The organism is Microbacterium phyllosphaerae (genome assembly GCF_017876435.1).
Classification (GTDB): Bacteria; Actinomycetota; Actinomycetes; order Actinomycetales; family Microbacteriaceae; genus Microbacterium; species Microbacterium phyllosphaerae.
Genome location: NZ_JAGIOA010000001.1, coordinates 1,652,166 through 1,709,836, shown reverse-complemented (window position 1 = coordinate 1,709,836; position 57,671 = coordinate 1,652,166). Strand labels below are relative to the sequence as shown.

Here is a 57,671-nt window from a genome sequence, read left to right as displayed (position 1 = left end):
GCACGAAGTACGGTCGAACTACCCCTTTCAGAACGAGGTTCCGCATGTCCAGCACGGCGACGTCACGCCGACGCGGACGCGGCGCGCCGCAGGATGGTCCGCGCGCCACTTTCCGCCAGCTCCTCCCCTTCCTCTTCGAGCACAAGCGCACGCTCATCGTCGTCGCGGTGCTCAGCGTGTTCGGCGCTGCCGCATCGCTCGCGCAGCCGCTGCTCGTCGGACAGGTCATCGAAGCCGTGCAGTCCGAAGAGGGCATCGGCATCCTCGTGTGGGTGCTCGTCGGCCTCGTGGTGGTCTCGTCGATCATCTCGGGCTACCAGCACTACCTTCTGCAGCGCACCGGCACCGCCGTCGTGTACTCCAGCAGACGCAAGCTGATCTCGCGCATCCTGCAGCTGCCGATCAGCGAGTTCGACGCTCGTCGCACCGGAGACCTCGTCTCGCGGGTGGGCACCGACACCACGCTGCTCTACGCCGTCCTCACCCAGGGACTCGCGGATGCCGTCGGCAGCGCGATCCTGTTCCTCGGCGCCCTGATCGCGATGCTCGTGATCGACCCGGTGCTGCTCCTGCTCATCGTCATCGTGATCGGCATCTCGGTCGTCGTCGTCACCGCACTCAGCGGCCGCATCCGCACCGCCTCGACGGCACAGCAGGAGAAGGTCGGCGAGCTCGCCTCGGGCGTCGAGCGGGCCGTGGGCTCGATCCGCACCGTGCGTGCCTCCGGCGCCACCGAGCGCGAGACGGAGTCGGTGTCGACGCTCGCGTCCGAGGCCTACGGCATCGGCGTGCGGATCGCGAAGATCTCGTCGCTGGTCGTGCCCATCGCGGGTGTCGCCCTTCAGGTGTCGCTGCTCGTGGTCCTCGGCGTCGGCGGCTTCCGCGTCGCGGCCGGCGCGATCACGATCGCCTCGCTGATCACGTTCATCATGTTCCTGTTCATGCTCGTGATGCCGCTCGCCACCACCTTCGGAGCGATCACATCGGTGAATCAGGCGCTCGGCGCGCTCGGCCGCATCCAGGAGGTGCTGAACCTGCCGACCGAGACGCAGGACGACGCTGAGACCGCGGCATCCATCTCGCGCGATGCCCCCGACCCCGCAGCTCCGGCGATCGAGTTCCGCGATGTGCGCTTCCGGTATCCCGAGAACGTGGTCGCCGCCCGCCAGGCCGCTGCCAAGGAGGCGCAGACGCTGCTCGCCGACGCGCACCTCGAGTCCGCTGACGAGGCGACGCCCACGCCCGAGCGCGAGGTGTTGCGCGGAGTGTCGTTCGCGGTGCCACGAGGCTCCCGCGTGGCGCTCGTCGGCCCCAGCGGTGCCGGCAAGAGCACGATCCTGTCGCTCGTGGAGCGGTTCTACGACCCCACCGGCGGCTCGATCCGCCTCTACGGGCACGACGCCCGCACCTACCCTCGAGACGAGCTGCGCGCCCAGTTCGGCTACGTCGAACAGGATGCGCCGACGCTCGCGGGAACCCTGGCGGACAACCTGCGACTCGCCTCACCCGACGCCTCGGATGCCGAGTGCGAGAAGGTGCTGCGCGCCGTGAACCTGGGTGATGTGCTCGAGCGCAATCCGCTCGGGCTCGCCGCCCCCGTCGGCGAAGACGGCGTCATGCTCTCGGGCGGTGAACGCCAGCGCCTCGCGATCGCGCGCGCACTGCTGACCGACGCCCCGATCCTGCTGCTCGACGAGTCGACCTCTTCGCTCGACGGGGTCAACGAGCAGCGCATGCGCGAGGCGATCGATGCGGTCTCGACCGACCGCACGCTCATCGTGATCGCGCACCGGCTGTCGACCGTGGTCGACAGCGACCTCATCGTCGTGCTGCAGGACGGCGTCGTCGTCGGTCAGGGCACGCACGGAGAACTCGTCGAGTCGACGCCGCTGTACCGCGACCTCGCGCGCCACCAGCTGCTCGCCTGACACCCGGCACTGCGGGAACGAAAGTACGCGAAGGCGGGATGCCGGAGACCACTCAGCCATGGGTTCGTCTCTGACGTCCCGCCTTCGCGGGTCTGGGAAAGGATGAGGCGCCGGCTCCCCCGAACCGGCGCCGGTCTGTGTCAGGCCTTGTCGAGCCTGTAGCGCAGCGACGCCAGCTCGGCGCGGAGCGCAGCCGGGACCTTGTCGCCGAAGGTGTCGTAGAACTCCTCGGTGAGGTCGGCCTCGGTCTTCCACGCCTCCGCGTCGACCGAGAACAGCTCGTCGAGATCGGCCTCAGGCACCTCGATGCCGTCGAGGTTGAGGTCCGAGACGATGGGCAGGCGACCGATCGGGCTGTCGACGGTGGACACCTCGCCGGAGATGCGGCGGATGATCCAGTCGACGACCCGCGAGTTGTCGCCGAATCCGGGCCACAGGAACCGGCCGTCGGATCCGCGGCGGAACCAGTTGACCTGGAAGATACGCGGGGCGCGGTCGAACCGGAGGCCACGACCCACCTTCAGCCAGTGTCCGAAGTAGTCGGCCATGTTGTACCCGCAGAACGGGAGCATCGCGAACGGGTCGCGGCGCAGTTCGCCGACGGTGCCCTCGGCAGCGGCCGTGCGCTCGGACGAGATGTTCGAGCCGAGGAAGACGCCGTGCGTCCAGTCGGTCGCCTCGACCACGAGCGGCACGTTGGTCGCGCGACGACCACCGAAGAGGATGACGTCGAGCGGCACCGCCTCTTCCCAATCCTCGGAGATCTGCGGGCACTGCGCGGCCGAGACCGTGAAGCGCGAGTTCGGATGCGCGGCCGGACGGTCGGAATCCGGGGTCCAGTCGTTGCCCTCCCAGTCGACGAGGTGCGCGGGCGCCTGATCGGTCAGACCCTCCCACCACACGTCGCCGTCCGGGCGAAGCGCGACGTTCGTGAAGATCGTGTTGCCCCAGAGGGTCTCGACGGCCGTCACGTTGGTCGACTCGCCCGTGCCGGGTGCGACACCGAAGAAGCCTGCCTCGGGGTTGATCGCCCAGAGGCGACCGTCCTCCCCCGGACGGATCCACGCGATGTCGTCGCCGAGAGTCTCGACGCGCCAGCCGGGGATGGTCGGACGCAGCATCGCGAGGTTCGTCTTGCCACAGGCCGAGGGGAACGCCGCGGCGACGTGGTACGCCTTGCCCGCGGGGTCGATGACGCGGATGAGCAGCATGTGCTCGGCGAGCCACCCCTCGTCACGGGCGATGACCGAGGCGATGCGCAGCGCGAAGCACTTCTTCGCGAGGATCGCGTTGCCGCCGTAACCGGAGCCGAACGAGTAGACCTCGAGCGTCTCGGGGAAGTGCACGATGTACTTGTCGTCGTTGCAGGGCCATTCGACGTCGGCCTCACCCGCGGCGAGCGGAGCACCGACGGAGTGGACCGTCTTGACCCACGGCGCACCGTCGGCGATCTGACGGGTGACCGCGTCGCCGACGCGGGTCATGATGCCGATGGATGCCACGGCGTACGCGCTGTCGGTCACCTGGACGCCGATGTGCGAGAGAGGGCCGCCGACGGGGCCCATCGAGAACGGGACGACGAACATCGTGCGACCGCGCATCGATCCCTCGAAGATCTCGGTCATCTTCTCGCGCATCTGCGCGGGAGGCGCCCAGTTGTTCGTGGGACCGGCATCCTCTTCGTTCTCCGACGAGATGAACGTGCGTCCCTCGGTGCGGGCGACGTCGCTGGGGTGCGAGCGGGCGAGGTACGAGCCCGGTCGCCACTCGGGGTTGAGCTTGATGAGCTTGCCCTCGTCGACCAGGCCGCGCAGCAGCCAGTCGTTCTCGGCCCGCGAGCCGTCGACCCAGTGGATCGAGGCAGGCTCGGTGAGGGCGGCGATCTCATCGACCCAGGCCGCGAGCTCTGCCATCGCAGGGGTGTCATACGTCGGAGCCGTCCCGAAGGTGCGCACCGGTGCGACGGATGCTGCTCGGGGGGTGAAGACTTCGGCGATCGCCATGACTACTCCTTTGAAGTGAGGGGCGTTTGTTCCATCATCTTCCGGTTCGACGCCGACTTTCGGCCATTCGTGGCGATAAGAATCGATGTTCTTTCGCTAGGATCAAGGAATGGCTCCCTCCGGCATTCACCTCGCGACTCTCGGACACCGCATCCGACACCACCGCCTCGAGAAGGGGTTCACGCTCGATGAACTCGGCGCGCTCGTCGGAGTGGCCGGCTCGCAACTGAGCCTGATCGAGAACGGCAAACGCGAACCGAAGCTCTCTCTGCTGCAGGCGATCGCGCACGCGACGGGCACCGAGGTCACCGATCTGATCTCCGGTGAGCCGCCGAACCGCCGAGCCGCCCTCGAGATCGAGCTCGAACGCGCCCAGGAGAGCCCGGTGTTCCGCCAGCTCGGCATCGCCCCCGTGCGCGTGACCAAGGGCATGAGCGACGACACGATCGAGTCGATGCTCGGCCTCCACCGCGAGCTGCAGCGGCGCGAGCGCGAGGCGATCGCGACGCCGGAGGAAGCACGCCGCGCCAACACCGAGCTGCGACTGCGCATGCGTGCGCAGCACAACTATCTCGGGGACATCGAGAAGCTCGCCGAGAAACAGCTGCGCTCGGCCGGCCACGTGCAGGGCGCGCTCACACACCGCACGGTCAGCATCATGGCCGAGAAGCTCGGGTTCGAGCTCATCTACGTCAACGACCTGCCGCACTCGACGCGATCGGTCACCGACCTCGAGAACGGACGGATCTACCTTCCGCCGGCCTCGATCCCCGGTGGCCACGGCCTGCGGTCCATGGCGCTGCAGGCGATGGCGCACCGCCTGCTCGGGCACACCCCTCCCACCGACTACGCCGATTTCCTGCAGCAGCGACTCGAGATCAACTACTTCGCGGCATCCTGCCTGATGCCCGAGACGGCCTCCGTGGCCTTCCTGCAGCAAGCGAAGAAGGATCGCAACCTCGCGGTGGAGGACTTCCGCGACGCGTTCGGCGTCACGCACGAGGCGGCGGGCATGCGCATGACGAACCTGCTCACGCAGCACCTCGGGATGTCGCTGCACTTCCTCCGCGTCGACGCCACCGGTGCGATCACGCGGGTGTACGAGAACGACGACATCCCCCTGCCGATGGACGTCACCGGTGCCGTCGAGGGTCAGCGCGTGTGCCGCAGGTTCCAGGCGCGGGCGGCGTTCACGCAGCAGAACCGCACGAACGAGCACCACCAGTACACGGACACGCCATCGGGCACCTTCTGGTGCTCCACCCAGACCGGCGCCGCCACCGACGGCGAGTTCTCGATCACGGTCGGCGTTCCCTTCGACGACGCCCGCTGGTGGCGCGGACGCGAGACGACGGATCGGGCCGTGTCGAGCTGCCCCGACGAGGCCTGCTGCCGCCGCCCCTCCGCCGACCTGACCGAGCGATGGAACGGCAAGGCCTGGCCGAGCGCCCGCGTGCACACGCACATGTTCTCGCCGCTCCCCCGCGGCGCATTCCCCGGCGTCGACGACAACGAGGTCTACAACTTCCTCGGGCGTCACGCGATCGAGTGATCGATTAAGATATATTCAATTCACTCATTCATTGACCTCCAGGGAGCCCCGTGACCGAGCCGATACCTGCCGACAGCGCTACCTCTGAGACGTTCACCTCGCGTCGCTACCAGATCACGGTGGGCGGGAGCACGCTGGCCTACTCCGCGGGTGCCGGCACGGTGATCGTCCGCGACGACGAGCAGCGCCCGCTCGCGAGCGTGTTCTACACCTCGTACATCGCCGACCGCCTCGACGGCGGCCCCGTGCGCCCCGTGACGTTCCTCTTCAACGGCGGCCCCGGATCTGCGAGCCTGTGGCTCAACATCGGCGGCTTCGGCCCGAAGCGCACCCCCACGAACACCCCGCAGGCGACTCCTCCGGCGCCCTACCTCTCGGGCGACAACCCGCACACGCTGCTCAGCGCATCGGATCTCGTGTTCATCGACGCCCCCGGCACCGGCTATTCGCGGCTGCTCGGAGACGCCGAGGAGTCCGAGGTCTTCGGCGTCGACCAGGACGTCGACGCCTTCGCCAAGGCGATCACCCGCTGGCTCACCCTCACGAACAGATGGAACGCCCCGCGTTTCCTGTTCGGAGAGTCGTACGGCACGACCAGGGCATCGGCGCTCGTGCACCGCCTGCAGAACCAGGGACTCGATTTCAACGGCGTGGTGCTGCTGTCGACCGTGCTGAACTGGGGCGAGAGCAACCTGGGCGGCCCGCGCGAGTACATCAACCTGCTGCCCTCGTATGCGGCGACCGCCTGGTATCACGGCAAGGCGCGCACGACGCACACGGCGCTCGAACCGTTCCTCGCGGAGGCCCGCGAGTTCGCACAGGGCCCATTCGCCGAGGCTCTGCTGCGTGGAGACCTGCTCTCCGGCGCGCAGGAGGATGCGGTGGCCCAGCAGCTGAGCGCCCTGATCGGACTCGACGCCGACTACCTCAAGACGCACCACTTCCGCATCGGCATGGAGCAGTACCGCTATGCGCTGCTCGCCGACGAGGGCAAAGTCATCGGACGCTTCGACACCCGCTTCACGGCCGAGCACCAGTACGTCGTGGGGAACGGCTCGCACGACCCCGCGACCGACGATGCGGCGACAGCCGGGGTGAACAGCGCGCACCTGTCGACCTACCGCACCCACCTGGTCGACGACATCGGCTACACGAGCGAGCTGCACTACCGGCACCTGCACAACATGCCGATCGCCCGGGCCTGGGACTGGAAGCACAAGGCGCCGGGGATCGACGCTCCCCAGCTCGTTCCCGACGTCTCGCTCGATCTCTCGGCAGCGGTGCGACGCAACCCCAACCTCAAGGTCTACGTCATGGGCGGCTTCTACGACCTGGCGACGCCGTTCTTCGGTCCGGAGCTCGACGTCGCGCACCTCTATCTCGCGCCGTCGCTGCGCGAGAACATCCGCTTCACGTTCTACGAATCCGGTCACATGACGTTCGTCGACGAGCGAGCGGTCGAGCGGATGAAGAGCGACCTCGACGCGTTCTACCTCGACGCCACCGCCCGCTGACATGCGGCGCATGGGCCCCCTGGAGTACACCGCGCGACTCGAGGAGCTGCCGCTGCGGCGCTCGGACGGCGTCGCGCAGGGCACGGTCTCGGCGTTCAGCTACGTCGTCGACGGCACGGCCACTCGCCCCGTGCTGTTCCTCACCAACGGCGGCCCCGGCGTGTCGTCGGTCTACCTGCACCTCAGCGGCATCGGCCCGTGGCGTGCACGGATCCCTCGCGACCCCGTGACCGACGGCGCTCCGCCCTACGGGATCGAGGCGAGTCCGTCGACGATCCTCGATGTCGCTGACCTGGTGTTCCTCGATGCACCGGGAACCGGTTTCGGATCGTTCGCCGAGGAAGCGGATGCATCGGCCTTCCGGTCCGTCGAGGGCGACGCCGACGCCATCGCCATCGCGATCTCCGAGTGGGTGAACCGACACCGCCGGTGGGACTCGCCGAAGTTCTTCCTCGGCGAGAGCTATGGCACGCAGCGCGCGGCTTTCCTCGCGACCACCGCGCACGGTGCGGACACCGCGCCCCTCGACGGCATCGCGCTGCTCGGGCAGGCCGTCAACATCCAGGAGACCCTCGACCGGCCGGGCAACGTCGTCGGCGCGCTCGCCAATCTGCCCTACAAGGCGGCGACCGCGTGGTTCCAAGGCGTCGGCTCGCGCGAGCACTCGACGGTCGACGACGCGATCGACGCCGCACTCCACTTCGCGCGCACCGACCTGGCGCTCGCGATGCTGCAGGGCGATGAGATCTCAGCATCCGCACTGTCGGAGACAGCGGCGAGGCTGTCCGGCATGATCGGCATCCCGACGCAGGAGCTGATCGATTCACGACTCTGGATCAGCAAGCAGGACTTCCGCGCACGGCTGCTGCGGGGCAGGACGCTGGGAGTCACAGACAGTCGCTATCAGTCGCGAGCCGGAGATCGCTCGTGGGGAGAGGGTGAGATCGACCCGTCTGATGTCGCGCTGTCGCCGAGGTATGCCTCCGGACTCGCTCAGCTGCTCGCCGAGGCGTTCCCTGACTCCCCCGATCGTCCGTACCGGATCGTCGACCCCGAGGCCGGCCGGAACTGGACGTGGGAAGACGAGGGCAGCGCGAGGTTCATCGCGATGGGCCGCCCCTCGCCGTTCCACACGTACCCGTACCCGGCACGGCTCTCGCAGTGGATGACGCAGATGCCCCGGTCGCGGCTCTTCATCGGCACCGGGGTCTACGACTCGCTCACGACCGTCGGCGCGGCCGACCACCTGCTGCGCCACTGGGACCTGCCGCGCGAGCGCACTGAAGCCCACCGCTACGAGGCCGGGCACATGATGTACAGCGACGCCGACGTCTCGGCCCGGCTCAACGCCGACCTCCGCGCGTTCCTCCAGCGCTGACGCGAGGGGCGAAGGGCTGTCTCAGCCCCGCAGCCGGTCGAGCGCGAAGGCAGCGAGCGCGGCCGACTGATCGGCCAGCACCGAGTCGTCGAACACGACGTGCGGCGAGTGGTTCGGTGCGGCCGTCTCGAGATCGACCTCTGCGGGCGTCGCGCGAAGGAACAGGAACGCACCCGGCACCTGCTCGAGCACGTACGAGAAGTCCTCCGACCCCATCACCGGATTCGGGGTCTCGAGCACCCGCTCCTCGCCGAACAGCCCGGCCAGCGTCGAGCGCACGGCGGCGACAGCGCTCGCGTCGTTGACGGTCGGCGGGCAGAGCACGGTGGTGTCGACCTCCGCGGTGCAGCCGTGAGCCGCGGCGATCTCGCGGGCGAGCACCGGCAGCTCCTCCTGCACCCGGGCGCTGCTCTCGTGCGAGAGCACCCGCACCGAGGCGACGAGGGTCGCGGTGTCGGAGATGATGTTGCGGGCGGGGCCGCCCGCGTGCACCTGGGTGACGCTGAGCACGACAGGGTCGAACACATCGAAGCGTCGTGTGACGAAAGTCTGCAGAGCCGTCACCAGCTCAGCGAGTGCCGGCACGGGGTCGCGGGTGAGGTGCGGCGCCGAGGCATGGCCGCCCTGACCGGTGATGGTCACCTCGACCTCGATCGCTCCGGCCATGAGAGCACCGACGCGGGTCGAGAAGATCCCGTACTCCCCCGGCACCACGTGAATGCCGAAAGCCGCGACAGGGGTCGATCCGGTGAGCTTCAGCAGACCCTCGTCGATCATCCGCTTCGCACCGTCGCCGATCTCCTCACCCGGCTGGAACATCAGCAGCACGTCGCCGTGAAGCTCCTCCCGACGGGCGGCCAGCAGGTGAGCGGCGCCGACGAGACCGGCGACGTGCAGGTCGTGCCCGCACGCGTGCATCCGCTCTCCCGAGGCGGCGTAGTCGAGTCCGGTGTCCTCGGTGAGCGGCAGGGCATCCATGTCGGCGCGCAGCAGCACCGTCGGGCCGGGGTGCGCGCCGCGAACGACCGCGGCCACGGAGCTCAGGCCGGTGCCGCACCGTGTCTCGAGCTCCCACGGTTCGAGGGCATCGAGCACTCTCTGCTGAGTTCTGGGCAACGCGAGTCCGAGTTCGGGGTCGGCGTGGATGGCGCGGCGCAGGGCCACGAGTTCGGGAAGGAGGCCCCGAGCATCGTCGAGCAGGGTCATTCAGTGTCCGATCGAGTGGAGGAGGCTGTCGGTTCCCGCGTTCTGGATGCGCGGGATCGCGGCGACGAGCGCCTGTGTGTACGGATGCACCGGGTGCGAGACGATCGCGTCGGCGTCACCGTACTCGACGATCTCGCCGTTGCGCATGACCGCCGTCGTGTCGGCGATGTAGCGGACCGCGGCGAGGTTGTGCGTGATGAACAGCACCGAGAGCTCGAGCTCGCGCTGCAGCTCGCGCATGAGGTTGAGCACCGCACCCTGCACCGAGGCGTCGAGGGCCGAGGTGATCTCGTCGGCGATGATCAGTCGCGGTTTCACGGCGAGACAGCGTGCGATGGCGACGCGTTGCCGCATGCCTCCGGACAGGCTCGACGGATGCAGCTCCGAGACCCCGGGCTTGAGCCGGACGAGTTCGAGGAGCTCCTTGACTCCGGCGGCGCGAGCGCGCGCGTTGCCCGCTCCGTGAGTCGCGAGGGCCTCATCGAGGGTCTCTCCGACCGACATGCGCGGATTGAGCGAGGAGTACGGATCCTGGAAGATCATCTGCACGTCGCGGGCATGTGCACGGCGATCGCGGCGGCCGACCGCGAGGTCTGTGCCGTCGAGCAGGATGCGCCCCGAGGTCGGCTTCTGCAGCCCGGCGACGGTGCGCGCGACGGTCGATTTTCCCGAACCCGACTCGCCGACGAGCCCCACCGTCGTGCCGTGCGGCACGGTGAGCGACACGTCGTCGACAGCGTTCACGGCGTGGTGGCCTCGACCGAACGTGACCACGAGGTTCTCGATGACGAGATCAGCCATCATGCACCCGCCTTCTCGAAGGAGTCTTCGTGGACGCCCGCATCCTGATCCTGCGGATGCCAGCACGCCACACGTCCGGAGCCGTGGGCCACGAGCTGCGGCGTCTCGGTGCGGCACACCTCGGTCGCGAAGGCGCAGCGTGGTGCGAATCCGCATCCCACGACCGGCAGCGAGAGATCCGGCGGCTCACCGGGGATCGTCGCGAGCGGAGCGGTGCGATCGGTGTCGAGGTCGGGGAGCGACTCGGCGAGCGCCCGCGTGTAGGGGTGCGCGAGGAGCTCGGGCTCGGCGAGATGACGCACGTCGACATCCTCGACGATCCGGCCTCCGTACATCACGAGGATCCGCTGGCACAGCTCGGCGAGCACCGCGATGTCATGCGACACGACGATCGCGGCAGCGCCCGTCTCCTCGCACTCTCGACGCAGCAGAGCGAGCACGCGCTGCTGCACCGTGACGTCGAGGGCCGTCGTCGGCTCGTCGGCGATGATCAGTCTCGGCTTGCCGATCTGCGACATCGCGATCAGTGCGCGCTGACGCATGCCTCCGGAGAACTCGTGCGGGAACTGCTTGGCACGGCGGCTCGGATCGGTGATCGACACGGCCGCGAGGGCCTCGACGGCCGCGGCATCGGCATCCTTGCGCGATGCGCCCTGGTGCACCCGCGGAACCTCGGCGAGCTGCGTGCCCACGCGGAGCGCGGGGTTGAGAGCTGTCAGAGAGTCCTGGAAGACGACGCCGACGCGGGTACCGAGCTTCTTCGCCGCACGTTCGTCCGAGAGACCCGCGAGCTCCTCACCGGCGAAGCGGAGCCGCTGCGCACTGACCGCGGCACCTGCCGGCGCGAGCTGCGCGATCGCCATCATCGTCACGCTCTTCCCGCTGCCCGATTCGCCGACGACGCCGACGATCTCGCCGGGGGCGATGCGGAACGAGACGTCCTGCACCGGACGAACCCAGCCGTGCTCGCCGGGGAACGAGACGCTGAGACCTGCCACTTCGAGGAGCGGCTCGACGTCGTCGGTGGGCTCCTCCGCGACGCCCGTCGCATCGACGCGGGTCGGATCGCCGAGTTCGCGCGCCGAGAGCGTGCGCGCCCGGCCTCGACCGCGCATGTGCGAGGCGAGCGCCTCACCGAACATGCCGAACATGATGCCGGCGACCACCACCATCACGCCGGGGCCGACGATCGCCGACGGTTGGCTGTAGACCTGCTCGAAGCCCTCGCTGAGCAGGCGGCCCCAGTCGTACTCGGGTGGCTGCACACCGACCCCGAGGAAGCTCAGGCTCGACAGCGCGAGCAGCCCGCCGCCGATCGAGAGCGTCACGTTGACGATCACGGGTTCGGCGATGTTCGGAATGATGTACCGGGTGAACTGACGCGTCTTCGACACACCGAGCAGGCGGGCCGCTGCGAGATACTCCGAGCCGCCGACGCGAGACGACAGGGTCTGCGCCAGACGGGCGAACGACGGGGTCATCGTCAGGGCCAGCGCGATCACCGCGGTCGTGGATCCGGTGCCGAGCAGGATCACCGTGAGCATGGCCACGAGCAGCACCGGGAACGCGAGCCAGGTGTTGATCACCGACCCGAAGAGGCGTTGCACGCGGGCACCCGCGACCACCGGCAGCGCGCCGAGGATGAGCCCTGCGACAGCACCCATCGCGGTCGCCGCCAGCGCCATCACGAGTGACAGGCGCGTCGCCACGAGCGTGCGCAGCAGCAGATCGCGGCCGAGCGCATCGGTGCCGAGCAGGTGCTCCGCACTCGGAGGCTGCAGCAGGTCGGCCGGAGACGGGGTCTCGGCCTGCGTTCCCCAGAGCATGGGAGCGATGACGGCGAGAAGGGCGAAGATCGCGATGAAGGTCAGGGAGATCAACGCCATCGGTGACTGCAGCAGCCAGGAACGACGCCGGTGTGCGGAGGTCATGCGGTCTCCAGAATGGTCGTGCGACGGTCGAGGACGGCGAGGACGATGTCGACCAGCAGGTTCACGACGAGGATGATCGCCGCGTAGACGATGGCGAGGCCCTGCACGATGCCGTAGTCCTTCGTGAGGATGGCCTGCACGAAGGCGCTGCCCATGCCCGGCCAGTTGAAGACCCGCTCGACGAGCACGCTTCCGGCGATCATCGTCGCCAGCAGTGCGCCGCCGAGAGTCAGTGTCGCGGTGAGCATGTTCGGCAGCGCGTGCCGGAAGTAGATCATCGCGGCGGGCAGCCGCTTCGATCGCGCGGTGCGGATGTAGTCGTCGGTGAGCACGTTCATCGCCTCGACACGGGCGATGCGCGACAGAGAGGCCGAGGCGCCGAGAGCGAGGGCGAGGACCGGAAGGATGAAGGACTGCGGCCCGCTCATTCCGGCGACGGGGAGCATCGGGATCGTGATCGCGAACACCATGAGCAGCACGACGCCGATCAGGTACTCGGGCACGGCGGCGAAGAAGCCGGTGACCGAGGTGAAGGCAAGCTCGACCGGACGGCGCCTGTTGCCGACGGTCAGGATCGCGATCGCGAGCCCCAGCGGAATGGCGATGAGCAGGATCACGATGAACGCGATCCCCGCGAGCTGCACCGTCGCGGGGAGCCGGAACTCGACGAGCTCGTTGACCGATCGCCCGGTGATGAGAGAGACGCCGAGATCGCCCCGAAGCACGATGCCCGTCAGGTAGTCCCAGAACTGCACGATCAGCGGATCGTCGAGCCCGAGCTGCGCGCGGCGCTCAGCCACCACGGATGCCGGCGCGGTGGGGCCGAGCGCGGCCCGCACCGGGTCTCCGCCGGCAGCGCGCAGCACGACGAATGCCGCCGTCACGATCACGAGCATCGCGATGAGCATCCGGCCTACTCGCCGAAGGAGGAAGGGGACCCAGCGCCCGCCGCCGTGGCGACCACCCCGAGGGGTGGCCACCACGACGGTCTTCGGCCGCGTCACGATCTGCGACGTCATACGGTCACTCTGTCACGCGGATCGTGGTGGGAGCGAGGATGCTCTTCGACATCCCGAACTCCACTCCCACGCCGTAGAAGGTCGACGTCGACGAGTAGACCGGCAGCACCTCGAGGTTGCTGAAGAGCGAGTCCTGCGCCGCCTGCCACGCGTCGCACGAGTCGGCGCCGGCGAGTGCCTGAGCCTCGCCCACCAGGTCGAAGTACTCCTGGTTGGCGTTGTAGGTCCAGTTGCCGCCGTTCGGCGGGAAGTCGCCTCCGAGGATTCCCGCCCAGTCGCTCGGCAGACTCGTGAAGATCGGCGCCCAGACGATGTCCCAGTCGCCACCCGAGAAGATGACGTCGGTGTACGCGGCCGAGGGGGTCGGCTTCGCGTCGACACCGATCTTGGCGAACTCGGTCTGCAGCAGCTCGATCGCCGCGGTGACTCCCTGGCTCTCCGACGCCGGGTAGAGCATCAGGATGGAGAGCGGCTTGCCGTCTTTCGCGCGGATGCCGTCGGCACCCTCGACCCAGCCGGCCTCGTCGAGTGCGGCCGCGGCCGCCTCGACGTCGTACGACGGGATCGCCGACGAGCTGTCCATGGTCGTGCACGCGGCGCCGAACTCCGACACGAGTGTCGTGATCTGCTCTCCGCGTCCTGCGGACGCGACGGGGCCGACGGCCTCGCGGTCGACAGCCTGAGCGAGCGCCTCACGCACGGCGAGGTCGTGGCCGACACGTCCCTCGGCCTGGTTGAAGAAGATCAGACCGGGTCGCAGCGGCACCTCGAGCTCTGTCGCGAAGTCGGTCGATCCGAGACGATCACGCTCGCTGCCGCCGACCTCGGCGATGTTCGCCTCGCCGGTCTGCAGCAGGTTCGCCGCCGTCGAGTCGCTCTCGATGATCGACACCTCGACAGTGGCGGGAAGACCCTCGGTCTTGCTCGTCGTGTCGTCGACGCCCCACGCGTAGTCGTCGCGCAGCGCGAACGTGTAGGACTGTCCAGGAGACGAGTCCTCGAGCGAGTAGGCACCCGTGCCGTGCAGCTCGGTGTCGAGCACCGAGGGGTCGGCGAGTCCGGAGGCGCACACGATCGGCAGCGCGCCGATGGTCTCCGCGAGGAAGCTCTGGGCGTTCGCACTCGTGAACGTCACCGTGTTCGCGGCGTCATCCGCCTCGATCGTCAGCCCCTCCGCAGGGAAGTAGACGCCCTTGTACGGAGAGCCCGTCTCATCGGCCGCGGCGTACTCGAATGTCGACTTCACGTCGGTCGCGGTGAGCGGTTCGCCGTCGACGCAGAGGATGCCGTCTTTCAGAGTGAACTGGACGGTGGTGGTGGTGGCCTCCCACGAGTCCGCGAGCAGCCCCTTCGGCTCTGCTCCCGTCGGGTAGAAGAGCAGCGACTCGTATCCGAACGTGGACACGGACTCACTGGCGTTCGTCGCGTTCGTGATGGGGTTCAGCGTTCCTGGATCCGACTGCACGGCGAGCTTGATCGTCTGCGGCCCCTCTCCCCCGGGCTGCGCCGTTGCGGCACAACCGGACAGGGCAAGGGCCGTCACGCCGACGGCGGCCGCGGCGACAATGCTGCGTCTCATGGTGTCCTCTCTCACGGGTTCCGCGGGGTGCGGTTCAACCCAATTGAATGTTATGAATTACTTTTTATAGGTTCGTGTCAGCGGTGTTTCGGGTATGTAACTGATCACGAGTCGTCGCCGATGAGGGCAGCAGCGCCCATCACCGACTTGAGTTCGAGAAACTCCTCGAAGCCGTGAACGCCGCACTCCCGGCCGATCCCCGACTGTTTGTACCCCCCGAAGGGCGCACCCACGTCGAGTCCCGCGCCGTTGATGCCGACGGTGCCCGTTCGCATGCGCAGAGCGACATCGAGGGCGCGTCGAGGGTCACTCGACCAGACGCCACCCGACAGCCCGTACACACTGTCGTTCGCCAGATCGACAGCCTCATCGATCGTGGCGTACGAGGTGATCGTGAGCACCGGTCCGAAGACCTCCTCGTGGAAGATCTGCATCTCGGGTGTCACATCGGTGAAGATCGTGGGCTGCACATAGGCGCCGCCTGCCGTCGGTTCGACGATATCGAGGCCGCCGGTCAACACGCGTGCGCCCTGCATGATCGCTGTCGCGATGTGAGCCTGCACGCGATCGCGCTGCAGCGTCGATGCCACGGGGCCCGTCGCCGTGCCCTCGTCCTTCGGGTCACCGGGAGCCCAGCCCGCCGCGACCTCGACGGCGGCGGCCTGCCATGCCTCGACCAACTGCTCAGGCACCAGCACCCGAGTCTGTGCGGCGCAGGTCTGTCCGGCGTTGGCGAAACAGGAGGCGAGCACCGACCGCACCGAGTCCTCGAGCGGCGCGTCGTCGAGCACGATGGCCGCCGACTTGCCGCCCAACTCCAGCGCGACCTTCTTGATGGTCGCGGCCGCCTCTCTGGCGACACTCTCCCCGACCACGCGAGATCCGGTGAACGTCACCATGTCGACGCCGGGGTGGGAGACCAGCGGAGCGCCGACCCCCACCCCGTCACCGTGGACGATGTTCACGACACCCGCCGGCAGCGCGATCTCGCGGAGGATCTCCCCCACGATCGCAGCGTTGAGGGGCGCGACCTCACTCGGCTTGAGCACGACGGTGCACCCGGCGAGGATCGCCGCACCGACCTTGAGCATGATCTGGTGCAGAGGGAAGTTCCACGGCGTGATCGCGGCGACCACGCCGACCGGCTCGGCGATGACGAGCGAGTTCGAGACGGACTCGCGCTCGACATGCATGCGTGCCGCATCGACGAGCTGCGCGAGATCGGCGATCGCGACCCCGACCTGCGCCGCTCGCGCGAAAGCGATCGGCGACCCCATCTCGGCACTGAGTGTCGCGGCGAGTCGCTCGCGGTGACGGTCGAGCCCCGCGGCGATCGCCTCGACATGAGCGATCCGCTCTGACATCGGTGTGGTCGACCAAGGGCCGAACGCGGTCGTGGCCGCCGCCACCGCCCGGTCCACGTCCGCAGCATCACCCGCCACGACGGCACCGATCACGGTGCCGTCCGCCGGATCGACGACATCGATCGAGGCGCGCCCTGCGGCATCCTCTCTGATGCCTGCGATGTCGTGGCCGATGATCATGTCAGACCCCTGCCCGTTCGATCAGGTGCGACCCCGGAGCGAGGGGCGCGGGGCGCGGCACGCCCTCGTGGATGAGATGCCACGGAGAGGGGAACTCCCCCACCGGGACGTTGATCAGGATCGGCTCGTTCGCGGGGATCGCGTCGGCGAGCACGCCGGCGAGCTCCTGCGGGGTGAACGCCTGAGCGGAGCGGATGCCGAACGCGTCGGCGAGCACCCCGTAGTCGGGGTTCGTCAGATCGCTCGCGAAGTAGCGTGCGCCGTAACGGTTCTTCTGGATGCGACGCACGTTGCCGTAGAACCCGTCGTGGAAGACGATCGTCACGAGCCCGAGGCCGTAGCGTTTGGCGGTGGAGAGCTCCTGGAGCGTCCACGAGAACCCGCCGTCTCCGTTCACGGAGACGACCGCCCTCGACGGGTCTGCTGCCTTGACGCCGAGGGCCGTCGCGAAACCGTAGCCCAGGGTGCCCTGGTACCCCGGGCCGATGTAGGTGCGCGGCTGGTACGCCGGGTAGCAGGCGCTGGCCGCGTAGCCCACCTGCGTGAACTCACTGACGAAGACGCCGTCGTCGGGCAGCGCGGCGCGGATCGTCGAGAGGTACTCCCGCTGCGGAGCGATGTCGTCGAACTGCTCGCCGAGCCACGAACGCACACGGGCGAATTCGCTCTCGCGAGAGCCGCGGGTCGGCCGCCCGACCTCTGCGGCGAGCGCTGAGAGTGCGAGGCGGGCATCGGCGTGGAGCTTCTGCACGGCGGCGCGAGGGGCGCCGAGATCGGCTTCCTCGGCGTTGATGAGGATCACCGGAGCACCGTTGGTGTCGACCTGCGTGCCGAACGTCGAGACGAAGCGCGTGCCGACGGCGAGTACGAGGTCGGCGTCCTGGCGGAAGGCGCGGAGCGCGAGCGAGTCGAAGGCGAGACGGTGGCGGGCGTCGAGCGCACCGCGCCCGTTCTCGGTCATCAGCACCGGGGCCTCGAGCGCTTCGGCGAGCGCCTGCAGCGCGACGGACGCGTTCGAGGCGAGCACTCCACCTCCGACCACGATCATCGGACGCTCGGCGGCGGCGAGCAGGGCCGCCGCGGCCCGGATCTGCTGCTCGTCCGGCACGAGTGGGGCGGCGGCGACGTTCTCGGCGGCGACGGCCCGCGACGTGGCGGCGAGCACATCCGGCGGCACCTCGATGGCGACGGGACGCGGGCGGCCGCTGCGCAGCTGCACGAATGCCTCACGCACGAGTCCGGGGATCTCGTCGGCCGAACGGGCTGTACCCGTCCATTTGGTCAGGCGCTCGAGGATACCGGTCTGGTCCGGCAGCTCGTGCAGAGCGCCGAGTCCGCGACCGATCGCCTTCGAGTCGATCTGTCCGGCGATCAGGAGCATCGGCGAGTTCGCCGAGTAACCGGTCGCGACACCCGACAGGGCGTTGAGCACTCCGGGGCCGGGGACGACCATCGCGACGCCGACCTCTCCGGTGCTGCGCGCATAGCCGTCTGCCATATAGGTCGTCGCCTGCTCGTTGCGTGCGCAGATGAAGTCGACCTGGTCGGTACGGGACTGGAGCGCGTCTGCGGCGGCATCGAGCTGCACGCCCGGAATGCCGAAGATCGTCGAGACGCCCTGATTGATCAGGGAGACGGCGAGCAGATCGCCACCGGTGGGGTCGGTCATCTGGTTCCTCTCATGAGCAGCATTGCGAGATTGACTGTATTAGATACATTCAATTACTGCAAATAGCAGATTTCCCTCGTGTCACACCCTCGCCGCGTCACGCGCTCCCTAGGATGTGAAGGATCCGCTCCACCTCCCCGACCTCGACCGAAGGACAACCGTGGCCAACACCCAGGACGACGCACGCACCTTCCAGCGTGTCGCGCCGGCACAGTCCGTGGCAGACAGGGTCGTCAGCGAGGTCGAGGCCATGATCAAGGCCGAGGAGCTCTCCCCCGGCCACCGGATCGGCACGAGGCAGGAGCTGTGCGAGCAGTTCGGCGTCGCGCCCGCCACCCTCGGAGAGGCCCTCCGCGTGCTCCGAGCCCGCGGTTCCGTCGACCTCCGCCCCGGCCCCGGCGGCGGCATCTTCGTCGCCGACCAGTCGCCTCTCATCCGACTCGCCCACAGCGTGCTGCGGCTCCGCCAGACCGGCGCCCCCGTGCACGATGTGGTCAAGGTGCTCGACGCTCTGGACGAGGCCGTCATGGGCGATGCCGTCGTGCATCGCACCGACGCCGACATCGCCGACCTCGATGCGCTGATGGCCGAGATCGCCGACCACTGGCACGACCCTGTCGAAGGTCTGCACGGCAACTGGCGCCTGCACCGGCGAATCGCGGAGATCTCACCGAACGCGGTGCTCCGCACGTTCTACCTCAACCTCGTCGACTACATCGAGGGCGAGACCAGCGGAAGCACCGACGACGCCGACCTGTCTGTACCGGGGTTCCGCCCCGACACCGACGAGCGTCTGCACATCCACACCGCGCTGGTCGAAGCCATCCGCTCAGGCGATGTCGAAGCCGGCCGCAAGGCCGTACTCGACCACCGCACGCTCGGGCGCTGACCGCGAGCTACTGCGCCTCGGTGCCGACGTGGCGCAGCGCCAGAGCGGCGAGCGCGGCTGCCTGATCTCCCAGCACCCCGTCGTCGAACACCGCTCGTGGCGAGTGGTTCATCTCGGCGTCGGCCGGATCGATCCCCGCAGGCGTCGCCCCCAGGAACACGAAGGCACCCGGCACCTCGGCGAGCACGAACGAGAAGTCCTCCGAGGCCATGACCGCAGCGGCCAATCGCTCGACGCGGTCGTGCCCGAACTCGGCGCCGAGAGCATCGATCGCGCCCGCAGCCTCCGGAGCGCTGTTCACGGTCACCGGATACCCCACGATCACCTCTGTCACCGCTGAGCACCCATGCGCCGCCGCGATGCGCGACGCCAGCACCGGGATCTCGCGTTGGGCTCTCACCACGGCGTCGCCCGAGACCGTTCGCAGTGTGGCCCCCAGCCCCGCCTCATCGGGGATGACGTTGATCACCTCGCTCGCGTGCAACTGCGTCACCGTGAGCACGACCGGGTCGAACACGTCGAACCCGCGCGTCACCCATGCCTGCAGCGCGAGGACGATCTCGGCGACGACCGGCACCGGATCCACAGCCTGATAGGGCCTGGATCCATGACCGCCCTGACCTCTGACTCGGATGCGCACCGAGTTCGCGCTCGCCATCAACCCTCCTGCCCTCGTCTGGAAGACACCGGGCATTCCGGGCATGACATGGATGCCGTAGGCGGCCGCGACACGCGACCCCGCCGCATCCAGCACGCCGTCACGGATCATGAGCGGCGCGCCGCCGCCCGCCTCCTCGCCCGGTTGGAACATGAAGACCACGGAGCCCGAGATCTGCTCACGTCTGCTCGCCAGCAGTCGTGCCGCGCCGACGAGCCCTGCGATGTGCAGATCGTGCCCGCATGCGTGCATGGCACCGTTCGTCGACGCATAAGGCAGTCCGGTCTGCTCGACGATCGCGAGCGCATCCATGTCCCCACGCAGCAGCACCGACGGCCCCTCCGATGCACCCTGCAGCACGGCGGTCACCGAACCGAGATCGCTGCCCGTGGTGATGTCCAGCCCGAGCGGCGCAAGAGCGTCGAGGACGGTCCGCTGCGTCTCAGGCAGCGCGAAGCCCACTTCGGGGTGCGCGTGCAGTCGTCGCCGCAGCGCGACGAGATCCGGCTGGAGGACCGCGGCATCCTCGCGGAGTGAGCTCATCCGCCGGCCTCCGCGGCGTGCACCTCGACGCCGTCGATGAACACCCTCAGCACCCGCGAGGCCACGTCCAACGGGTCACCCGACCAGATGACGACGTCGCCGTCGCGGCCGACATCGAGCGCCCCGGTGCGGTCATCGATGCGCACGATCTCGGCTGCAGACGACGTCATCGCGGCGATGGCCGCGGCCCGCGGAAGACCGGCCCGCACCGCGACAGCGGCCTGCAGCGCGAGGTGTCCGATCGGCACGACCGGATGGTCCGTGGTCAACGCGATGCGCACTCCCGCGGCGGCGATCGTGGCGAGGTTCGAGGGATCCGCCTCGCGCACCTCGACCTTCGAACGGCTCGACAGGATCGGGCCGAAGATCACCGGCACATCGCGCTCGGCCAGCACCTCGGCGAGCTTATGTGCCTCGGTGCCGTGGTTGAGCACGAGCCGGAGCCCGAACTCGTCCGCGATCCGCAGCGCCGTCGCGATGTCGTCATGACGATGCACGTGCTGGTCCCAGCTGAGCTCGCCAGAGAGGGCGCGCACCAACGCCTCCTTGCCGAGATCGCGGGCGAACGGCGTGCCGTCGTCCCCGGCTTTCGCACGGCGCACCGCATAGTCCTGGGCATCCAGGAGGGCCTGACGGATGACATAGGCGATACCGAGTCGGGTCGCCGGCATCTGCGAGCGTTTGCCGTAGGTCTCCTTCGGGTTCTCACCGAGAGCCGACTTCACGCTGACGTCGGCACGCACCACGCGGGCATCGACCGTGGGACCTCCGCCGGTCTTGATCGCCACGCTCTGCCCGCCGATCGGATTGCCCGATCCCGGTTTGACGACCACGGTCGTCACTCCCCCGGCCAGAGCATCACGGAAGGCGATGTCCTCGATGTTGATCGCGTCGATCGCCCGCACTCCCGCCGTGTTGGGCGACGTCACCTCGCTGCCGTCGAATCCCGCTGCCCCGTTCGCCTCCTCGTGCGCGCCGATGTGGCTGTGCGCATCGATGAGCCCGGGGAGCACCCAGGCACCGGAGGCGTCGATCGTGCGCACATCGTCCGGCACCTCGACATCGATGCCGACGCCGCTGATGCGGCCGCCCTGCACGAGCACGGTCGCACCCTCGATGTCGTCGCCGAGCCCGGTCACGACCCTCCCGCCGATGATCGCCACGTCCGCGGTCATGCGCGCCCTCCCACATCGGTGTCTTCGGTCTCCGCATCGTCGCGTTGCGGCAGCTGCGCGACCCGCTCCCACAGATCGTCGGGGTCGATCCCCACGATTCCGTCGGCGGGGTCCACCCGCACGATCACTCCGTCCGTGCACTCGGGGATGCCGTGCAGGTCGACGATCGGGTCGTCCACCCACACCCAGGGCAGCGCTCCGGCGTACTCGCGGATGATCCGCAGCTTGTCGAACTGCACCGGCAGGAACGGCCAGGGCTCATCCGGCAGATCGAGGGCGTCGCGAAAAGCAGTGTGCGCGTTGTGTCCCCACTCCGAGGCCCAGACGATCTCGAATCGCGCGGCGAGTTCGGCCAGACGCTCGGGGGCTGCGTCCGGGATGGCCACGTCGCGCACCCAGCGACCCCACGCCGAGAGATGATGCGTGGACACGGGTACAGCAGCCTCTCCTTCGAGCACCACGACGCCGCTGATGCCGAGCACGAGCAGCGGTCGATCGCCTCGCGGCGGGCGCGCCGTGTACTTGGCCATCTCAGTCGTCCACGGCCTCGGCGAGCAGCGGAGCGTGCGCCTCACCCTCGAAGTAGTTGCCTCCCTCGATACGCACCAGGCGCTCGGACTCATCGAAGAAGACGCCGACCGGGTCGCCGCCACCGGCGACCGCCCTGTGCTGCTTCGCCATCATCCGTCGGATCATCGCGATGCCCTGATCGGTCGTCGTGAGGTGGTCCTCGGAGTGCAGCGAGATCGAGCCCTGCGACTTCTGCGCCTCATAGTCGCCGGGGAGTCGCTGGTGTTCGAGCTCCGTGAGCTCCTTCCAGGGCTTGCCCTCGTGCGTGGACCGCAGTTTCGCGAGGAAGTCGGAGTCCTCGTCCCGTGCCACCGTGAAGATGCGGAAGTTCGTGTCATCCATCGGCACGACCCATCCGATCATGTTGGTCTGCCCCGAGCTGAGCTTCGGGCTCGCCACCACGCGCAGGTTCGGGAAGATCACCTCGGTGACCCGTCGCAGCTGGCGGCCGTCGCCGAGCTCGCGCATCTGGATCGATCGCACGCCCAGCGGGGTGTACTCGTAGCTGACCTCCGGAATCAACGCCATCTCGGGAGTGAACTGGTTTCCGCTGAAGCGCGCGTGCAGGATCGGCACGTGGAAGGGGTCCATGACGTTCTCCCAGTGCTGCAGCCAGTTGAAGTCGAGCTGCGCGGGGCCTCCGCCGCCGACGCCCTGGTCGTTCACGATCAGCTGCTCTCCGGGCGCGAGTTCTTCGAGCGTGTCGTAGCGAGGCAGAACCGGCTTCCTGTCGGGCGGACCCATGTAGGCCCAGAGCAGTCCGTACTGCTCTTCGACGGGGTACCAGGGCTGGCGCACGCGATCGCGGTGCAGCCCGAGGTCGGGTTCGCAGGGCTGCTCGAGGCAGTGGCCCTCGGTGTCGAAGACCCAGCCGTGATAGCAGCAGCGGATGCCCTCGTCTTCGACCCCGCCGTAGAACAGCGAGGCTCCGCGGTGGATGCAGCGAGGGTGCAGGAGACCGGGTTTCCCTTTCCTCGTGCGGAAGAGCACGAGCTCCTCACCGAGTACCCGCAGCGAGATCGGGCGCGTCGTCGCGTCCTCGACCTTCGCCACCGGATGCCAGTAGCGGCGCAGGACCTCGCCGTAGGGGGTGCCTGGCCCCACCTGCGCGAGCTCGTTCAGGGGCTGGCCCAGGCGAAGGCCGTATGCGGTGCCGGTGTCCATGGTGTCTCCGTTTCGGATGTCAGATGTCGAGGACGAGCTTGCTGTCGAGCGATCGGGAGACGCAGATCATCATGGTCTCGTTGCTCTCCCGCTCGTCCGGAGTCAGGATCGAGTCGCGGTGCTCGGGGGCACCGTCGATCACCGTGGTCTCGCAGGTGCCGCAGACGCCCTCGAGACACGAGCTCGGTACGCCGATCCCCGCCTGTTCGAGCATCTCGAGGATGCTGCAGCCGCGCTCGACGGTGACGATGAGTCCCGAGGCACTGGCCTCGACCTCGAACGTGTCCGCGCCCTGGGATTCCCCGTACACCTTGGCCTGGAAGCGCTCGAGGTGGAGGGCGCCCTGGGGCCAGGTCGCGCTGAGGGATTCGAGCTCGTCGAGCATGCGGGCGGGGCCGCACGCATACACGCCGGTGCCGTCGGGCACACTGCCGATCCACGCCGCGAGGTCGAGACGATCGTCACGATCACGACTGACCAGCAGCGCGCTCTCTGCGGTCAGATGGGGCGCGGCGGCGAAGGCCATGCCGTCAGAACGGGTGCCCAGGTACGCCAGACGCCAGGGCGCGCCCCGGCGTTCGGCCTCGGCGATCATCGGCAGGATCGGCGTGATGCCGATGCCGCCCGCGACGAACACGAAGGAGGCCGCATCGCCGAGCTCGAAATGATTGATGGGGGCGGAGGCCGTGACCGGGTCGCCTGTACGCAGCGTCTGGTGCACGTAACGCGACCCCCCGCGGCTCGGAGTCTCGGAGAGCACCGCGACCCGCCAGAATCGGCGCTCGGCCGGGTCGGAGCACAGCGAGTACTGACGCTCGACGCCGTTGGCGAAACGCAGGTCGATGTGAGCGCCCGGAGTCCATGCGGGGAGCAGAGCCCCGGTCGGATCATCGAGCTCGAGAGAGAGCACATCCTGCGCCTCCCAGCGCATCGCCCGGACACGGAGGTCGAGGGTCAGCGGGGAGAGCTCGGGCGCGAACTGAGACACCGTCGTTCCACTCCTTCCGTCGTTCCGATCACCCCTGATCGAATTGACAACAATGGATATAGTCAATTGCGATACTATGAATCCCGCCCTGGACTGTCAAACGGGCGAAGAGAGAAAGGCGGAACGGATGTCGGAGTTGAGACTGCGCGAGGATCTGAGCGCGATCCCGGACTACAAGCCGGGCAAGGCGACGGCGCACACCGCGCCCGAGGTTCCCGTGTACAAGGTGTCGTCGAACGAGAACCCCTACCCGCCACTGCCGTCCGTCGCCAGTGCGATCGCCGACCGCATCACGCTCGTCAACCGCTACCCCGAGACCGCGGCCACCGCGCTCACCTCGATGCTCTGCGCGCGGTTCGACGTCACCCCGGCGAACGTCGTGCTGGGCAGCGGCTCGGTCGAGGTCGTGTCGCAGCTGATGCGCGCGACCGCCGGTGAAGGCGACGAGGTCATTTTCGCGTGGAGATCGTTCGAGGCCTACCCGATGCTGGTCAGGGCGGCCGGCGCGACCCCCGTCGCCGTCGCTCTCACGACCGACCACCGGCACGATCTCGACGCCATGCGTGAGGCGATCACCGATCGGACACGACTCATCATCGTCTGCAACCCGAACAACCCGACCGGCACGACCATCGGCGCCGAGGAGCTGACCGCATTCCTCGATGCGGTACCGGGCGACATCACCGTCGTGATCGACGAGGCCTACGTGCATTTCAACGAGCGTGCCGATTCACCCTCGGGGATCGAGTACTTCCGCCGCTACGCGAACGTCGCCGTCGCTCACACGTTCTCGAAGGCATACGGCCTGGCCGGCCTGCGGATCGGCTACGCGATCGCTCCGGAGCGTCTCGCGAACGCGCTGCGCAAGGTCGCGATCCCGTTCGGAGTGACAGATCTCGCCCAGGCGGCAGCCGTCGCCTCGCTGCACGCCGAAGAGGAGCTCTCGGCTCGCGTCGCCGATCTCGTCACCGAACGCGAGCGCGTCGTCGCGGCATTCCTGGCAGCCGGGATCGCCCTGCCCGAGACCCAGGCGAACTTCGTCTGGGTGCCTTTCGGCGATGCGACCACGGCCGCAGCCGAACTGCTCGAGCGTCACGGTCTGCTGGTTCGTCCGTTCGCGGGCGAGGGCTTCCGCGTGACGATCGCAGAACGAGAGGCGAACGACCTGCTCGTCGCGCTGGCTCCGGAACTCGCTGCGCTTGTCTCCCCCGTCTCCGTCGCCGTCGCCTGAGTCGCGGCCGACCACCCCTGACGTCCACGCGTCAGGGGTCAGCCGTCGAGGAAGCGAGTGAACCGCGCGAGAGCCCTGCGCACCGCTTCCTCGTCGGCTCCCGGCGCGAAGAGCTCCGGCGGGGTGCCGAGTGAGGCGCTCGCGTGCGTCCAGCATCCGACCACCCGGCCGTCCGAGACGATCGTCGCGCGCACCATGCCGTTCTTCCCCGGCCCGACCAGCGCGAGATGCTCGGGGGCGCAGACCGCCGTGCGGTCGGCGTACGAGATGTAGTACTCGTCGAAGGCTCCGAGCGCCAGCACACCCTCCGCGCCCGAAGAACGTCGTGGTCGGGCGGTCGAGACGTACACCCCGTCATCGATCTCCACGACTCTTCCGCGTGCGCGGGTGAGCGCCTCACGCGCCTGCCCGAGGGTGAGCCCGGACCACCAGGCGAAGTCGGCGACCCCGGCCGGACCGTGCCCGTCGACGTAGCGGACGAACAGCTCGGCGAGCGGGTCGTCCGGCGTCGAGTGTTCGCGGATGTGCTGCTCGACCAGCACGAAACGCTGTTCCCTTCCCACGCCGTCTCGCTCGACGACCGGCCCCTGACAGATCAGACCGTCGAGGGTCAGCTCGCTCAGCAGGTGGATGCCCCGCTGCCCGCTCGGGTCGATGCCGATACCGGAGAACACCTCGAACACCTCTGCCCGTGTCAGGCCGCCGTCGCGGAGTCGCGGCACCACGGCCTTCACGACCGCGGCCACCATCTCCCCCTCGATGCCGAGATCACGCCGCCTGCCCGCCGCCTGCTGGCGCTGTCGATCCGCCGTCACCGACAGCACCCAGCGGAGGTCGCGCGCGGGGATGATGTGCAGCGTGCCGCGCATGGTCCACGCCCGCACCAGCTCGCCCCGAGCGAAGGCGCGATCGACCGCACTCCGCGTCGGCTCACCGCGAGTGCGCGCGGCCAGAGCCCAGCGCCCCGCGACGAAGTCCTGGCTCTGTACCGCGAGCATGTGCGACGCGGCGTCGACCACCGTGCGTGCCGGCGCACTGAGTCGATGCGAACGGAGGCGCTCGGCGAGCACAGTCGCGGTCTTCATGCCCTCATCATGCCGGGCACCGCCGACATCGCACACTCAGCTGTGCAGCGTCACCTCTCGGCGCACGGGCAGCACGACGGGGTGCGAGCCCGCCATGACCTCGAGCACGCGGATCACCTGGCACGAGTACCCGTACTCGTTGTCGTACCAGACGTACAGCACGACGTCTCGGTCGTTCGCGATGGTCGCGAGTCCGTCGACGATCCCCGCACGGTGCGAGCCGACGAAGTCGGTGGAGACGACCTCGGGACTCTCCACGTAGTCGATCTGCTGACGCAGCTTCGAGTGCAGCGAGACCCGGCGCAGGTAGTCGTTCAGCTCGTCCTTCACGGCGGGCCGCTCGAGGCTCAGGTGCAGCACGGCGAGAGAGACGTCGGGGGTGGGCACGCGGATCGCGGATCCGGTGAGCTTGCCCTCGAGCTCGGGAAGCGCGCGGGCGACGGCCTTGGCCGCTCCGGTCTCGGTGATCACCATGTTCAGCACGGCCGAGCGACCTCGTCTGTCACCGCTGTGGAAGTTGTCGATCAGGTTCTGGTCGTTCGTGAACGAGTGCACCGTCTCGACGTGACCTCGGACGATGCCGTACGCCTCGTCGATCGCCTTGAGCACCGGCGTGATGGCGTTCGTGGTGCACGACGCCGCGGTGATGATGCGGTCGTCGGGGTCGATGGTGCCGTCGTTGATGCCGTGCACGATGTTCTTCAGCGCGCCCTTGCCCGGCGCAGTCAGCAGCACGCGAGCGACGCCGGTCGACTCGAGGTGGCGGCTGAGGCCCGCCTCGTCACGCCAGCGCCCGGTGTTGTCGACGACGATCGCGTCGTCGATGCCGTACGCGGTGTAGTCGATCGCCGAGGGGTCGTCGGAGTAGATGACCTGGATGCGGGTGCCGTTCGCGATGATCTGATCGGCCTGCTCGTCGACGGTGACGGAACCGGCGAACCGACCGTGCACCGAGTCGCGCAGCAGGAGGGATGCGCGCTTGACGAGATCGTTGTCCGACCCACGACGCACCACGATCGCCCGCAGACGCAGGCCGCTGCCGCCGCCGGTGTGCGCGATCAGGATGCGGGCGAGCAGCCGGCCGATGCGCCCGAAGCCGTAGAGCACGACGTCGGTGGGCTCAGCCGCGACAGCCCCGATCGCCGGGGCGAGCACGTCAGCGAGGTAGACGTCGAGAGGCAGGTCGCTGTCGGCGTGGCCCTCGACCAGGCGCGCAAGATCGAGGGACGACGCCCCGGGCGCGAGCTCGGCGATCGCCTCGAGCACAGCGAGCGTCTCGTCGAGGGGAAGCTGCCCGTGCCCGAGCTGCGCGACACGATCGTGCACCTCGACGATCCCCGTGGCCGAGAGCCCGAGCAGTCGGTGTCCGTGCAGTGAGGTGACCACGTCGTGGTCGCGCCTGAGCGCTCCGATGAGCGGGATCATCCGCTCGGCCAGCTCTTCGCTCGCCGTCCAGTCGTCATGGGGTGCGGCGGTTACGTTCATCTGCGTCCTTGCATGTGTGAGCGCGCCGAGGTCGCCGGCGCGCGAGATTGCCGGGTGAGCTTCGGGGGATGCGTCCAGGGTACGCGCCGAGCGCCGGTGTACCGAAATCGTCCGCGGCCCTCCTCGTTCACCTGCACGACAGGGAATCCTGGGAGCATCCGACGCGTTCTCCCCCACGCACCCCGCGTCGAAAGGCCCCCGATGTCAGACCGCTCCCGCCCGCCGGCATGGCCTCCGTTGCTGCTCGCGATCGCCCTCGAGGTGTCGGCGACACTGTCGCTCCGCGCCGCCGAGGGCGTCTCGCATCCGTTGTGGCTGATCCCCGTGGTGATCGGCTACACGGGGTCTCTGTGGCTGTTGTCGATCGTGCTCGACCGCGGCATGCCGGTGGGCGTCGCCTACGGCATCTGGTCGGCGATCGGCGTGGTGCTCACCGCGATCATGGGCACGGTGCTCTTCGGCGAGCTGCTGGGACCGGTGCAGATCATCGGGATAGGCGCGATCGTCGTCGGGGTGCTGCTCGTCGAGCTCGGATCCCACGCGCGCGAGTCCGCGCCGGAGGCTGCGTCATGACCTGGGTGCTGCTCGCGCTCGCGATCGCGAGCGAAGTCACCGCGACGCTCAGCCTTCGTGCCTCGGAGGGCCTTCGCCGCCGCCGGTGGATCCCGGTGATCGTAATCGGGTACCTCGCCGCGTTCACCCTGCTCGGCACGATCCTCGCGATGGGGATGCCGGTGGGCGTGGCCTACGGCGTGTGGGCCGCCGCCGGTGTCGCGATCACGGCGATCCTGGGCCGAGTGATCTTCAAGGATCACTTCTCAGTCCTGATGGCGATCGGCGTCGCTCTGATCGCTCTCGGCGTCGTGCTGATCGAGTTCGGCGGCACGCACTGACGCTTCCATCCTGCGCCGATGCGCGGCGCCGCGTCAGAACCCCAGGCACATCACTGTGACTCCCGCAGCCATTGCCCACGACTCGACCGCGAGCAGGCGGGCGGTGCGCCCCTGATGCACGGGCACGAGCACCCATTCGGCGACGACGGTCCAGAGCACCACTCCGACGACTCCGATGATCACGAGCGCGGAGAGAAGCCCGTCCAGGCCGTGTCCGCCGTGTCCGCCCGCCTGGACCACCGCTTCGCCCGTCGACAGGCTCTCGAACGAGCAGATCGCCATCACGAGCGACACCAGGGCGCGGTGACAGCACGTCGCCGCGGCAGGCGTGCCCCGTACACCGGCTGTGCCGAGCATCGCCGACACGAGAAGGACGACCCCGAGCGCCAGACCGATCATCGCGTCGCCCCCGGTGACCGCGATCACGATCATCGCGGCCGCCATGATCAGCGCGCTCTGTCTCCCCTGCCACGGCACGTCGCGCCAGACGGCGACGCACGCCGCGGCCGAGACGATGGCAGCGAGCGCCATCAGCCACGGCGCCGACGGAAGGAGCGGATCCACACCCGCATCATATTGATCAGTTGCTCAAAATAGCCAGACCCCCGGTGGATGCGACAGGATGGGCGGGTGCCCCGTGTCGTCGATCACGATGAGCGCCGCCGGCAGATCGCCGAGGCGCTCCTCGCCGTGGCAGCACGCGACGGGCACGAGGCGGTCTCTTCGCGCGCAGTGGCCAAGGAGCTCGGCGTGGCGACGGGCTCGCTCTGGCACTACTTCGACGGCTTCGACGACGTCGTCCGCGCGGCCGCGGCGGAGATCACCCGGCGCACCGACGAGCGCATCCGGTCGGCGACGATGGGACTCCGCGGCCTGACCAGACTCGACGCACTCATGCGCGAGGTACTCCCCGTCGACGACGGCACCCGCACCGAGGCGTACGTGGTGGTCGGCTTCTGGGGCCGCCTCGCCGCACTCGCCTCCAGCCCGGATGCGGGCTCACCGACGTTCGCGACCTGGCAGGACGGCATCAGCGAGTCGCTCGACGAAGCCGTCGCCGACGGCGAGCTGTCGCCCGCGACACCGAAGCACGCGCTCATGTCACTGCTGCGATCGATCACCTACGGCCAGCAGGTGCTGGAGGTCACCGAGCCCCACGGCGCCGAGGCGCACCTCGCGGTGCTCGACAGCATCCTCTCGCCCTGGCGGGCCTGAGCACTCGCGCTCCCCCTCCGGAACACTCTTCCCCGACGCTCTTGTGCGCCTCGGCCACATCGGCGTACCATCATGCCAATCCGTTTATTGAGCACTCGCTCGAAATAGTGAGGTACGACGATGTCCCACCCCCAGCCCGTCACGATCGACCGGATCGCCACGCCGCACCCGCTCGACCCGCTCACCGGCGAGGAGATCGCCGCAGCCCGAGCCGTGCTCGAATCCGCCGGCCTGCTCGGAGAGACCGTGCGTGTGCCGATGCTCCTGCCCGACGAGCCCACCAAGCAGGAACTCGCGACGTGGAAGCCCGGCGCGCCGATCGACCGACGCATCGACGCCACACTGCTCGACACGGCGACGGGCGCAGCGACCGAGGTCATCGTCTCGATCACCCGCGGCGAGGTGCTGCGCACCGAACGGGTGCCGAACGATGCCCCGCCCTACGGACAGCCGCAGTACCTGTTCGAGGAGTACGGGCGCGCGGAGGAGATCGTCAAGGCCTCCCCCGAATGGCAGGCCGCGATGACGCGCCGCGGTCTCGCAGAGCATATGGAGCTCGCCTTCTGCGGCCCTCTCGCTCCCGGCTACACCGGCCGGGCGGACGAGGTGGGCCGCCGAGTGATCCGATCGCTCACCTTCCTGAAGTACGACGAGAACGACTCACCCTGGGCGCATCCCGTCGAAGGCCTCGTCGTGCACATCGACCTGACCGCGGGCAGCGTGATCCGCATCGATGACGAGGGCGACGTGCCGGTTCCGGCCGGCCACGGAAACTACTACTCCGAGGTGCAGGGCGCGGCCCGCACGACCCTCAAGCCGATCGAGATCACGCAACCGGAGGGCCCGAGCTTCGCGGTCACCGGATCGCTCGTCGAGTGGGAGAACTGGTCGATGCGGGTGAGCTTCAACGCCCGTGAAGGTCTCGTGCTGCACGACGTCACCTTCGACGGACGCTCGGTGCTCAGCCGAGCGAGCGTGCCCGAGATGGTCGTGCCCTACGGCGACACCGCTCCCGGCAGATTCTGGATCAGCTACTTCGACGCGGGCGAGTACCTGCTCGGCAAGAACGCGAACCATCTCGAGCTCGGATGCGACTGCCTGGGCGTGATCCGCTACCTCGACGGCTACGTCGCCGACGATCACGGCAACCCCGTGCGCATCCCGAACGTCGTCTGCATGCATGAGGAGGATTACGGCATCCTCTGGAAGCACACCGACCTCGCCGGGCGCTCGGACGTGCGCCGCTCGCGGCGCTTCGTGATCTCGTACTTCTCGACCATCGGCAACTACGACTACGGCTTCTACTGGAACTTCTCGCTCGACGGCTCGATCGAGGTCGTGGCCAAGGCGACCGGCGTCGTCTTCGCCGGCGCGGGCGAGCCCGGTGTGCGGCAGAAGCACGCGACCGAGCTCGCTCCCGGGGTGTTCGCCCCCGTGCATCAGCACCTGTTCTGCGCGCGGCTCGACGTCGCGATCGACGGCGACGAGAACCGCCTCTTCGAGATCGACGCGCAGCGCATCCCGATGGGTCCGGAGAATCCGTTCGGCAATGCGTTCACCTGGTCCGAGACCCAGCTCCGCACGGAGCTCGAGGCGCAGCGCGAAGCCGACACCTCGGTCGCCCGCGCCTGGGAGGTGCAGAGCACGACCAGGACGAACCACGTCGGACGCCCCACCGCGTACCACCTGATCCCCGAGCCGACGGCGCTGCTCATGGCCGATCCTTCGTCGTCGGTCGCCGCGCGCGCGACCTTCGCGACCAAGCATCTGTGGGCGACGCAGCACGAGCAGGGGCAGAACTGGCCGGCCGGTCGGTACCCCAACGCGCACCAGGGCGGATCCGGTCTGCCCGAGTACTCCGCCGGCGACCGCTCCCTCGACGGCGAGGACATCGTGCTGTGGCACACATTCGGGCTGACCCACTTCCCTCGTCCGGAAGACTGGCCGATCATGCCCGTCGACTATGCCGGATTCTGGTTCAAGCCGAACGGCTTCCTCGATCAGAACCCCGCGATGGACGTGCCCCCGTCATCTCAGGCGCGCGGCTCGGCAGCGACCGGATGCTGCGGCGGAGCGGACTCCTGCACCTGCGGCCACTGACCCGAGCCCGGGTTCACGGCGTCGCTCTCGTCGGGCGCACCGCGGCGGAAACACGCGTCGAAGGTGCCCCTCACGAGAGGCCGGCGATCGCGACACGCAGGATGCCGTCGGCATCCTGCAGCGCCTGCGCTGAGCGGTGCGCCGATGCGCCGGTCGAGAGCATCAGGATCGCGAGCTTGACCGAGCCGTCCGCCGAGGCCAGGGCGGCGGCTGCGTCGTCGACCGTCGCGCCGGTGAGTTCGGTGACCGTGCGGATCGACCGCGCATGGAGCTTCTCGTTCGTCGCGAGCAGGTCGACCATCACGCCGTGATGCGTCTTGCCGAGCTTGATCATCGACAGTGTGGTCAGCATGTTCGCGACGAGCTTCTGCGCTGTTCCCGACTTCAGGCGCGTCGAGCCCGAGATGAACTCCGGCCCGGTGACGACCTCGATCGCGATGTCGGCCACCGCGCCGATCTCGGATGCTGCGTTCGAGGCGATCGCGACGGTGAGCGCGCCGACCCCGCGGGCGAACTCCAGGCCGCCCACGACATACGGCGTGCGGCCGGAGGCGGAGATCCCCACCACCGTGTCGTGCGCGGTCAGCGCGAGCTCTCGCAGCGACAGGCCGGCCGCCTCGCCGTCATCCTCGGCGTTCTCGACAGCGGAGCGGATCGCCGTCTCTCCTCCGGCGATCAGACCGACGACCATCGACGGATCCGTGCCGAAGGTCGGAGGGCACTCGCTCGCATCGAGCACGCCGACGCGTCCGGCCGTGCCCGCACCGATGTAGATCAGGCGACCGCCCCTGCGGAAACGCGCGGTGATGCCGTCGACCGCGGCGGCGATCTCGGCACTGCGCTCGGCGACCGCTTCGGGCACGCGGCGGTCTTCGGCGTTCATCAGGGCGACGAGCTCGGCAGTGCCGAGCAGATCGAGGTCGCCTCGCTCGGTCGACGACGCCTCGGTGCCGAGCGCCGAGAGCACATCGAGGAGGTCGGTCAGTCTGTTCTCTTCATTCGGCACGGTGCACGAACCTTTCATGGGGAAGATCAGTGCGCTCGGCGAGCAGGAGTGCGCCGTCGAGAGCGTCACCCGCGGGCGGCACGACGTCGCGTCCCGCCGAGCGCAGAGCGGCCTCGAGACCCGCGCGGAACCAGAGGTGGTCGGTCAGTCCTCCGTGCAGCGCGACATGTCGAGACGCGGGGGCCGCCGCGGCGGCCGAGGCGACGAGCAGACGAATGCCCTCGGTGACGATCTCACCGGCGATGCGATCACCCGATTCCGCGGCGTCGAGTACGAGGGGCGCGAGTGTCGCGAGGCGTCGCGCGAGCGGAGCGGTGCTCGCCAGCCACGCAGGGATCGCCGTCGGGTCGCCTATCGGAGTCTTCAGGGCATCGGTCAGCACCGTCGACGGCCCCAGATCGACGGAGGCTCGCAGCACCGCGCGCAGCGCCTCCCGCCCGAGCCAGGAGCCGCTGCCGAGGTCACCGAGTTCCGGCCCCCAGCCGTCGACGAGCCTGGCGCCATCGCGGCGGTCGACCCCACCGTCATCGCTGTCGGCGCCGTCTTCCGCGCCGAGGCCGAGCGCCGCGGCTCCCGTACCGGCGATGAGGAGCACACCGGGCGCCCCGCCGAGCGCGCCCGCATGGGCTGACACCACGTCGGACGTCACGACCACCTGCGCATGGAGCTCGGCGCGGAGTCGCCGGGCGAGCGCGGCTGCCGCAGTCGGCGCCGCCCACGCACCGGCCGCGCCGATCGACACGGCGGCGACCGACTGCTCGAGATGAGCACCCAACGGAAGGATCGCCTCGAGCGCGGCATCCACGCCGTCGGAGGACGCGAGACCGGGCGCTCCGACACCGTCATACAGGGGGCGGCGAAGACCCGCCCCCTTCTGGTCCGCACCATGAGCGCTCGGTTCGAAGAGCACTGCGCGGCACCGCGACTTGCCGAGATCGACGGCGATGACGGCGCGCGGAGAAGGCATGGAAATAGTCTACGCATCTCGAGACAGTCATGAAAGAATTGTTCAGACCGGGACCAGCCTCGACGCAGGAGAGCAATGAGCATCCAGACGACGATCGCCACGGCGGCCGAGACGCTGCCACCGTCGCTCGCCCGCATCGCCCGCACGATCTCCGATGACCCGCGCATCGTCGTCGACAGCACGATCACCGAGATCGCGTCCGCGTGCGCCACCTCGGTCGCCTCCGTCGTACGTTTCTGTCGAGCGATCGGCGTGAACGGCTATGCAGCGCTCCGGATGGCCCTGGCCACCGAACTGGGCCGGGAGTCCGCGCAGTTCCCCGCCTCGTCGGGGTTCGGCTCGGAGATCTCCTCGGCGGACTCGCTCCGCGAGGCCACCGCCAAGGTCGCCGCGCTCGAGCTCCTGTCGATCGAGGAGACGATCGCCGGCCTCGACTACGACGTGCTCGCAGCGGCTGTCGACGCGGTAGACGAGGCCGATCGCATCCTGCTCTTCGGCATCGGTGCGAGCGGTCTGGTCGCGGCGGACCTCGGCCACAAGCTGCTGCGCATCGGGCATACCGCGATCGTCCTCACCGACGCGCACGAGGCGAGCGCAGCGGCCGCGCTCGGAGCCAGGAAGACCGTCGTGATCGCCTTCTCCCACTCGGGCACGACGCGCGAGACGCTGCACTTCGTGCAGACGGCACGATCCGCGGCGAGCACCACGATCGGCATCACCGGAGCATCCGATTCCCCGATCGCGGCCGAGGTCGATCACGTGCTGCTGAGCCACGCCCGTGAACCGCGCTTCCGGGCGGGCGCCATGGTCAGCAGGATCGCCCAGCTCGCCCTGGTCGACTGCCTGTTCGTCGGCGTGGCCCAGAAACGCCACGCCCACTCCGTGCACGCGTTGCAGCGCACGGCCGACGCCACGCAGACGCTGCGCTGACGCTCGGGTCTCAGGCGGGCACGGGATCGCCGCGATGCTCGGTGCCGACCGAACCCGCGGTGCGCAGGAACACGATGATCCAGCTGAAGATCAGCACGGCGGCGATCAGCTCGACCGCGGTGAGGTTGTAATAGCCCACGGCGAAGAACGCGGCGAGCAGGACGATCACCAGCACGTAGGCCCACCCGAACGCGACGAAGACCCGCGGGATCGCTCGGAGGAACCACGGCAGCCCCACGACGACGACGGCGAACACCACCACCATCCCGGTGGCCACCGTGTTGTGCACGAGGAAGAACTCGTCGACGGGGAAGATCCCGACGCAGGCGAGGAAGATGCCCATCAGGATCAGGCCGCCCCGCACGATGAACCGGCCTCGCCGATCGATGGGGTCGTCGATCGGCAGCCCCGCCGTCGCGTAGCGCGAGATCGTGGTGACCATGACGCCGGCGATCACCAGCGTGACGTTGAAGGCGACGGATGCGCTGTTCGTGCTCATTCCCAGAGCCGAGAGGTTGTCGCGCCACCAGTGCACGTCGCTGGACGCGAGCATCGCGGCGAACGCGCCGACCACGAGGAACACCGCGAGCACCAGCGACAGGACGGTCGGCGTGAGCGCGACGGCGCTGAGGAACGTCACGTAAGCGGTGAGTGCGAATGCCACCGCGACCAGGACCGCCCCGGGGAAGGCGAACACCGGCGCATCCGTGAAGCTGCGCTCGAGAAGCTCGGCGATGCCGAGCCAGCCCAGGTACGCGATCGCCGCATGCGCGAACGCGATCGCGGCGAGGTCGTACCAGCGCAGCCGATCACCGGGCACGCTGAATCCGTCTCGCGTGCCGTCGGGCGCCACGACCGCCGGGCGGACGACGAGCCGCCCGAGTGCGAATGCCAGCAGAGCCGTGACGGCCCCACCGACTGCGGCGAAGACCCCGATGGATCCCGCCCCGCTGATCGCCATCTCCCGACCCCAGAAGACCGGCCACCCGATCACGAAGCCGAGCACGAAGAAGACCGCGCCGACGATCAGCGCTGTCGCCTCGAACACGGCATCCGATGTGTCGGGCCCGCGCAGCTGACGCAGGATCTGCATGACCTTCTCACCGAGATATCGCATCGTCAGCCTCCGAGCACATCATAGAAGCCTCGCTGCGCGGCCACGCCGGTGATAGCATCACGGAACGGATCGTATACAACGTCGTCGTTCCACCACCCGAGGTGATCAGTCATGAACGGTGTGCCCGCAGCCCCCGCCGAGTCGGTATCCACGCTCATCGCGCGCAACATCAGCGAGTTCCGGGCCGCGGTGTCGGAGTCGTTCGTCCCCCTTCAGGTCTCGACCAACGGTCCCGACCACTTCCGAGGGGTGATCCGCGGAGCATCCGTCGACGAGGTGCACGTGAACGAGGTGCGCGCGACCTCGCATGTCGTCGAGCGCACTCCCGAACTCATCGCCCGCAGCGACAGGTCCTACTTCAAGCTCAGCCTGATGCTCGCCGGAACCGGGATGCTGATCCAGGACGACCGCGAAGCCGTGCTGCAGGCCGGCGACCTGGCCGTGTACGACACCGATCGCCCCTACTCCCTCGTGTTCGACGACGACTTCCGCACCATGGTCGTGATGTTCCCCAAGCACCTCATCAGCCTCCCCGCCGATGTGGTCGGGCAGCTGACCGCGGTGCGGATCTCGGGCCAGGGCGGGCTCGGCGGAATGGTCGTGCCCTACCTCACACAGCTCGCGGGCAACCTCGATCAGCTCGCCGGAACCACCGGGGCGCGCCTCGCGCACAGCGCCCTCGACCTCGTCACGACCGTCTTCACGCGAGAACTCGGGCTCGACGAGGTGTCGGCCGACCCGCATCGCGCGCTCGTGCAGCGCATCCGCTCGTACATCGACCGCAACCTCGCCTCCACCGACCTCGGACCCGCCTCGATCGCGTCGGCGCACTTCATCTCGACGAGACACCTGCACGGGCTGTTCCAGGAGCAGGGTGTGACGGTCTCGACGTGGATCCGCATGCGGCGCCTCGAGCAGTGCCGACGCGATCTGCTCGACCCGATGCTCGCCGACCGCCCCGTCGCGGCCATCGCCGCACGCTGGGGGTTCGTGGATGCCGCGTACTTCAGCCGCGCGTTCAAGACGGCCTTCGGCATCTCCCCCAGCGAGTACCGCGCCGCTCACTGACGACCGACGGACTTCGGAGGCTGCGGCAGTAGCCTGAAGGGGTGACCCAGACCATCAGCGCCCGCGCCGTCCTGCTCGACATGGACGGCACTCTCGTCGATTCGACCTCCGTCGTGGAGCGTCTGTGGCTGGCGTGGGCTGCACCCCACGAGATCGACCCCGCGACGGTGCTGCGCGTCGTCCACGGCCGTCAGGGCCATCAGAGCATGGCGATCATGCTTCCCGAGCGCGATCACGAGATCAACATCCGCGAGAACGCCGTGATGCTGGCGAACGAGAGCAAGGACGTCGACGGAGTCGTCGCGATCGAGGGCGCGGATGTGCTTCTTTCTGCGCTGCTCCCCTACCCGCACGCGATCGTGACCTCGGCCGATCTCACGCTGATGAATGCGCGCATGGGGCAGGCGGGTCTCGCCGTTCCCTCGCTGACTGTGACAGCGGAGAACGTGTCAGCATCGAAGCCGGATCCTGAGGGCTTCCTGCTGGGCGCGAAGCTGCTCGGCATCGATCCGGCCGACTGCGTCGTGTTCGAGGACTCGGGCGCAGGCATCCAGGCCGCTCACGCCGCGGGGATTCGCGTGATCGGTGTCGGATCACACGCGATCTCCCATGAGCCGACCTTCCATGTCGACGACCTCACCCAGGTCGCCGTCGTGCCGATCGACGGCGGCTTCGAGCTCACGGTTCGATGATGCCGTGATGCCGTGATGCGGTGATGCGGCAGCCGTCGCGTCGACGGTGCGGCAGCCGTCGCGTCGATGATGCCGCAGCCGTCGCGTCGATGATGCCGCAGCCGTCGCGTCGACGATGCCGCAGCCGTCGCGTCGACGATCGCGTGACGGGGTCGCTTCGATCGGGCACGCCCAGGTCATCCAGCGCGGGTGAGCTGCGCGGGGAGTTTCAGCCGGGCAGCGCTGAGCCGTGGGGTGCGCCACTGCTGCTCGGGGTCCCACCACCGCGGCCCCCGCACCTGCGGGATACCCGCGTTCATCCGGATCTCCCACCCCGAGGAACCGAGACTTCGGTGATGCCACCAGCACAACGGCACACCGTTATCCGTATGCGTCGGCCCTCCCCTCGCATGCTCGGTGACGTGGTGAATCTCACACCACGATGCCGGAACGTGGCACCCGGGGATCAGACACTCCTTGTCGCGGGCGATGATCGCCCGCCGTTGATGCACAGTGAACACGCGGTCGGTGGTCGAGATGCCGATGATCCGGCCCTCATCCATCAGCACCCGCTGGATCGACCCACTGCATGCGACCTGCGCCGCGACGGAGATGGGGACGTGGGCCCCGGATCCGGGGATCGTCGCCCAGCCGCCATGACCGTTCGCGCCGAGGTCTTTCGCATCGACGTTCACCACGAGTACCGGTGACGCCCCACCGAGAGTGGGCATGTTCTTGTGTCGGGCCGCGATCTGAAAGATCATCGCGAGGGCATCGTGGCGTTTCTGCGCTGCGGTGCGGTCATCGAGCACACACCGCGGATCAGAGTTGAACGGATCCGCCTCACCACCGCCACCGTCTGCGCCACCATCCGCGTCACCGTCGACGTCGACGTCGACGTCGACGTCGACGTCAGCATCCGCACCGTCGCTCGGTGAGAAGTGCACGCCGGGCATCGGTGGGCCGTCGCCCTTGGGGTTGAGGATCGCGTCCAGGATCAACTGCAGTTGCGCCGCGACGTCCGGGGTCAGATACCCGCGGATCGCGTGCACTCCGTCCTTCAGCCGGCCGATCGTGACGCCCCGCCGGCGCCGGGAGACCTCATCCTTGGATTCTTCCCCGTCCGGGTCGAACATCGACGCGAGATCCTCCGCGAGAGCCTTCAAGTCCTGCACCGTCGGCGCAGGCCCCGGCGAATCAGCCTCGAGATCGTCCGCATCCGAGTCATCGGCGACCACGACGCCGTGCCCGCGCGCGCACCCGGCCAGCGCGACATCCGCCGCGAGGCGTTGATCGACGGTGAGGCGATCCCACACCTTCTCGATCGGACCGGTCGCGGCGAGGAACCCCGCCACCCCGACCACCCCGTCCAGCAGGGCGAGTCGCAACTCGGACCAGCGGGCGGGCATCCGCTCCCCCGACAGGCTCACCGGGCGTCGCACCAGATCGACGACCGTGTCGACCCTGGACGCGCCCCGCACATCCACCCGCACCGTCCGCTGCAGCAACTCGTTCAGACCCCGGCACCCCGCCGCATGCGGGAAGTCCACCGCATCACCCGTCGCGATCGTCTCCACGATCACCGCCTCGACCCGACGGAACGCAGCCCCCGCACCCTGTAACACCGTCACCCGGTCCGCATCCGACAGCCCCGCGAGCGCGTCATCGGACAGCACCGCATCGAGGTCGGCGATGACCCGATCCAGAAGCTCCGCGGTGCTGTTCATACCCGTAAGTCAACACGGGACCACCGACACTGAAGACCCGAAACGAACCCGAATTACCCCAGTTCAGATGCGTATTCCAATCTCCCAGAATGCTGCACGTGGATGGCGGACGAGACCGCGGAAGGGGCGGCGAAAGGGACGGCGGAAGGGACGGCGGAAGAGACCGCGGAGGGCGGCGGAAGGAACCGCAGAAGGAACACCGGAAAGAACCACAGGAGAAACAGCGGAAGGAACCGCAGAAGGAACACCGGAAGGGACTGCAGGAGGGGCTGCGGCAGGAACGGCACGAGGACCGCAGCAGGGTCGACAACGACCACCGGATAACAGCGACCGCTGGGCCTCACCACGGCTGAGAGCCGCCCGCGACCGAACGCCCCTACATCCCTGCGTGGTCGAAGGCGATGGTCGGCACATCCACGACATGGGATCCGCCGTCGGCCACGATCACCGCCCCGGTCACGTACGACGACTCCCCCGAGCCGAGGAATCGCACGACCGATGCGATCTCCGCGGGCTGAGCCGGACGCCGCAACGGAACGTCGGCCGTCACCGTGGCATAGGCCTCTTCGCGCGACCCGAGCTCGGCATGGGTGGCGAACTCGTCCATCTCGTCATCGGCCATCGGCGTCTGCACCCACCCGGGGCACACCGCGTTCACCCGCACCCCCTGACGTCCGTAGTCACGAGCCAGGGTTCGTGTCAGCCCGATGAGCGCATGCTTGCCCACCGTATAGCCCGCCACAGAGGGCCCCGCGAAGAGCCCTGCCAGTGACGAGACGATCACGATCTGCCCCTTGGCCTCGATCAGCGCCGGAAGCGCCTCCCGCGCCATGACGAACGCCGTGGTGAGGTTGGCGCGGATCGCGGCATCCCACCCGTCATCGTCGGTGTCGGCCACCGGCGAGAACCCGTGACCGCCGGCGTTCGCCACGAGGACGTCGAGTCTCCCGAAGGTGGCGAGCACCTCGGCGACAGCGGCCTTCGCCGAAGCCGTGTCTGCCGCATCGGCGACGATCGGATGCGCCCCCACCGCGGCCTCGACCGCTCGCAGAGGTCCGATGCGGCGGCCGACCACCACGACATGCGCACCCTCGGCGGCATACCGCTCGGCGATCGCTGCTCCGATGCCCGTCCCGCCTCCCGTGATGACGATGACCCGCCCGGCGACGGTCGATCCGACTGTATGTCCCATTTCTGCTCCTGATCTGTCTGCCGCTCGTGCGCTCATGGTCGGGCCGTGACGGGTTCAGGCCGGAAAGCCTGAACGAGCCGAGTATCCGAAGTCGCTGACGACGGTGGTGCCGTTGATGGCGCGGCTGCGCCGGGACACCAGGTAGACCACATGCGAGGCCACCTCATCGGCGCTCTGCACGGGGAACCGCGGCGCCGCGAACGCCTCGGCTCCGAGGTCACCTCGACTCATCGGCGTGTCGACGATCGACGGCGCGACAGTGTTCACGCGGATGCCCGAGGCGGCCAAGTCGACCGACAACGCGCGACCGAACTGCACGAGCGCGGCCTTCGACGCGCAGTACGGCACCATGCCCTCAGAGGCGACGAACGCCGAGTCGCTGGCGATCAGGACGACGGATGCCCCACCCGCAGCGCGCATCGCAGGAAGCGAAGCCGACACGACGAGGAACGGCCCCGTCACGTTGACTGCGAACACGGCGTTCCACTCGGTCAGTGAGATCTCATCGATCGGCGCGCCCACCGGCCCCGAGATGCCCGCGCAGCAGACGACCGCGTCGAGCACGCCCAGCGCATCCACCGCCCTCTGGACCGCGTCGGCGACCTGAGCCTCGTCTGTGACGTCGGCGACGAGAGCGACGGCATCCCGGCAGCCGCGGGCCGTCTCGGCGAGTGCCGCGCCGTCGCGATCGATCAGAGCGACGCGCACGCCCTCCGCGGCGAGCGCGAGGGCGGTCGCACGGCCGATGCCGCTCGCCGCACCCGTGATCAGGGCGGTGGTGCCGTTCAGCTGCAGATCCATGGTCTCCCCGAGACTCCGCCGCTGCGCCGATCACGCGGTGAGGACGGCGGTGTCTTCACCGTCATCCTGCTCCCGCTCCTCCGCTCCGTGAATGCGACGCAGGGTGCTGTGCGCGCTGGAACCATCGTCCTTCGCTCAGCGTCAACCGCCACGGGCACCACCCGAGCAGAATCGCTCTATCGGCGACGTCTCTCGTCGTCGAGGCCGTCACGCACGGCCGTCACCGAGCAAAGGAGCCGACGTGGCAGACCCGACATCTGCGTCCACGACGCAGCAGGACCATACTTCTCTCCGACCCGGCGCACTGGGCGTCGCCGGGATCGTCTTCCTCGTCCTCGCGGCCGTCGCGCCTCTGACCGGCATCGTGGTGGTCGCCTCCCTCGCGATCGCGCTCGGCAACGGCGGCGGCACACCGATGTCGTTCTTCCTCGTGGCCGTGATCCTGCTGCTGTTCGCGGTGGGCTACGCGCAGATGTCGAAGCAGCTCGTCAATGCCGGCGGCTTCTACGCCTTCGTCGTGAAGGGTCTCGGCCGCACGGGTGGACTGGTCGCCGGGCTGATCGCGACCCTCGGCTACAACTTCTTCGTCGTCGGCACCATCGGCACCAGCGGCTTCTTCATGCAGAACATCATCCGCGACCTCACCGGCCTCGACGTGAACTGGCTGGTCTGGGGCCTGCTGTCGATCGCCGTGTGCTTCGTGCTCGCGAGGGTCGGCGTGGATTTCTCATCGAAGATCCTCGGCGTCTGCCTCGTGCTCGAGGTGCTGATGCTGGTCGTCTTCGACGTGTCGGTCCTCGTGCAGACCGGGTACGACCTCGGCGCATTCAGCCCCGAGGCCGTGTTCTCGGGATCGTTGCCGATCGGTCTGCTGCTCGCCGCCACCGGGTTCCTCGGCTTCGAGGCGACCGCGCTGTTCAGCGAAGAGGCGAAGCAGCCGCTGCGCACCATCCCCCGCGCCACCTACACCTCGATCATCGCGATCGGTGTGATCCTGGGCGTCACCACCTGGGCCGTCGTCAGCGCGACCGGCGTCGCGCAGGCGCAGGCCACGGCTCTCGAGCACCTGCCGACCGGCGACCTGATCTTCATGCTGTCCCAGCAGTACCTCGGCGGGCCGCTCACCACGGTCATGATGGTCCTGCTGCTGGTCAGCCTGTTCGCGGCCATGCTCGCGTTCCACAACTCCGCGACGCGCTACCTCTACTCGCTCGGCCGCTCGCGCATCCTGCCTCAGGCCCTCGCCCGCACTCGCGCCAACGGCGCCCCTCAGCTCGCCGGCATCGTGCAGGCCTCGTTCGCCGCGCTCGTCGCGATCATCTTCGCGATCGCCGGAGCCGACCCGATCCTCACCCTGGTGCCCGCGATGCTGGGGTTCGGAACGCTGAGCGTGCTGATCCTGCAGGGACTCGCGGCGATCTCGATCGTCGTGTACTTCCGGCGCAAGGGCGACCCCCGCTGGTGGAGCACGTTCATCGCCCCCGGCATCGGATTCCTCGGCATCGCCGCCATCTCGGTGCTCGCGGTCGTGAACTTCAACATCGTCGCCGGCTCCGAAGAACTCGCGATCCGACTCATGCCGTTGCTGCTCGTGCTCGCGCTGATCGGCGGCATCGTCTACGGCGCCTACCTGAAGCGATCGAAGCCGGCCGTCTACGAAGGACTCGCCTCCGACCTCGAGCGCTTCAGCGACCGCTGACGCCCCACAGACCCCACCATCAAGGAGAGACATGACGACCCTGAACCCCGCAGACACCTCCACCTGGCTGCCCCTCGAAGGTCTCGCGCCCGGTTTCGACGCGAACAAGGCACCGCACTCCACGGCCCTCAGCGGCCAGACGATCACTGTCGTCGACGCACGAGGGACCCGCATCTCGCACCGGTTCGCCGACACCACGGTGACCTGGGACTACCACCCGGGCGCGGAGGACCCCACGGAAGCCACCACCGACACCGACGACTACGAGGCTTTCGAAGTCGACGACGACCTCTACTTCGTGCAGTTCCATCACGACTATCTGCCGAACGAGGCGGTCTCGCTGGTCGTCGATCTTCGTCACGGTCGGGCGCTCGCGGTCATCTCGGTGATCCTGCCTGCACCCGAGCAGGGCCGCACCCGCGTGCAGCACGTCTTCGCCCCGTCGGTGATCGAGGGCGCTGCGGTGACAGGAGCCGAGCCGGCACCCACCACGACCCTCATCGGTCGCCGGGTCGAGTGGGTGTACAGCGAGGAGCACGCATACGAGCACGTCTATCTCTCGGAGCGCTGGTACTCGTGGCAGTGCCTCGCCGGCCCCGAACGAGGGCTCGCAGACACCGACGAGAACAGTGTGTGGGAGGTGCGCCCCGGCATCTACATCTTCGCGTGGCGCGAGAAGGTCATCCCGTGCGCGTCTGTGACGATCGCCGATCACCGTGACGTGAACGCGATCCGCTCGCACGGGGTGCTCTTCGGGCTCGATGAGTCGGGTGAGGTTCCGACGCACTTCACCTTCGGCGCCCACGGCCGCCTGCTCTCCACCACCCACCACGCGGCGGGTCTCGAGCCCGCGCTGTTCGGAGCGCTCTGACATGGTGGCGGCCGAGGCCGATCTGATCGTCACGGGGTCGGTGATCCGTACGGCGGATCGTCGGCATCCGGTCGTGGAGTCGTTCGCGGTGCGCGCCGGCCTGATCCTCGCCGTCGGCACCAGGGAGGAGGTGGATGCTCATCGCGGGCCGCGCACGCGAGTGCTGGACGTCGGGGCCGCCGCGGTCTATCCCGGCTTCGTCGACGTGCACAACCACCACGCGATGGCCGGTCGCACCGAGCTCTTCGAGCTCTCGCTGCCTCCGTCACTCTCCCTCGACCGCATCCTCGACCTCGTGCGGGACAGGGCTTCGACCCTGCCGCCCGACGCATGGATCGTCGGCGGCTCGGTGTCGACCACGCTGCTTCCCACTCTGGCGAACACGACGAGCAGACGGCGACTCGACGAGGCGGCGGGCGGACGCCCTGTCGTCATCGTCGAGGACTCGCGCCACAACCGCTGGGCGAACACGCGTGCGCTCGAGCTCGCGGGGATCACCGCCGACAGCATCCCGTCCGCTGGGGTCACGGTGCTCGACCCCGACGACGGGACGCCGACCGGTGTGCTGCTGGAAGCGGCCGGCATCCCGGTGCAGGAGGCGTACGACCGCAGCGGTGGGCTGACGAGCGACCAGCACGTCGCCGCCTCCCGCCGCGGGGTCGAGATCCTGAACTCGTTCGGCATCACGACGTTCCAGGATGCCGGGGTGTCGACCGACATCCTCGACGCCCTGGCCACCCTCGACCGCGCGCAGGAGCTGAACGCCTGGGTCGTGTCGTCGCTCCTGATCAACGACGAGATCTTCGGATTCGATCCGATCGGAGAGCCGCTCATCGCACGCGGCGAGGAGTTCCGCACTCGCCATCACCGGCCCGACTTCGTGAAGATCTTCCTCGACGGGGTTCCTCCGGCGCGCACCGCGTCGTTCCTCGAGCCCTACGTGGCGGATGCCGTGCACGGCGCGCACTTCCATGGCGAGACGACGATGACCGCCGAAGAGCTCTACGCCTGGCTGCGTTCGGTGGCCGAACGGGGACTCGGGGCCAAGGTGCACTGCACCGGTGACGGCTCGGCTCGGCTCGTGCTCGACGTCGCCGAGAGCATCCGAGCCGACGGCTTCACGACGCCGATCCAGATCGCGCACGGCCAGTTCCTCGCCGACGACGACATTCCTCGTCTGCGTGGGCTGGATGTGTCGGCCGACATCTCACCGTTCATCTGGTTCCCCGGGGTCATCCCGCAGGCGCTGGCCGAAGTGCTCGGCGACCGGGCCGAGCACTCTCAGCCCAACCGCGCCCTGCTCGACGCCGGCGCGCTCGTCGCCGGCGGATCGGACTGGCCGGTCAGCGAGTCGCCGAACACGCTCGAGGGTCTGCAGGGACTCGTGACCCGTGCCGACCCGCTGGGTCGCGCTCCGGGAGTGCTGTGGCCGGAGCAGGCGATCACGGCGGAGGAGGCGTTGGAGGTCTTCACCATCAATGCAGCGACGGCCATGGGCCTCGGCACCGAGACCGGTTCTCTCACGCCCGGCAAGTCCGCGGACTTCGTCGTGCTCGCCCGAGATGCGATCGCCGGCCCCGCCGACGAGATCGTGCACACGCCCGTGCTCTCGACCTGGTTCGAGGGACGAGAGGTGTACACGGCGAGCTGACAGCCGACGGATGCCGAAGCCCCCTCCTGCGAACGTCTGCGGGAGGGGACTTCAGCGATCGAGGCGAGTCGGCCCGATGTCACCGCCCCAGCAGGAAGTTCGCGCCGCGCTCGCCGATCATCGCGGCCGGCGCATTCGTGTTGCCGGTCGGGACGGTCGGGATCACCGAAGCGTCGATCACGCTCAGTCCCTCGACGCCTCGCACCCGCAGCGTCGAATCGACCACTGCCTCGGCATCCGACCCCATCCGGCAGGTGCCGACCTGGTGGTGATAGGTGATGGCGGTGCGGCGCACCCAGTCCTCGACGTCGGCATCCGACACCTCGGGCCCGGGATACACCTCCATCGCGCCCCATTGCTCCGCGAGAGCGGGCTGCGCGCCGATCCTGCGGCACTGCCGCACGGATGCCGCGAGCGCCGCCACGTCCCGTTCGTCCTCGAGGGCGGCGAGGTCGATCAGGGGCGGGTCTGCGAGATCGGGGCCGGAGAGGGTCAGCGCACCACGGCTGTACGGGGTGACGAGTCCGGCCATGAGCGTGAACCCGTCATCGCCTCGCGGCTCGAGGTCGCCCCACATCGGCACCGAGAAGTGGATGGGCTGCGTATCGGGCTCCGCGAGCCCGTCACGGCTGCGCCAGAACAGATGCGACTGCGTCACCGAGACACCGGTCTGCGGCGGACCCACCGGACGTTCGGTCGTGAAGATCACCGGCGAGAGCAGGTGGTCGTGCAGGTTCTTGCCCACCGACGGCGAATCGACGACGACCGGGATGCCGAGCGCCGAGAGCTCGTCGGCCGGGCCGATGCCGGATCGCAGCAGGATCACGGGCGAACCGATCGCACCGGCGGAGAGGATGACCTCCTCGGCCCGCAGCTCCTCGGCATCCACCCCCTCTCCGAGACGCACCCCGACTGCGCGACCGCTCTCGACGATCACCGAGTGCACCTCGCGACCGGTGACGATGGTGAGCCGGTCGGCGATCGGCTGCGCATACGTCATCCACGTGTTGACGCGCCTCCCGTCTCGGATCGTCACCTGCTGCTGCGAGACGCCGTCGAGCGTGCCGCCGTTGTAGTCCGGGTTGTGCGGCAACCCCTCTTCGACCGCCGCGTCGATGATCGATGCCTGGATCGGCGACAGCGCGTAGTCGTCGGTCACCGGCAGCAGATCGTTCTCGATCGCGTCGTAGACGGGCTCGACGGCATCCCACCCCCATCCCGTCGCACCGGCGCGCTCCCACGAGTCGTAGTCGGATGCGGCTCCCCGCACCCAGATCATCGCGTTCAGCGCATGCGATCCGCCGGTGACCTTGCCGCGAGGCAGATGCAGTCGTCGTCCGGCCGCGTGCTCCTGGGGGACGGTGAAGAAGTCCCAGTCGTCGGCGGAGTGCCACAGCTCCCCCGCCCTCGACGGATCGTGGATGGCGGGGTTCGAGTCGTAGCCGCCGGCCTCGATCAGCGTCACCTCGACGCCGGCATCCGCGAGTCGTCGCGCGACGATCGCACCCGACGTTCCTGCTCCGACGACGATCGCGGTCCTCATGCCTGAGCCTTCCGTCCGGGACCCGACACGACCTGCGACACGGCGACGGACTTGAGTCCCTCGACACCGAACTCCAGGCCGTAGCCCGAGCTCTTCACCCCGCCGAAGGGCACCATCGGATGCAGGCCGCCGTGGGAGTTGATCCACACGGTCCCCGACTCCATGCGGGTCGCCGCCTCGCGCGCGGCATCCGGATCGCTCGACCACACCGAGGCGCCGAGACCGACCTCGACCGCGTTGGCGAGCTCGAACGCCTCATCGACGTCGCTGTAGCGGATCACCGGCAGCGCAGGGCCGAACTGCTCCTCCTGCACGAGGGCGGCGTCGTTGTCGATGTCGGCGATGATCGTCGGGCGGTAGAAGAGCTCGCCGAGCTCGGGGGCCGCCTCACCACCCGTCACCACGCGAGCACCGCGGCTCTTCGCCTCCTCCACGAGCCGCGAGACGATGTCGAACTGCGCGCGGTTCTGCAGCGGTCCGAGCACGTTGTTCTCGTCGAGCCCGTTGCCGATCGGCACGGATGCCGCGATCCCGGCGAGCGCGTCCACGACCTCGTCGTAGACCGAGTCGTGCACGTAGAGGCGCTTCAGCGCCGCACACGTCTGACCGGTGTTGATGAAGGCGCCCCAGAAGAGATCCTCCGCGATCGCCGCGACATCGGTTCCGGGGAGCACGATGCCGGCGTCGTTGCCCCCGAGTTCGAGGGTCAGGCGGGCGAGGTTCCCCGCCGAGCTCTCGATGATCCGGCGACCGGTGGCGGTGGATCCGGTGAACATCACCTTCGCGATGTCGGGGTGAGACGCCAGGCGGGCACCGACCTCGCGGTCGCCCGAGACGCCGATCAGCACGTCCGCGGGGAGCACGTCGTTCATCACCGCCAGCAGCGCGAGCACGCTGAGCGGCGTGTACTCGCTCGGCTTCGCGACCACGGTGTTGCCCATGCGCAGTGATGGACCGATCTGCCAGATCGTGATCATCAGCGGCCAGTTCCACGGGCCGATGGCCCCGACGACGCCCGCCGCCTTGTACACGAGTTCGGCGTGGAGGGTCTCGTCGTCGACCAGCACCTGCGGGTCGAGCACGGTCGCCGCGTTCGTGCGCAGCCACGCCGAGCACGCACCGAGCTCGAAGCGCGCGTTCGGCCCGTTCAGCGGCTTGCCCTGCTCGCGGGAGAGCAGGTACGCGAGGGCCTCTGCGTGCGCGTCGATCGCGTCTGCCGCGGCGACGAGCAGTGCGCTGCGCTTCTCGTGACCGAGCGCCTCCCAGGAGGGCTGGGCGGCCTTCACCCGAGCGATCGCGGCGTCGAGATCGCTCACCGAGTGCACCGGCGCGCGACCGATGACGTCACGCGTCGCGGCATCCGGGATCTCCCGCCCACCGCCCTCCGGAGCCTGGATGCGGTCGAGCAGCGCGGCGGCTGCGGATGCGGCGGTTTCGGACATCGGGACTCTCCTTCGAGCGGGGCGCGCGCCGAGGATCCGGCACGCTCGTCTCATTGTCGAATGGCGCGCGACGGCGCACTTGTCGAGGAGCGCGCCGCAGATGTCCTGGCGCGAAGGATGCGCCGCGACGCCGCTCAGATCAGGGCGAAGTCCTCGAAGATGAGCGTCGTCCTCGTCGAGCGGATCGACGGGATCGCCTGGATGTCCTCGAGCACGATGCGGCGGAGGTCGCGCGCATCGCTCGCACGGACGAGCAGGATCACGTCGAAGTCGCCGCCGACCAGCGCCATGTGCTCGATCTCGGGGATCATCCGGAGCCTGGCACTGACCTCCTGCCAGGTGGCCTGCTCGATGGCGAGGGTGACGTACGCGCTCGCGTGATGACCGAGCAGCACCGGGTCGGTGCGCACCGTGTATCCGGTGATGATCCCGGCATCGGTGAGGCGCTTGATGCGCGCGTGGGCGCCTGCTCGCGAGATGTGCACCGCCTCGGCGATGGCCGTCATCGAGGCGCGGGCGTCGAGCCGCAACTGCTCGAGAATCGCGTGGTCCGTCTCGTCCAACGTGATCATGGAACCCCTTCGTCCGGTCACGGAATTCTGACATTTTGGCACGAGTGGTGGCAAGCACGGTGCATTCGTCCACGATCGGGCCGACTCTCTTGGACGACTGTCGCATGCGAGGCATGCTGGCCTCATCAGGTTCGGCAAGGAGGGCGAACGGATGGAACATGCAGATCTGCTTCCGCGCGACGCAGCGGTGCAACTGATCGACGCCGACGGCGCGATCGTCACCGACAAGGACTACGCGCTGCCGGGCACCGACACACTGCTGTCGGCGTACCGGGGGCTCGTCGAAGGTCGCCGCATCAACGACCAGGCCAGCGCGCTCGTGCGTCAGGGGCGCCTCGCGGTCTACCCGTCGTCGCACGGCCAGGAGGCCTGTCAGATCGGTGCCGCACTCGCCATCGCCTCCGACGACTGGCTCTTCCCGACCTACCGAGACTCGGTCGCGGTGATCGCGCGGGGCGTGGCACCCGCTGAGGCGATGGTGCTGCTGAAGGGCGACTGGCACTCCGGCTACGACGTGCGCGCTCACCATGTGGCCCCGCAGGCCACTCCCCTGGCGACACAGCTGCTGCACGCGGTCGGCTTCGCCTACGCCGCGAAGCGGAGGGGAGATGACACGGTCGTCATCGCCCTGTGCGGAGACGGCGCCACCAGCGAGGGCGACTTCCACGAGGCCATGAACTTCGCGGCGGTGTTCCATGTCCCTGTCGTCTTCTTCGTGCAGAACAACGAGTTCGCGATCTCGGTTCCCCTCAGCCGTCAGACCGCGGCGCCCTCGCTCGCGCACAAGGCGATCGGCTACGGGATGCCGGGGCAGCGCGTCGACGGCAACGACGTCGCCGCGGTGCTGGCCGTGCTCGGCGAGGCCGTCGATCGCGCACGATCAGGCGGAGGCCCGACCCTCGTCGAAGCCCACACCTATCGGATGCAGGCGCACACGAACGCCGATGACGACACCCGCTACCGCGAACGCGCCGAGGTGCAGGCGTGGGTCGCACGAGACCCCCTGACTCGTCTGCGGATGCACCTCACCGAGACCGGCGCACTCACCACCGAGCTCGAGGCCGAGTATGCCGAGGGGGCAGAGCGCATCGCGGCAGCGATGCGAGACGCACTCAACACCGACACCGACATCGATCCCGAAGACCTCTTCCGCTTCGTGACCGAGACACGATCTCCGCAGCTCGAGGAGCAGTGGCAGCTGCTTCGAGGAGAGATCGAGCGCACCGCAGACGCCACCGCAGGAGGTGCCCGATGACCATCGCACACGACGACATCCGCGTCGACGAGCGCTCGACGAGCGTGTCGACCATGAGCATGGCGGCGGCGCTGAACCTCGCGCTCGCAGACGCCATCCAGGCCGACCCCGAGGTCGTGGTCTTCGGTGAGGACGTCGGCGCTCTCGGCGGCGTCTTCCGGATCACCGACGGGCTCACCGCACGGTTCGGCGAGGACCGCTGCTTCGACACCCCGCTCGCCGAGTCCGGCATCGTGGGCACCGCGGTCGGTATGGCCATGAACGGCATGCGACCGGTGGTCGAGCTGCAGTTCGACGCGTTCGCCCTGCCGGCCTTCGAGCAGATCGTCAGTCACGTGGCGAAGCTCGGCAATCGCACACGCGGCGCCGTCCGGATGCCACTCGTGATCCGCATCCCGTTCGGCGGCGGCATCGGCGGGGTCGAGCATCACTGCGACTCGTCCGAGGCCTATTACGCCCACACGCCCGGACTCACCGTCGTCAGCCCGTCGACTCCGCAGGACGCGTACTCGATGCTCCGCGCGGCCATCGCCTCGCCCGACCCGGTGGTCTTCCTCGAGCCGAAGAAGCTCTACTGGACCAAGGGCGAGGTCGACACGTCGGTCACCGCCGAGATCGGCACGGCCCGCATCGCTCGCGAAGGTACCGATGTCACGCTCCTCGCCTACGGCGCCTCCGTGCCGCTCGCCCTGGAGGCGGCCGAGGTCGCGGCATCCGAGGGTCGCAGCGTGCAGGTCGTCGACATCCGCTCGCTCTCGCCCTTCGATGACGCCACCGTGACCGCCGCGGTGCGGGCGACGGGTCGCGCCGTCGTGATCGCCGAGGCGCCCGGATACGTCAGTGTGGCGTCGGAGATCCAAGCCAGGGTCTTCGAACGCTGCTTCGAGTTCCTCGAGGCTCCCGTGCGCCGCGTCACCGGATTCGACACCCCGTTCGCTCCGCCCAAGCTCGAGCACTGGTATCTGCCGGATGTCGACCGCGTGCTCGACGCGATCGACTCCCTGCACTGGGAAGACGAGTGCGGAGAGGACCAGTCATGACCGCTCTGACCACCCGGGTCTTCCGTCTGCCGGACCTCGGCGAGGGACTGACCGAGGCGGGCCTCGTGCAATGGCTCGTCGCGGTCGGCGACACCATCGTCACGGATCAGGCGATCGCCGAGGTCGAGACGGCCAAGAGCGTCGTCGAGCTGCCGTCGCCGTTCGCCGGCGTCGTGACGGCGCTGCACGGAGAGCCGGGCGAGACCATCGACGTCGGCGCCCCCGTGCTGGAGGTGGGCGACCCCGGTGGCTCCGAAAGCGAGGGGCGTCCCGCGGATGCCGAGAAGGAGACGTATCGCGAGGAGGAGCGCGCGGGTTCCGGCAATGTGCTGATCGGCTACGGCACGTCCGAGCGGGTCACGTCCGGCCGGCGTCGGCCCCGCGCGCGGGTGACCACCGCGCCGAGCCGACAGTCCCACCCCGCGGCGGATTCCGCCGCGCCGGCGAAACCGGAGGCGCAGATCGCACCCGAATCGGATGCCCCGGTACGACGCCCCGTGGCCGTCCACTCTCCCCTCGTGCGACGCCTCGCACGCGACCTCGGACTCGATGTGCACTCGATCTCTCCGACGGGGCACGACGGTGCGGTCACCCGCGCCGACGTCCTCGCCGCGGCGGTCGATGTCGCCGTCGACGGTGTCGCCGCCCAGCATCACGGCATGAGCGCGAGCACAGGCCCAGACGCGAGCGCCGACGGGGACGGAGACGTCCTCGACGGTCTCTCCGTCGCGTCGCGCGAGCGCATGTCTCCGCTGCGCAAGGCTGTCAGCGCGAAACTCGCTCGCAGCCGCTCCGAGATCCCCGAGGCGACCGTCTGGGTCGATGTCGACGCGACCGAACTGTGGAACCTGCGCTCGCAGATGGTGCCCGACGGAGCCAAGGCACCGTCCGTCACCGCTCTCCTCGCGCGGTTCGTGCTGCTCGCACTCGAAGACCACCCCGTGCTCGCATCACGTCTGAGCGACGATGCCTCGGAGCTCATCTCGTTCGACGGAGTGAATCTCGGGGTGGCCGCTGACACGGACCGCGGGCTGATGGTGCCGGTCATCCCCCGCGCGCACGAGCTCAGCGTCGATCAGCTAGACACGGCGCTGCGCGAACTGAGTGCGACCGCCCGCGCGGGGTGCATGCCACCCGAACGCCTGCGCGGATCGACCTTCACACTGAACAACTACGGCGGACTCGGCGTCGACGGCTCCGCCGCCATCATCAATCATCCGGACGTCGCGATCCTCGGGATCGGACGCATCATCGAACGCCCCTGGGTGGTCGACGGACAGATCGTGGCTCGGCGCATCGTGCAGCTGTCACTCGTGTTCGACCACCGGGTCTGCGACGGCGGCTACGCGGCGAGCTTCCTCCGCCGAGTGACGGAGCTCATCGAGCATCCGATCCGCGCGTTCGGGAGGGTGTGAGGGGCGGGCCCTGCCGGCACGACCCCAGACGTCATCCGAAGACAGCGGACTTGGCGGCCTTCCCGTCCTCCACCGTGATGCCGATGATCGTCGCTGCGCCTTCGACGGCGTCCCGATCCGAATGGAACCGGAACACCTGGCCCTCACGGTTCGACACGGCGTAGAAGTCGTCGCCCGACGACGCGACGTCGACGATCGTCCCCTCGGGGAACGCCGCCATCGCCTCAGAGATCAGGGCCCCCACTCGCACACCGGTGCGAGCAGGAAGCACCTCTCCGTCCTGCTCCCCCTCATCGAAGATGCGCTCGTCACCCACCGTGATCTTCCAGACCGTCGTGCCGCCCTCGACCGGCTGCACGAGCATCGATCCGGTTCCCTCGCCGTTGACCAGCTTCGTCGGTCCGCCCTCGTACTCGGGCTCGATCACCTGCGCCCCTTCGGCGGCGGCGATGACATCGTCGATCTCACCACCGAGCGACAGCGGGCCGACACCGCCGACTCCGATCTGCCAGTCGGCCCACGGCGCCGCAGGGTCGGCTGCGGGATCCTCCTCCTGGACGGGAGGGTTCTCCGTGAGATCGTCGATCAGCGCTGTCCGCGCCTCTTCGGCGCGACTCTGCAGAAGAACCGCCGCCGACTCGGCGTCGAAGGTGCGATCGCCGGTGAAGGGCTGCCACAACTGCACGATCACGTTGCCGGTCGAGGCGAACGCATCGAAGGAATGCCATCCGAGGGCGTCGTCCCGCAGCGTCCCTGCGAAAGCCCGCGTGTTCTCCGCATCTTCGGGGATGACCGCATCGAAGGTCGCAGTGCCTTCCTTGGAGAATTCCGCGCACTGCTCGGCCGCCCGCATGAGCTGATCCATGCGCGCCTGCGCCAGCGTCTCGTCGGCGAACTGCAGGACGAGCAGGCGCCCGAAGCCGTACTCGGGATCCGTCGGCACCTTCCAGTCGATCACTCGCGCTCCTACCGAGCCGAGCGACTGCTCCGCATAGAACGCTTCGCAGATCGCAGGACTCGCGGGCGCCCCACCACCGTCGGACACCTGCTCGAGAACGGCCGACGCATCACCGACCTCGGTCGCCTCGGGGACGAGTCCGATGATCTCCTCGGGCGTGAGCAGGAAGGACTCGAGTTCGTCGCCGACGAACGCCGCCGGCCCTGCGTACGGCTCGGGCGTGGACGCCTCGGGGGTCGGAGACGGCGACGTCGAGGGCTCCGCCGCGGGTGTGCACGCGGTCAATACGACGACCGCGACGACTCCGAGAGCCCCGAGACCGACCAGCCGGCGACGCTTTTCCAGAACACGCATGACACACCCTCCGATTTCCGCTTTCACATCGAGATCCGATGCCCCTGCGGCGAGCATATGGGTGCGGTGCTCGCCCGCCCAGAGATGGAGTCATGTCGGTATCAGAATGTGAAGAATCACATGCCATCAGGAGCATGCATCGAGTCCGACCCTTGGGCTGGGTGTCCATGTGCGCTACGCTCGCACTTTACTGACCGATCATTCGGTAAGTGCCCCGGCGACTCACTGTCGCTCTTCCCCACCGCAGAACAATGGAGTTCGCATGACGTCAGCAGTCTCCGCACGCAGCTCGACCGGGCGCATGCCCGCCGAGGAACGTCGAGTCCTCGCCAGCACCCTCGTCGGCACGTCGATCGAGTGGTACGACTTCTTCATCTACGCGCAGGCCGCCGGCCTCGTGCTCGCCCCACTGTTCCTCGCGCCGATCGCCGAAGAGAACAAGGGGTTCGCGCAGGTGCTGTCCTTCGCGACCATCGGAATCTCCTTCCTCTTCCGTCCCCTCGGGGCCATCGTCGCCGGACACCTCGGCGACAAACTGGGCCGCAAGAAGATGCTGGTGTTCACCCTCGTGATGATGGGTCTCTCCACCTCACTGATCGGCGTGCTCCCGACGTACGCGGCGATCGGGGTCGCCGCGCCGATCCTGCTCATCGTGCTCCGCATCCTCCAGGGATTCTCGGCCGGCGGCGAGTGGGGTGGGGCGGCGCTGATGGCCGTCGAGCACGCGCCGACGAACCGACGCGGGCTCTTCGGCGCCTTCCCGCAGATCGGCGTTCCGATCGGCATGATCCTCGCCACCGCCACTCTCTGGGTGCTGACGAGTTCGATGTCACCCGAGGCGTTCCTCGCCTGGGGCTGGCGGATCCCGTTCCTGCTGTCGATCGTGCTGATCGCCGTCGGCTACGTCATCAGGCGTGCAGTCGACGAGAGCCCGGTCTTCGAGGATCTCCGACGTCGCCGTCAGGAGGCCTCGGCACCGCTGGGCCGCCTGTTCCGCAAGAACACCAAGCAGGTCGTGCTCACCGCGCTCATCTTCATCGGCAACAACGCCGCCGGCTACCTGCTCATCGCGTTCTTCGCGACGTATGCGGTCACCACCCTCGGCATGGAACGTCCGCCCGTGCTCCTGGCGACGACGCTCGCATCCTTCGGGTGGCTCATCTTCACGCTCTGGGGCGGTCACCTGTCTGATCGACTCGGGCGCGTCCGCACGTTCCAGATCGGGTACATCGCGCTCGCCCTCTGGGCGGTGCCGATGTGGTTCCTGATCGACACCGCGAACATCCTCTGGTACTTCGTCGCCCTGTTCGTGATGACGTTCGCACTCGGTCTCTCCTACGGGCCGCAGGCGGCCCTCTACGCCGAGATGTTCCCGGCCAATGTCCGCTACTCGGGGGTCTCGATCGGGTATGCACTCGGTGCCATCCTCGGTGGGGCGTTCGCACCGATGATCGCCGAATCGCTCATGAATCAGTTCCAGGCGGCCTGGACCATCGGCGTCTACATCGCCCTCGCGGCGATCATCTCGCTCATCGGAGTGTCGATGGTCAAGGAGACGAAGGGCGTCGACCTGCACGCCTGAGCGCGCTGGACGAGAGCAGGTGAGCGGGCCGGTCGTTCAGGCGACCGGCCCGCTCACCTTTCAGAATCCGAGCACTGCGGAGGCGGCCGCCCGAGCATCCACCGCGGTCGCCGACGTCAGCACGGCCTCCGCCGCCGAAAGACACTGGGCCTCCGTGACCGCTCCGAGCGCCGCCGCCACCCGACCCAGCGCACGTGGCGTCATCGACAGCGAGGTGACCCCGAGTCCGACGAGCACGGGTGCGAGGGTCGGATCGGCGGCGGCCTCGCCGCACACGCCGACCGGAAGCTCCCATCTGCGCCCGGCGGCCCCCGCGGCTCCGATCAGTCGCAGAACCGCGGGCTGCCACGGATCGTTCAGATCGCCGAGTTCCCCCAGCAGACGATCGGCGGCCAGCGTGTACTGCGCGAGATCGTTGGTGCCGATGCTGACGAAGTCGACGACCTCCAGCATCTCGGACGCCAGCAGCGCCGCCGAAGGAGTCTCGATCATGACGCCGACCGTCAGGAGGCCGGCCGCTCGGGCTCTTTCGGTGAAGTCCCTCGCCTCGTCGACCGTGGCCACCATCGGCGCCATGACCTCGACGAGCGCCGACTCCGCGTCTGCGGCCAGCGCGAGCGCGCGCAGCTGATCGTCGAGCAGCGTGGGCGACCGTCGTGCGATGCGCAGGCCGCGAACCCCCAGAGCGGGATTGTCCTCGTGATCCGCGTTCGCGAACGGCAGGGGCTTGTCGCTGCCCGCGTCGAGCGTGCGCACGACGACCCTCCGTCCCGGGAACGCCGCGAGGACGCCTCGATACGCCTCGACCTGCTCGTCGACCGATGGGGCGTCGACTCGATCGAGGAAGCAGAATTCGGTGCGGAAGAGCCCCACCCCCTCCGCGCTCGCGGCTGCAGCGGTGGCTGCGTCGGCAGCGCCCCCGACGTTGGCCAGCAGGTGGATGCGCCGCCCGTCGGAGAGAACACCCTCACCGTCGAACGGCACGAGCACCGACGCGGATTCGGCCGCCTGAATCCGAGATGCGGCAGGCTCGACCTCGACCGTTCCCCTGTCGCCGTCGACGAGCACGGTCGCACCGGCGGCGATCCCGGTCGCACCGGCGAGGCCGACCACCGCCGGGATGCCGAGAGACCGGGCGATGATCGCGGTGTGCGACGTGGGCCCGCCCTGCTCCGTCACGAGACCGACGCAGTTGCCGCCGTCGAGAGCAGCGGTGTCCGCCGGAGCGAGGTCGGCAGCGACGAGCACGAAGGGTTCATCGCGCTCGGGGACCCCGGGCATGTCGACCTCGAGGATCTCGGCGATGATGCGATCGCGGACGTCGCGGATGTCGGCGGCGCGCTCTGCGGCTCGTCCCCCGAGCGCCGCCAGTCCCTTCTCATGCGTCACCGCGGTCTCCCACACCGCGCGGGCCGCCGTGCGTCCGCGCGTCCGCACGAGTGCGGACGCCTCGGCGACGAGCTCAGGATCGGATGCGAGCAGCCGCGAGGCATCGAGGATCGCGCGCGCCTCCCCCGTCGCCGACGAGGTGCGAGCACGCAGCTGATCGGCGACCGCCACCGCGGCCCACTCGATCGCGGACACCTCGCTCTCCCGAGCATCGGGCGCGACGACCGCGGTCGCATCCGGCTCCTCGAGTGGAGCGGCGAGGAGCACGACCGGTGCGGCGATGCGTCCACCGCTCACTCCC

48 protein-coding genes (1 of these 48 only partly in view) are annotated in these 57,671 nt (G+C 68.8%); 20 read left to right on the top strand and 28 right to left on the bottom strand.

Going from position 1 to position 57,671, the window contains the following annotated elements; translation table 11 throughout:
* Positions 1-44 precede the first annotated feature (44 nt).
* Positions 45-1,928: an ABC transporter ATP-binding protein gene (locus JOF42_RS07905; RefSeq protein WP_210097364.1), complete on the top strand. Its 1,884-nt coding sequence runs from the start codon at positions 45-47 to the stop codon at positions 1,926-1,928.
* A 140-nt stretch (positions 1,929-2,068) separates the two neighbouring features.
* On the opposite strand, the gene JOF42_RS07900 is transcribed toward JOF42_RS07905, so the two are convergent.
* Positions 2,069-3,931, bottom strand: a complete 1,863-nt coding sequence (locus tag JOF42_RS07900) for a phosphoenolpyruvate carboxykinase (GTP) (RefSeq protein WP_210097363.1) — start codon at positions 3,929-3,931, stop codon at positions 2,069-2,071.
* Between the two features lie 109 nt (positions 3,932-4,040).
* On the opposite strand from JOF42_RS07900, the gene JOF42_RS07895 reads away from it, so the two are divergent.
* The 3 genes from JOF42_RS07895 to JOF42_RS07885 are packed head-to-tail and all read left to right on the top strand — an operon-like array spanning position 4,041 to position 8,375.
* Positions 4,041-5,483 carry an XRE family transcriptional regulator gene (locus tag JOF42_RS07895; protein ID WP_210097362.1) on the top strand — a complete coding sequence of 481 codons (1,443 nt, stop codon included), beginning with the start codon at positions 4,041-4,043 and terminating at the stop codon, positions 5,481-5,483.
* A 50-nt stretch (positions 5,484-5,533) separates the two neighbouring features.
* On the top strand, positions 5,534-6,997 hold the full coding sequence (locus tag JOF42_RS07890) for a S10 family peptidase (RefSeq protein WP_210097361.1): 1,464 nt from the start codon (positions 5,534-5,536) through the stop codon (positions 6,995-6,997).
* A 10-nt stretch (positions 6,998-7,007) separates the two neighbouring features.
* The gene (locus JOF42_RS07885) at positions 7,008-8,375 is read left to right on the top strand and encodes a S10 family serine carboxypeptidase-like protein (protein ID WP_210097360.1); all 1,368 of its coding nucleotides are present in this window, start codon (positions 7,008-7,010) and stop codon (positions 8,373-8,375) included.
* Positions 8,376-8,396: 21 nt separating this feature from the next.
* On the opposite strand, the gene JOF42_RS07880 is transcribed toward JOF42_RS07885, so the two are convergent.
* From JOF42_RS07880 to JOF42_RS07850, 7 genes are all read right to left on the bottom strand, one after another.
* Entirely contained in the window at positions 8,397-9,581 is a 1,185-nt protein-coding gene (locus tag JOF42_RS07880) for a M20 metallopeptidase family protein (protein ID WP_210097359.1), read from the bottom strand.
* The gene (locus tag JOF42_RS07875) at positions 9,582-10,385 is read right to left on the bottom strand and encodes an ABC transporter ATP-binding protein (protein ID WP_210097358.1); all 804 of its coding nucleotides are present in this window, start codon (positions 10,383-10,385) and stop codon (positions 9,582-9,584) included. It lies immediately after the preceding gene.
* Positions 10,382-12,313, bottom strand: a complete 1,932-nt coding sequence (locus tag JOF42_RS07870; RefSeq protein ID WP_210097357.1) for a dipeptide/oligopeptide/nickel ABC transporter permease/ATP-binding protein — start codon at positions 12,311-12,313, stop codon at positions 10,382-10,384. Before JOF42_RS07870 ends, JOF42_RS07875 begins: the two co-directional genes overlap by 4 nt.
* Entirely contained in the window at positions 12,310-13,332 is a 1,023-nt protein-coding gene (locus tag JOF42_RS07865) for an ABC transporter permease (protein WP_210097356.1), read from the bottom strand. Before JOF42_RS07865 ends, JOF42_RS07870 begins: the two co-directional genes overlap by 4 nt.
* Positions 13,333-13,336: 4 nt before the next feature.
* Positions 13,337-14,911, bottom strand: a complete 1,575-nt coding sequence (locus JOF42_RS07860; protein WP_210097355.1) for an ABC transporter substrate-binding protein — start codon at positions 14,909-14,911, stop codon at positions 13,337-13,339.
* A gap of 104 nt (positions 14,912-15,015) precedes the next feature.
* Entirely contained in the window at positions 15,016-16,455 is a 1,440-nt protein-coding gene (locus tag JOF42_RS07855; RefSeq protein WP_210097354.1) for an aldehyde dehydrogenase family protein, read from the bottom strand.
* A 1-nt stretch (position 16,456) separates the two neighbouring features.
* On the bottom strand, positions 16,457-18,124 hold the full coding sequence (locus JOF42_RS07850; RefSeq protein ID WP_210097353.1) for a thiamine pyrophosphate-dependent enzyme: 1,668 nt from the start codon (positions 18,122-18,124) through the stop codon (positions 16,457-16,459).
* Between the two features lie 160 nt (positions 18,125-18,284).
* Here JOF42_RS07850 and JOF42_RS18195 point away from each other — a divergent pair, with 160 nt between their 5' ends.
* Positions 18,285-19,013 carry a FadR/GntR family transcriptional regulator gene (locus tag JOF42_RS18195; protein ID WP_210097352.1) on the top strand — a complete coding sequence of 243 codons (729 nt, stop codon included), beginning with the start codon at positions 18,285-18,287 and terminating at the stop codon, positions 19,011-19,013.
* Positions 19,014-19,020: 7 nt separating this feature from the next.
* Here the strand turns inward: JOF42_RS18195 and JOF42_RS07840 are convergent, their stop codons facing one another.
* From JOF42_RS07840 to JOF42_RS18190, 5 genes are read right to left on the bottom strand one after another with little or no spacing between them, the layout of a single operon-like run.
* Complete coding sequence (locus JOF42_RS07840) at positions 19,021-20,214, bottom strand: M20 metallopeptidase family protein (protein WP_210097351.1); 1,194 nt, start codon at positions 20,212-20,214, stop codon at positions 19,021-19,023.
* Positions 20,211-21,389: an amidohydrolase gene (locus JOF42_RS07835; protein ID WP_210097350.1), complete on the bottom strand. Its 1,179-nt coding sequence runs from the start codon at positions 21,387-21,389 to the stop codon at positions 20,211-20,213. The genes JOF42_RS07840 and JOF42_RS07835 overlap by 4 nt, the downstream gene beginning before the upstream one ends.
* Entirely contained in the window at positions 21,386-21,919 is a 534-nt protein-coding gene (locus tag JOF42_RS07830; RefSeq protein ID WP_210097349.1) for a hypothetical protein, read from the bottom strand. The genes JOF42_RS07835 and JOF42_RS07830 overlap by 4 nt, the downstream gene beginning before the upstream one ends.
* Position 21,920: 1 nt before the next feature.
* A complete protein-coding gene (locus JOF42_RS07825) occupies positions 21,921-23,123 on the bottom strand; it encodes an aromatic ring-hydroxylating dioxygenase subunit alpha (protein WP_210097348.1) in 1,203 nt (400 codons plus the stop codon).
* Positions 23,124-23,142: 19 nt separating this feature from the next.
* Entirely contained in the window at positions 23,143-24,111 is a 969-nt protein-coding gene (locus tag JOF42_RS18190) for a PDR/VanB family oxidoreductase (RefSeq protein ID WP_210097347.1), read from the bottom strand.
* A gap of 127 nt (positions 24,112-24,238) precedes the next feature.
* Between JOF42_RS18190 and hisC the strand changes: the two genes are divergently transcribed.
* Positions 24,239-25,342 carry a histidinol-phosphate transaminase gene (gene hisC / locus JOF42_RS07815; RefSeq protein WP_210097346.1) on the top strand — a complete coding sequence of 368 codons (1,104 nt, stop codon included), beginning with the start codon at positions 24,239-24,241 and terminating at the stop codon, positions 25,340-25,342.
* A 38-nt stretch (positions 25,343-25,380) separates the two neighbouring features.
* Here the strand turns inward: hisC and JOF42_RS07810 are convergent, their stop codons facing one another.
* Together JOF42_RS07810 and JOF42_RS07805 are read right to left on the bottom strand one after the other, a co-directional pair.
* On the bottom strand, positions 25,381-26,427 hold the full coding sequence (locus JOF42_RS07810; protein ID WP_210097345.1) for a winged helix DNA-binding domain-containing protein: 1,047 nt from the start codon (positions 26,425-26,427) through the stop codon (positions 25,381-25,383).
* A 36-nt stretch (positions 26,428-26,463) separates the two neighbouring features.
* Positions 26,464-27,912, bottom strand: a complete 1,449-nt coding sequence (locus JOF42_RS07805) for a glyceraldehyde-3-phosphate dehydrogenase (RefSeq protein WP_210097344.1) — start codon at positions 27,910-27,912, stop codon at positions 26,464-26,466.
* 201 nt (positions 27,913-28,113) lie between these two features.
* Between JOF42_RS07805 and JOF42_RS07800 the strand changes: the two genes are divergently transcribed.
* Together JOF42_RS07800 and JOF42_RS07795 are read left to right on the top strand one after the other, a co-directional pair.
* On the top strand, positions 28,114-28,485 hold the full coding sequence (locus tag JOF42_RS07800; protein ID WP_210097343.1) for a DMT family transporter: 372 nt from the start codon (positions 28,114-28,116) through the stop codon (positions 28,483-28,485).
* Positions 28,482-28,805, top strand: a complete 324-nt coding sequence (locus tag JOF42_RS07795) for a DMT family transporter (protein WP_210097342.1) — start codon at positions 28,482-28,484, stop codon at positions 28,803-28,805. Before JOF42_RS07800 ends, JOF42_RS07795 begins: the two co-directional genes overlap by 4 nt.
* 33 nt (positions 28,806-28,838) lie before the next feature.
* On the opposite strand, the gene JOF42_RS07790 is transcribed toward JOF42_RS07795, so the two are convergent.
* Positions 28,839-29,369 (bottom strand): hypothetical protein, encoded by a 531-nt coding sequence (locus tag JOF42_RS07790; RefSeq protein ID WP_210097341.1) that lies wholly within the window; start codon positions 29,367-29,369, stop codon positions 28,839-28,841.
* Positions 29,370-29,435: 66 nt separating this feature from the next.
* On the opposite strand from JOF42_RS07790, the gene JOF42_RS07785 reads away from it, so the two are divergent.
* Both JOF42_RS07785 and JOF42_RS07780 read left to right on the top strand, forming a co-directional pair.
* The gene (locus JOF42_RS07785) at positions 29,436-30,020 is read left to right on the top strand and encodes a TetR/AcrR family transcriptional regulator (RefSeq protein WP_210097340.1); all 585 of its coding nucleotides are present in this window, start codon (positions 29,436-29,438) and stop codon (positions 30,018-30,020) included.
* 120 nt (positions 30,021-30,140) lie between these two features.
* Positions 30,141-32,120, top strand: coding sequence for a primary-amine oxidase (locus JOF42_RS07780; RefSeq protein WP_210097339.1), 1,980 nt, complete (start codon positions 30,141-30,143; stop codon positions 32,118-32,120).
* 70 nt (positions 32,121-32,190) lie between these two features.
* Here the strand turns inward: JOF42_RS07780 and murQ are convergent, their stop codons facing one another.
* Together murQ and JOF42_RS07770 are read right to left on the bottom strand one after the other, a co-directional pair.
* Positions 32,191-33,126 carry an N-acetylmuramic acid 6-phosphate etherase gene (gene murQ, locus JOF42_RS07775; RefSeq protein ID WP_210097338.1) on the bottom strand — a complete coding sequence of 312 codons (936 nt, stop codon included), beginning with the start codon at positions 33,124-33,126 and terminating at the stop codon, positions 32,191-32,193.
* A complete protein-coding gene (locus JOF42_RS07770) occupies positions 33,116-34,093 on the bottom strand; it encodes an N-acetylglucosamine kinase (RefSeq protein ID WP_210097337.1) in 978 nt (325 codons plus the stop codon). The genes murQ and JOF42_RS07770 overlap by 11 nt, the downstream gene beginning before the upstream one ends.
* 75 nt (positions 34,094-34,168) lie before the next feature.
* Here JOF42_RS07770 and JOF42_RS07765 point away from each other — a divergent pair, with 75 nt between their 5' ends.
* A complete protein-coding gene (locus JOF42_RS07765; RefSeq protein ID WP_210097336.1) occupies positions 34,169-35,023 on the top strand; it encodes a MurR/RpiR family transcriptional regulator in 855 nt (284 codons plus the stop codon).
* 10 nt (positions 35,024-35,033) lie between these two features.
* Here the strand turns inward: JOF42_RS07765 and JOF42_RS07760 are convergent, their stop codons facing one another.
* A complete protein-coding gene (locus JOF42_RS07760) occupies positions 35,034-36,140 on the bottom strand; it encodes a DUF998 domain-containing protein (protein WP_210097335.1) in 1,107 nt (368 codons plus the stop codon).
* A 111-nt stretch (positions 36,141-36,251) separates the two neighbouring features.
* Between JOF42_RS07760 and JOF42_RS07755 the strand changes: the two genes are divergently transcribed.
* Together JOF42_RS07755 and JOF42_RS07750 are read left to right on the top strand one after the other, a co-directional pair.
* Entirely contained in the window at positions 36,252-37,208 is a 957-nt protein-coding gene (locus tag JOF42_RS07755) for an AraC-like ligand-binding domain-containing protein (protein WP_210097334.1), read from the top strand.
* 41 nt (positions 37,209-37,249) lie between these two features.
* Positions 37,250-37,900 carry an HAD-IA family hydrolase gene (locus JOF42_RS07750; protein WP_210097333.1) on the top strand — a complete coding sequence of 217 codons (651 nt, stop codon included), beginning with the start codon at positions 37,250-37,252 and terminating at the stop codon, positions 37,898-37,900.
* Here the strand turns inward: JOF42_RS07750 and JOF42_RS07745 are convergent.
* The 4 genes from JOF42_RS07745 to JOF42_RS07730 all read right to left on the bottom strand — a co-directional run bounded on the left by JOF42_RS07745 (position 37,887) and on the right by JOF42_RS07730 (position 41,599).
* On the bottom strand, positions 37,887-38,069 hold the full coding sequence (locus JOF42_RS07745) for a hypothetical protein (RefSeq protein ID WP_210097332.1): 183 nt from the start codon (positions 38,067-38,069) through the stop codon (positions 37,887-37,889). The genes JOF42_RS07750 and JOF42_RS07745 overlap by 14 nt on opposite strands.
* 7 nt (positions 38,070-38,076) lie before the next feature.
* Positions 38,077-39,606 carry an HNH endonuclease signature motif containing protein gene (locus JOF42_RS07740; protein ID WP_210097331.1) on the bottom strand — a complete coding sequence of 510 codons (1,530 nt, stop codon included), beginning with the start codon at positions 39,604-39,606 and terminating at the stop codon, positions 38,077-38,079.
* A 376-nt stretch (positions 39,607-39,982) separates the two neighbouring features.
* On the bottom strand, positions 39,983-40,798 hold the full coding sequence (locus JOF42_RS07735) for an SDR family NAD(P)-dependent oxidoreductase (RefSeq protein ID WP_210097330.1): 816 nt from the start codon (positions 40,796-40,798) through the stop codon (positions 39,983-39,985).
* 54 nt (positions 40,799-40,852) lie between these two features.
* A complete protein-coding gene (locus JOF42_RS07730) occupies positions 40,853-41,599 on the bottom strand; it encodes an SDR family NAD(P)-dependent oxidoreductase (protein ID WP_210097329.1) in 747 nt (248 codons plus the stop codon).
* A gap of 241 nt (positions 41,600-41,840) precedes the next feature.
* Here JOF42_RS07730 and JOF42_RS07725 point away from each other — a divergent pair, with 241 nt between their 5' ends.
* From JOF42_RS07725 to JOF42_RS07715, 3 genes are read left to right on the top strand one after another with little or no spacing between them, the layout of a single operon-like run.
* Positions 41,841-43,298, top strand: a complete 1,458-nt coding sequence (locus JOF42_RS07725) for an APC family permease (protein WP_210097328.1) — start codon at positions 41,841-41,843, stop codon at positions 43,296-43,298.
* Between the two features lie 31 nt (positions 43,299-43,329).
* Entirely contained in the window at positions 43,330-44,169 is an 840-nt protein-coding gene (locus tag JOF42_RS07720; protein WP_210097327.1) for a molybdenum cofactor biosynthesis F family protein, read from the top strand.
* A 1-nt stretch (position 44,170) separates the two neighbouring features.
* On the top strand, positions 44,171-45,820 hold the full coding sequence (locus tag JOF42_RS07715) for an amidohydrolase (protein ID WP_245340752.1): 1,650 nt from the start codon (positions 44,171-44,173) through the stop codon (positions 45,818-45,820).
* A gap of 79 nt (positions 45,821-45,899) precedes the next feature.
* Here JOF42_RS07715 and JOF42_RS07710 read toward each other — a convergent pair whose 3' ends face one another.
* The 3 genes from JOF42_RS07710 to JOF42_RS07700 form a co-directional block, all read right to left on the bottom strand.
* Entirely contained in the window at positions 45,900-47,363 is a 1,464-nt protein-coding gene (locus tag JOF42_RS07710) for a GMC family oxidoreductase (RefSeq protein WP_210097326.1), read from the bottom strand.
* Positions 47,360-48,805, bottom strand: a complete 1,446-nt coding sequence (locus JOF42_RS07705; protein ID WP_210097325.1) for an aldehyde dehydrogenase family protein — start codon at positions 48,803-48,805, stop codon at positions 47,360-47,362. The genes JOF42_RS07710 and JOF42_RS07705 overlap by 4 nt, the downstream gene beginning before the upstream one ends.
* A 134-nt stretch (positions 48,806-48,939) precedes the next feature.
* The gene (locus JOF42_RS07700; RefSeq protein WP_210097324.1) at positions 48,940-49,377 is read right to left on the bottom strand and encodes an Lrp/AsnC family transcriptional regulator; all 438 of its coding nucleotides are present in this window, start codon (positions 49,375-49,377) and stop codon (positions 48,940-48,942) included.
* Positions 49,378-49,528: 151 nt separating this feature from the next.
* Here JOF42_RS07700 and pdhA point away from each other — a divergent pair, with 151 nt between their 5' ends.
* Genes pdhA through JOF42_RS07685 form a run of 3 tightly spaced genes read left to right on the top strand, consistent with a single transcriptional unit; the run spans position 49,529 to position 53,087 of the window.
* Positions 49,529-50,632 (top strand): pyruvate dehydrogenase (acetyl-transferring) E1 component subunit alpha, encoded by a 1,104-nt coding sequence (pdhA, locus tag JOF42_RS07695; RefSeq protein WP_210097323.1) that lies wholly within the window; start codon positions 49,529-49,531, stop codon positions 50,630-50,632.
* Positions 50,629-51,672 carry an alpha-ketoacid dehydrogenase subunit beta gene (locus JOF42_RS07690; protein ID WP_210097322.1) on the top strand — a complete coding sequence of 348 codons (1,044 nt, stop codon included), beginning with the start codon at positions 50,629-50,631 and terminating at the stop codon, positions 51,670-51,672. Before pdhA ends, JOF42_RS07690 begins: the two co-directional genes overlap by 4 nt.
* Entirely contained in the window at positions 51,669-53,087 is a 1,419-nt protein-coding gene (locus JOF42_RS07685) for a dihydrolipoamide acetyltransferase family protein (protein WP_210097321.1), read from the top strand. Before JOF42_RS07690 ends, JOF42_RS07685 begins: the two co-directional genes overlap by 4 nt.
* 31 nt (positions 53,088-53,118) lie before the next feature.
* On the opposite strand, the gene JOF42_RS07680 is transcribed toward JOF42_RS07685, so the two are convergent.
* Positions 53,119-54,399, bottom strand: a complete 1,281-nt coding sequence (locus tag JOF42_RS07680; RefSeq protein WP_210097320.1) for a hypothetical protein — start codon at positions 54,397-54,399, stop codon at positions 53,119-53,121.
* 262 nt (positions 54,400-54,661) lie between these two features.
* On the opposite strand from JOF42_RS07680, the gene JOF42_RS07675 reads away from it, so the two are divergent.
* The gene (locus JOF42_RS07675; RefSeq protein WP_210097319.1) at positions 54,662-55,981 is read left to right on the top strand and encodes an MFS transporter; all 1,320 of its coding nucleotides are present in this window, start codon (positions 54,662-54,664) and stop codon (positions 55,979-55,981) included.
* Positions 55,982-56,041: 60 nt separating this feature from the next.
* Here the strand turns inward: JOF42_RS07675 and ptsP are convergent, their stop codons facing one another.
* On the bottom strand, positions 56,042-57,671 hold the 3' portion of the coding sequence (gene ptsP / locus JOF42_RS07670; protein ID WP_210097318.1) for a phosphoenolpyruvate--protein phosphotransferase. 863 nt of this gene lie beyond the right edge of the window; the window shows 1,630 of its 2,493 coding nt (coding positions 864-2,493); the start codon falls outside the window, past its right edge; its stop codon occupies positions 56,042-56,044.

Excerpts from the sequence above, each read along its gene's own strand:
- JOF42_RS07870 (WP_210097357.1), bottom strand. The coding sequence starts at position 12,313 with ATGACCTCCGCACACCGGCGTCGTTCCTGGCTGCTGCAGTCACCGATG.
- JOF42_RS07675 (WP_210097319.1), top strand. The coding sequence starts at position 54,662 with ATGACGTCAGCAGTCTCCGCACGCAGCTCGACCGGGCGCATGCCCGCC.
- JOF42_RS07855 (WP_210097354.1), bottom strand. The coding sequence starts at position 16,455 with ATGATCATCGGCCACGACATCGCAGGCATCAGAGAGGATGCCGCAGGG.
- JOF42_RS07720 (WP_210097327.1), top strand. The coding sequence starts at position 43,330 with ATGACGACCCTGAACCCCGCAGACACCTCCACCTGGCTGCCCCTCGAA.
- JOF42_RS07765 (WP_210097336.1), top strand. The coding sequence starts at position 34,169 with ATGAGCATCCAGACGACGATCGCCACGGCGGCCGAGACGCTGCCACCG.
- JOF42_RS07715 (WP_245340752.1), top strand. The coding sequence starts at position 44,171 with ATGGTGGCGGCCGAGGCCGATCTGATCGTCACGGGGTCGGTGATCCGT.
- JOF42_RS07760 (WP_210097335.1), bottom strand. The coding sequence starts at position 36,140 with ATGCGATATCTCGGTGAGAAGGTCATGCAGATCCTGCGTCAGCTGCGC.
- JOF42_RS07830 (WP_210097349.1), bottom strand. The coding sequence starts at position 21,919 with ATGGCCAAGTACACGGCGCGCCCGCCGCGAGGCGATCGACCGCTGCTC.
- JOF42_RS07885 (WP_210097360.1), top strand. The coding sequence starts at position 7,008 with ATGGGCCCCCTGGAGTACACCGCGCGACTCGAGGAGCTGCCGCTGCGG.
- JOF42_RS07825 (WP_210097348.1), bottom strand. The coding sequence starts at position 23,123 with ATGGACACCGGCACCGCATACGGCCTTCGCCTGGGCCAGCCCCTGAAC.
- pdhA (WP_210097323.1), top strand. The coding sequence starts at position 49,529 with ATGGAACATGCAGATCTGCTTCCGCGCGACGCAGCGGTGCAACTGATC.
- JOF42_RS07895 (WP_210097362.1), top strand. The coding sequence starts at position 4,041 with ATGGCTCCCTCCGGCATTCACCTCGCGACTCTCGGACACCGCATCCGA.
- JOF42_RS07835 (WP_210097350.1), bottom strand. The coding sequence starts at position 21,389 with ATGACCGCGGACGTGGCGATCATCGGCGGGAGGGTCGTGACCGGGCTC.
- JOF42_RS07730 (WP_210097329.1), bottom strand. The coding sequence starts at position 41,599 with ATGGATCTGCAGCTGAACGGCACCACCGCCCTGATCACGGGTGCGGCG.
- JOF42_RS07900 (WP_210097363.1), bottom strand. The coding sequence starts at position 3,931 with ATGGCGATCGCCGAAGTCTTCACCCCCCGAGCAGCATCCGTCGCACCG.
- JOF42_RS07690 (WP_210097322.1), top strand. The coding sequence starts at position 50,629 with ATGACCATCGCACACGACGACATCCGCGTCGACGAGCGCTCGACGAGC.
- JOF42_RS07880 (WP_210097359.1), bottom strand. The coding sequence starts at position 9,581 with ATGACCCTGCTCGACGATGCTCGGGGCCTCCTTCCCGAACTCGTGGCC.
- JOF42_RS07865 (WP_210097356.1), bottom strand. The coding sequence starts at position 13,332 with ATGACGTCGCAGATCGTGACGCGGCCGAAGACCGTCGTGGTGGCCACC.
- JOF42_RS07710 (WP_210097326.1), bottom strand. The coding sequence starts at position 47,363 with ATGAGGACCGCGATCGTCGTCGGAGCAGGAACGTCGGGTGCGATCGTC.
- JOF42_RS07875 (WP_210097358.1), bottom strand. The coding sequence starts at position 10,385 with ATGATGGCTGATCTCGTCATCGAGAACCTCGTGGTCACGTTCGGTCGA.
- JOF42_RS07810 (WP_210097345.1), bottom strand. The coding sequence starts at position 26,427 with ATGAAGACCGCGACTGTGCTCGCCGAGCGCCTCCGTTCGCATCGACTC.
- hisC (WP_210097346.1), top strand. The coding sequence starts at position 24,239 with ATGTCGGAGTTGAGACTGCGCGAGGATCTGAGCGCGATCCCGGACTAC.
- JOF42_RS07700 (WP_210097324.1), bottom strand. The coding sequence starts at position 49,377 with ATGATCACGTTGGACGAGACGGACCACGCGATTCTCGAGCAGTTGCGG.
- JOF42_RS07780 (WP_210097339.1), top strand. The coding sequence starts at position 30,141 with ATGTCCCACCCCCAGCCCGTCACGATCGACCGGATCGCCACGCCGCAC.
- JOF42_RS07705 (WP_210097325.1), bottom strand. The coding sequence starts at position 48,805 with ATGTCCGAAACCGCCGCATCCGCAGCCGCCGCGCTGCTCGACCGCATC.
- JOF42_RS07740 (WP_210097331.1), bottom strand. The coding sequence starts at position 39,606 with ATGAACAGCACCGCGGAGCTTCTGGATCGGGTCATCGCCGACCTCGAT.
- JOF42_RS07860 (WP_210097355.1), bottom strand. The coding sequence starts at position 14,911 with ATGAGACGCAGCATTGTCGCCGCGGCCGCCGTCGGCGTGACGGCCCTT.
- JOF42_RS07680 (WP_210097320.1), bottom strand. The coding sequence starts at position 54,399 with ATGCGTGTTCTGGAAAAGCGTCGCCGGCTGGTCGGTCTCGGGGCTCTC.
- JOF42_RS07905 (WP_210097364.1), top strand. The coding sequence starts at position 45 with ATGTCCAGCACGGCGACGTCACGCCGACGCGGACGCGGCGCGCCGCAG.
- JOF42_RS07795 (WP_210097342.1), top strand. The coding sequence starts at position 28,482 with ATGACCTGGGTGCTGCTCGCGCTCGCGATCGCGAGCGAAGTCACCGCG.
- JOF42_RS07685 (WP_210097321.1), top strand. The coding sequence starts at position 51,669 with ATGACCGCTCTGACCACCCGGGTCTTCCGTCTGCCGGACCTCGGCGAG.
- JOF42_RS07770 (WP_210097337.1), bottom strand. The coding sequence starts at position 34,093 with ATGCCTTCTCCGCGCGCCGTCATCGCCGTCGATCTCGGCAAGTCGCGG.
- JOF42_RS07735 (WP_210097330.1), bottom strand. The coding sequence starts at position 40,798 with ATGGGACATACAGTCGGATCGACCGTCGCCGGGCGGGTCATCGTCATC.
- JOF42_RS07800 (WP_210097343.1), top strand. The coding sequence starts at position 28,114 with ATGTCAGACCGCTCCCGCCCGCCGGCATGGCCTCCGTTGCTGCTCGCG.
- JOF42_RS07755 (WP_210097334.1), top strand. The coding sequence starts at position 36,252 with ATGAACGGTGTGCCCGCAGCCCCCGCCGAGTCGGTATCCACGCTCATC.
- JOF42_RS07805 (WP_210097344.1), bottom strand. The coding sequence starts at position 27,912 with ATGAACGTAACCGCCGCACCCCATGACGACTGGACGGCGAGCGAAGAG.
- JOF42_RS07850 (WP_210097353.1), bottom strand. The coding sequence starts at position 18,124 with ATGACCGACCCCACCGGTGGCGATCTGCTCGCCGTCTCCCTGATCAAT.
- JOF42_RS07840 (WP_210097351.1), bottom strand. The coding sequence starts at position 20,214 with ATGAGCTCACTCCGCGAGGATGCCGCGGTCCTCCAGCCGGATCTCGTC.